Raw genomic sequence first — 53,837 nt, forward strand, 5'->3', positions numbered from 1 at the left:
GGCAGACGTGCGTATACCGGCCATCAGTTCGGCGACCGATATCGTGGAAACGAACAGCTTGCCGAAATTCTCGCCCATGCGCGCGGCAAGTGACTCGCTGCGCCCGGCGAGAAAATCGATGCATGCATTGGTATCGAGCAGGTACATCAGGCCGCTGCCGGATGGTGCGGCGTGTCGGGCCAGTCATAGTCGCCCTGGTCGGTGTCGCCGCGCCCCTGCGCCATGAAGGCTTCAGACACGCTGCCAAACAGCCGCAGAAAGGCCTCGCGCGATTGCGCTTTCCGCCAGGCGGTCATGCTGCCATCGGCATGGGGAACCACGATCAGTTCCTCGCCCGCCTCGATGCCAAGCCCTTTCGGCAGGCGCAGGGCCACCGAATTGCCGGACTTGAAACTTCGGACAGTGAATTGCTCGGTCACGGCAACCTCCGTATATCCGGGAGGTATATACTATTCCGCGTAGAGAGCGTCAATCAACAGGCGGTCCGCGTTCCATTCGGGCACCGCTTCGGCGCGCATCGGCACCATGAAGCGCTTGCCATCGGGCCGCTCGATATCGAGCACGTCACCTGCGCCATAATTGTCCACGCCCACGCAGGTGCCCAGCACGGCGCCGTCGGTGGAATGAGCCGGCAGGCCGATCAGATCGGCATGGTAATATTCGCCGTCGGCGAGCGGCGGCAGGGCCGAACGCGGGACGGTCAGTGCCGTGCTGCGCAGGCCTTCTGCCGCATTGCGCGTGGTGACTTCGGCAAAGCGGGCGATTGCCCCGCCCTTGCCGTCGTCGCGCAGCTTTTCAAGGGTCAGCGTGCCGCCGTTGAACGCCTTGTAGGCTTTCAACGCCGCCACGCCTTCACCAAACAGCTTGAGGCGCACCTCGCCGGCCACGCCATGCGCGCCGGCGATGGCCGCAAGCGTGACCGGACGATCATGCGTCATGCCGCTTGCCTAAGCTCAGGCTTCGGTGGCTTCGGCAGCCGGTTCGGCGCTGGCAGCAGCGGCCGCTTCAGCAGCAGCAGCGGCCTTTTCAGCGCGATCTTCAGCGCGTTCCTTGGCCTTCTTGCCGGGTTCGCCAGCCTGCGGGTTGTTGGTGGGGGCGCGTTCCTTGATGCCGGCCTTGTCGAGCAGACGGGCAACGCGGTCGGTCGGCTGGGCGCCAACGCCGAGCCAGTAGCGCACGCGGTCTTCGACCAGGCGCACGCGGTCTTCGGCGTCCTTGGCGAGCAGCGGGTTGTAGGTGCCCACCTGCTCCAGATACTTGCCATCGCGCGGGGCGCGGCTGTTCGAAGCAACGATCTTGTAATAGGGGCGCTTCTTGGAACCGCCACGCGACAGACGCAGAGAAACAGACATTCGACTACCTTTCAAACAAACTGAAAAATCAGGATAAAATCATTTCTTCTTGAGCAGGTCAGCCAGGTTTGACGGCAAGCCGCCACTGCCCATGCCGGGCAGGCCGGGAAGGCCGCCACCGCCGCCCATACCGCCAAGGCCGCCGCCCATGCCGCCGCCGAGCCCACCGGGGCCGGCCTGCTGATCAAGGCCCGGCATCGCGGCGCCAAGGCCACCCTTGCCGAACAGCGCGCCCAGGCCCTTGAGGCCGCCCATCTTCTTGATCTGCTTCATGGCCTTGGCCATTTCCATGTGCATCTTCAGAAGCTTGTTGACGTCCTGCACCGTGGTGCCGGACCCCTTGGCGACGCGGATCTTGCGCTTGGCGTTCAAGAGTTCGGGCTTGGTGCGCTCCTTGGCCGTCATCGAACCGATGATCGCATCCATGTGCAGCAGCACCTTGTCGTCCATGCCCGACTGCGCCATCGCCGCCTTGGCCTTCTTCATGCCCGGCATCAGGCCCGCGAGCGCGCCCAGGCCGCCCATGCGCTGCATCTGCTGCAACTGCATGCGCAGATCGTTCATGTCGAACTGGCCCTTGGCCATGCGCGCGGCGAGCTTTTCAGCTTCGTCCTGCTTGATCGTCGCCGCCGCCTTTTCGACGATCGAGACGATATCGCCCATGCCCAGGATGCGGCCGGCAACACGTTCGGGCTGGAACGGTTCGATCGCGTCGAGCTTTTCGCCGGTGGCGGCAAACTTGATCGGCTTGCCGGTAACCGCGCGCATCGACAGCGCCGCACCGCCGCGGGCATCGCCATCCATGCGGGTCAGCACCACGCCGGTCAGGTCAACTTCGCCAGCGAACGCCTGCGCCACGTTGACCGCGTCCTGGCCGGTCAGCGAGTCGACGACGAGCAGGGTTTCCTTGGGCACGGAGATGGCAGCGACTGCCTTCATCTCGTCCATCAGCGCCTGGTCGACGTGGAGACGGCCAGCGGTATCGAGCAGCAGCACGTCCACGGCCTGAAGCTTCGCGGAATGCAGTGCGCGCGTGGCGATTTCCACCGGCGACTGGCCCGGCACGATCGGCAGCGTGGCAACGCCGGCCTGCTCGCCCAGCACGCGCAGCTGTTCCTGCGCGGCGGGGCGATTGACGTCGAGCGACGCCATCATCACCTTCTTGCCGCGCTTTTCCTTGAGCAGCTTGCCGATCTTGGCCGTGCTGGTGGTCTTGCCCGAACCCTGCAGGCCGACCATCATGATCACCACCGGCGGGGCGGCTGCCAGATCGAGATCGGCGGCCTCGCTGCCCAGCATTTCAACCAGCGCGTCGTTGACGATCTTGACGACCTGCTGGCCCGGCGTGACCGACTTCAGGACCGACTGGCCAACGGCTTCTTCGGTAACGCGATCGATGAAGCGGCGCACCACCGGCAAGGCCACGTCGGCCTCCAGCAGGGCGATGCGCACTTCGCGCATGGCGGCGCGAACATCGTCCTCGGAAAGCGCGCCGCGCCCGCGCAGGCGGTCGAATACACCGCCAAGCCGGTCGGAAAGACTGTCGAACACGCGCTGCTCCATTGCCAAAACGGGCGCCGCCAGCCGATAACGCGAAAAACGCCGGTGGGCGAAACCTCGCCGACCAGCGTGCGCCATCCAACAGGGGGCGTACAAAACGACTCTGCGCAAGCGCCGGCGAATCCCGGCTCTGGCAGAGCGGTGCCCTTACCCGCGCCCTTGCCCGATTGCAACCCTGCGCCGCGCCCTCCTGCGGCAAAAATGCCGGCCAAGCGGGGGCTTTGGGCCCCTTAACCAATCTTTCAACAGCCTGCACGTAGTTTCCCGCAGGTGGGTAACAGGGCATGCATGCAAGCTGCCCCCCCGGGGGAAACGAGCAGGTAACGGTATGGCAAGTGCGGCAATGGAAAGCGGCCAACCCGCATCAGCGGCACCAACCGGCATCGCCCGTGCCGAGCGCGATGTCGTCGCCCTGGGCATCATCACCGCAGCGATCATCCTGTTCGTGGGGTCCGGTTCGGCAGTGCTCACCCGCGCCTTGCGCCATGTGCTGTTCGGCGGGGCGAGTGTCGATTCGGTGCTGGCCAATGCGCTCTTGCTCAATATTGCGCTGATCATCTTTGGCTGGCGCCGGTATGTGGAACTGACCGGCGAAGTGCGCGAGCGGCGCCGGGCCGAGGAAACAGCGCGTACCCTGGCCTTTACCGATCCGCTGACCGGCTGCCTTAATCGCCGCAGCCTGGATGGTGCGATCGAAGCCCTGGTGGCCGAGGCCCGCGCCCATGGCGACGCCGTGGCGCTGTTCATGCTCGACCTCGACAAGTTCAAGCGCGCCAACGATCTGCATGGCCACCAGACCGGCGACGCGGTGCTGGTGGCAACGGCCGATCGCCTGCGCGCCACGCTGCCGCCGGGCGCGATCATCGCCCGCATCGGAGGCGACGAATTCACCTGCGCCATGCGGTTTGACCCGGCGCGCGCGGCGATGGTCGAGCAACTGGCCGAAAAGCTCAATGCCACGCTGGGCGAGCCGGTGCGCCTGCCTGATTGCGAGGTGGATATTTCCGGGTCGATCGGCCTGGCGCGCAGCGATGGCGCCACCATGCCACCCCAGGCTGACGACGCGACGATCGCTGCCCGCCTGCAACACCACGCCGATCTCGCCATGTACCAGGCCAAGAGCGGCGGCCGCAATCGCTTCTGCTGGTTCGACCCGACGATGGAAAAGGAACTGCGGTTCCGCGCCGAGCTGGAAACCGGCATCCGCGAAGGCATCGCGCGCGGCGAATTCGTGCCCTATTACGAAAAGCAGATCGACATCGACACCGGCCGGCTTTCCGGTTTCGAGATGCTGGCCCGCTGGCAATCGCCGCGCCATGGCCTGATCGCGCCCGACGTGTTCATTCCCGTGGCCGAGGAAATCGGCGTGATTGCCGAACTTTCGGAGTCGCTGATCCGCCAGGCGCTGGTCGATGCCCGCGAATGGGATCCCTCGCTCACGCTGTCGGTCAATGTCTCGCCTTTGCAGCTGCGTGACCCCTGGTTTGCGCAGCGCCTGCTCAAGCTGTTGGTCGAGGCCAATTTCCCCCCGCACCGGCTGGACGTGGAAATCACCGAAACCTGCCTGCACGAAAACCTGCCGCTGGTCCGCTCGCTGGTCGCCAGCCTCAAGAACCAGGGCATCCGCTTGAGCCTTGATGATTTCGGCACTGGCTACAGCTCGATCGCGCAGCTGCGCTCGCTGCCGTTTGACCGCATCAAGATCGACCGCAGCTTTGTCTCCACGCTCGACAGCTGCAAGGACAGCGCCACGATCGTGGCCGCGATCACCTCGCTCGGCCAGGGGCTGGATCTGCCGCTGACCGCCGAAGGGATCGAAACCGAGGGCGTGCTCGAAGAGCTGCGCAAGCTGGGCTCGTTCAAGGGCCAGGGCTTCCTCTATGGCCATCCGCAGGATGCCCAGACGGTGCGCGCCGCACTGGCCGCCGACGATCTGCTGATCGGCAACGCCACCCCGGCCGACGCAGCCGCGCAAGAGCCGGCAACGCCAGGCCAGAACCGCGCCGCGCTCGGCTGAACCCGGTGTGACAAGCAGCGCAGCCATTGCGCCGCCACCCTTTGCCGCCTAGATCGCGCCCATGCGTATTCCGTTCATCAAGATGCATGGCCTGGGCAACGATTTCGTCGTGATCGACGCGCGCGAAACCGCGCTGCCGGTCTCGCCCGCGCGCGCCGCGGCGCTGGCCGATCGCCACACCGGCATCGGCTGCGACCAGTTCATCGTGCTGGAACCGTCGGACCAGGCCGATGTGAAGATGCGCATCTTCAATCCCGATGGCAGCGAAGTGGGCGCCTGCGGCAACGCCAGCCGCGCCGTGGGCCTGCTGCTGGGCGGCGAACGAGCGGGCCGCACCCGGATCGAAACCGGCGGCGGCCTGATCGAGGCGCAGGCAAGCGAGGCCGGCATCGCGGTGGACATGGGCGCCCCCCGGTTCGACTGGAATGCCATTCCATTGGCCTATGCCATGGATACCATGGCCATGCCGCTGGCCTGGGAAGACCTGGAAAACCCCGTGGCCGTCAACGTGGGCAACCCCCACGCCGTGTTCTTCGTGCCCGATGCCGCCGCAGTGGACCTGGCCCGGCTCGGCCCGATCATCGAGCATGACCCGGTCTTTCCCGAACGCGTCAACGTCAACGTGGCCAGCCTGGTCGGCCCCGATCACCTCTCGCTGCGGGTGTGGGAGCGTGGCGCCGGGCTGACCCGCGCCTGCGGCACCGGCGCCTGCGCCACGGCAGTGGCGGCGATGCGCCGCAAGCTGGTGGGACGGAGCGTGACGGTCGATCTGCCCGGCGGCGCGTTGCGGATCGATTGGCCCGAAGGCGGCCATATCGTCATGACCGGCCCTGCCACCACCAGCTTTGAAGGCGCATTCGACGACGCGCTCTACCCGCTCTGAGGCCGGCCTTGGCCCAAGCAGCCTCTGCGCCTGACGTGGCAACCGGTTCTGTGCTGGCCGATCCGGCTGGCGTGGTGACGCTGGGCTGCCGCATGAACCTGTCGGAAAGCGAGGCGATCCGCCATCTGCTGGCCGCCGCGCCGACGCCCACGGTGGTGGTCAATTCCTGCGCCGTCACGGCAGAGGCGGTGCGCCAGTCGCGCCGCGCGGTGCGCCGCCTGCGCCGCGATCATCCCGGGGCACGCCTGCTCGTCACTGGCTGCGCCGCCACGATCGATCCCGCCGGCTTTGCTGCCATGGCAGAGGTGGATGGCGTGGTGCCCAACGCAGCCAAGCTCGATCCCGCCCGCTGGCAGGTGCCTGCCCCGGCCGTGCCGGTCGCCGCATCCGAGCGGCATACCCGCGCGTTCGTGGCGGTGCAGAACGGCTGCGACCACGCCTGCACGTTCTGCATCATTCCGGCCGGGCGTGGGGCCAGCCGGTCGGTGCCTGTGGCGCAGGTGCTGCATACCCTGGCCGGCCATCTGGCCCACGGCGTGGCCGAAGTGGTGCTGACCGGCGTTGACCTGACAAGCTGGGGCGCAGACTTGCCAGAACCGGCGCGCCTGGGCGATCTGGTGGCGGCGATCCTGCGCGCGTTCCCTGCCCTGCCCCGGCTGCGGCTATCTTCGGTCGACGGGGTGGAAATCGATCCGTTGCTGCTCGACCTCTTGTGCCACGAGCCGCGCGTGATGCCGCACGTGCATCTCTCGCTGCAATCGGGCGCAGACCTGGTGCTCAAGCGGATGAAGCGCCGCCACAGCCGTGCCCAGGCGCTGGCCCTGATCGAAACCCTGCGGCAGCATCGCCCCGACATGGCGATAGGTGCCGACCTGATCGCCGGCTTTCCCACCGAGGACGCCGCCATGCATGCCGAGAACCTGAGCATCGTGGCGCAGGCCGGCATCGTCCACGGCCATGTCTTTCCCTATTCCCCCCGCCCCGGCACGCCCGCCGCGCGCATGCCGCAGGTGCCGCCGCCGGTGGTGCGCGAACGCGCCGCGCAACTGCGTGCCGCCGTGGCGCAAACCCGTGCGGCCTGGCTGCAAGGCCTGGTCGGCCGCCCTGCACAAGTGCTTGCCGAACGCGACGGCACCGGCCATGGCCCGGATTTCGCGCCCTATCGCCTGCCTGCCGGCACCGCGCCGGGCAGCCTGGTGACGCTGACACCTGAAAGAATCGAAGAAGGAATGCTGGCATGAGTAGCGACAGCTGGTCGGATCGCCTGGTAGGCGGGCTGCGCAAGACCTCGGAGCGGCTGGCCGGCAACCTGGCGGGCTTTGGCGGCGCCACGCGCTTGAGCGAGGCCCAGCTCGACGAGATCGAGGACGCGCTGATCATGTCGGACCTGGGCCCGCGCGCGGCGGCGCGCATCCGCGCCAAGCTAGCCAGTGCCCGGTTCGAGCAGGGGCTCGATGATGCCACCCTGCGCGGCGCCGTGGCCGATGAAATCGCCGCGATCCTGCGCGGCGTGGCCAAGCCGCTCGATATCGTCGCCTTTCCCCGCCCGCAGGTGATCCTGGTGATTGGCGTCAATGGTTCGGGCAAGACCACGACGATCGCCAAGCTGGCGCACCTGTTCCAGGAACTGGACTATTCGGTAATGCTGGCGGCAGGCGACACGTTCCGCGCCGCCGCGATCGGCCAGCTCAAGGTTTGGGCCGATCGGCTGGGCGTGCCGATCATCACCGGGCCCGAAGGCGGCGATCCCGCCTCGATCGTGTTCGACGCGGTCAAGGCAGCCACCGATGTTGGCACCGACGTGCTGATCGTCGACACCGCCGGCCGCCTGCAGAACAAGCGCGAGTTGATGGACGAACTGGCCAAGGTGCGCCGCGTGCTCGGCCGCCTCAACCCTGAGGCGCCGCACGACGTGGTGCTGGTGCTCGATGCCACCAACGGCCAGAACGCGCTGTCGCAGATCGAGATTTTCAAGGATGTGGCCGGCGTATCGGGCCTGATCATGACCAAGCTGGATGGCACGGCGCGCGGCGGCGTGCTGGTGGCGGCCGCCGAACAGTATGGCCTGCCGATCCACGCCATCGGCGTTGGCGAAACCATCGACGACCTTCGGCCGTTCGATCCCGATCTGGTGGCCAAGGTGATTGCAGGGGTGTTTCAATGAGCGCGGATCAGGCCCAGCCCAAATCGCAGCCCAAATCATCCTGGGTGAACCTGGCGGTCGATTATGGGCCGCTGCTGGTGTTCTTCCTGGCCTATCGCCATTTCAGCCCGGACAAGAGCAGCGATGCCGGCGTGGGCGCAGTGGTGGCGATCACCAAGAGCACCGTGGTGTTCATGATCGCCACAGTAGCCGCGCTGATCGCGTCGAAATGGCGCCTGGGCAACGTTTCGCCGATGCTGTGGCTGTCCACCACGCTGATCCTGGGCTTTGGCACCCTTACCGTGTTCCTGGGCGATCCGTTCTGGATCCAGATCAAGCCCACGGTGATCTACCTGCTGTTTGCCGCCGGCCTGTTCATCGGCCTGGCGCGCGGCAAGGCGGTGCTGCGCATGCTGCTGCAAAGCGCGTTCGACGGGCTGGATGAAACCGGCTGGCGCAAGCTGTCGCGCAACTGGGCGTGGTTCTTCCTGTTCCTGGCCGTGCTCAACGAAGTGCTGCGCCATACCTTGACCTTTGATGGCTGGCTGACGGCCAAGCTGTGGGGCGTGAGCGCGCTGTCGTTCCTGTTCACCTTTGCCCAGATCCCGATGCTGCTGCGCCATGGCCTGGGCAGCGAACAGGGCGTGGAAGAGGCCGAGACCAACACGCCACACGATTGATCGCACCGCGTGGGGGAACGCCAAGCCGCGTTCGGCGTTGGCCTTGGCAAACCACCACGAACGGGAGTGACCGTCACATGCGCCGTATTTTCCTTGCCCTTCCCGCCCTGATGCTGGCCGGCTCCAGCCTTGCCGCCTGCTCGGAAAAGACCCAGGACAAGACGGCCGCCGCTGCCGACTCGGCCGCCAACGATGCGCAGAACGCCGCAAAGGATGCCGGCCGCGCCGCTGACAAGGCTGCCGATAGCGTGGGTGCCGCCGCCGACAAGGCGCTCGACAATGCCAGCCGGGCCGCTGACAAGGCCGCCGACGACGCTGGCCGCAAGATCGACAAGGCGGCCGACAAGGCCGGCACCGCCGCCGACAAGTTTGGCAATCGCGTGAAGCAGGGCGCCGACGAAGCGTCCGACACGCTCAAGCACTGATCTTGAACGCAGGCTCCGTGCCCCCGGCTCAGCCGGCCAGCAAGCCTCCCAGGCAAGCGGTCAACTGAGCGGGGGCATAGGGTTTGTGCATGATCTGTACATCGGCGAACTCTGCCTCCACCGCGCCATAACCGGTGGCGATGACGAAGGGGATGCCCCGCTCGCGCAAGGCGCGTGCCACTGGTGCCCCGGGTTGCCCATTGAGGTTCCAGTCCAGCACCGCTGCATCGAGGGATTCTGCCGTAGCCGCCGTGATGCCGTCCGCCTGCGTTCCCACCGGGCCGATCACCTGCGCGCCCTCGTCCTCCAGCACATCGGCCAGCATGGCAGCGACGATGAACTCGTCCTCCACCACCAATATGCGGCGACCAGACAGCGATTGGGCGCGGTCGGTCATGCAGGGTCCTTCGTCGCGTCTGACCAGATCGGGGCAATGGCAGGCGCTTCAAAATGCTGGGCCGGCAACACCAGGCGCACCACAACGCCATCGGGCGCGTGATCGATCTGCGCCTCTCCCGAAAGCTGCCGGGTGATGGCATCGCGGATCAGGCGTGAACCAAAGCCACTGCGCGCGGGCGGCGCCACCGGCGGTCCGCCCTGCTCCCGCCATTCCAGCGCCACCGCGCCATCATCGCCCAAGTCCCAGGCAATTGTCACCGTGCCTTCGGCGTTGGACAGCGCGCCATACTTGATAGCGTTGGTGGCCAGCTCGTGCAGCACCATGACCAGCGACACCGTGGCCGCCGCGCCCACCGTCACATCAGGCCCGCCAAGGCTCAAGCGCTGGGCGCCACCATCGCCCTGCACACTGCCTGCGCAGATTGTCAGCCCCTGCCGCACCACATCGGCCAGCGGCGCGCCGGCCCACTGACCACGGCTGAGGATGGTGTGCGCTGCCGCCAGGGCATGCAGGCGGGCGGTAAAATTCTCCACGGCCGCCGCGGCGGGCTGCTCGATCCCGCGAAACGATTGCCAGGCCATGGCCTGGACCACCATCAGCGAGTTCTTGACGCGGTGGTTAAGCTCTTCGATCAGCAGGCGCAGCCGGTCTTCCAGGATCTTGCGCTCGGTAATGTCGATCCCGGTCGATTGCATCACCTGCCAGCGGCCCTGGGCATCGAATTCCAGCGCATGGTTGCGCCACAGCGTCCACCGCACGCTGCCATCGGCCGCCTCCAGGCGGTTCTCGATGGTGCGTGACGGGTTTTCCGGGGTCAGCAACGCCATCTCGCGCTGGATCGTGGCGTGCTCGCTCGTGGGGATGAACTTCCACACGTTGCGCCCGGTCAGCGCGGCGCGCGGGCTTTCCATCATGCGGGCATAGGCGGTGTTGGCAAACAGGATCGTGCCATCGGCGGTGAACCGGCACAGCATATCCAGCTGGGTATCGAGAATATCGCGGAGGATATCAGCTTCAGTCACGCGCAGGGCGCCCCAAGATTGCGCAGCTTACAGAGCATGGCATGCCACGCCGCAGCGGCAAGCCCTGCACGGCGCCGCTTTCGATCAAATCCGCAGTTGGCTGCCAAGTTCGACCACACGGTTCGTCGGCAAGCGGAAGAATTCCATGGCGCTCGCCGCATTGCGCAGCATCCAGGCAAACAGCTTTTCCCGCCACAGCGCCATGCCCGGCTTGTCCGACGGAATCAGCGTCTGGCGCGAGAGGAAGAAGCTGGTCTTCATCATGTCGAACGGTTCGCCGCAGGTGGTGATGGTCTTGAGCGCGGCGGGCACGTCGGTCTCTTCCAGGAAGCCGAAGCGCAGCGTCAGGCGATAGAAGCCGTTGCCGAAATCCTTGACCGCTGACCGCTGGGCCAGATCGACATAGGGTTCATCTTGGATCTGCACCGTCAGGATCACCACCCGGTTGTGCAGCACCTTGTTGTGCTTGATGTTGTGCAACAGCGCCGAGGGCACGCCGTTGGAGGCAGAGGCCATGAAGATCGCCGTGCCGGCCACCCGCGCCGCGCTGGAATGGGCAGACTTGGTGAACACTTCGAGCGGGATCGACCCTTCGGCCATCCCGGCGCGCATCAGGGCGCGCCCACGCGACCAGGTGGTCAGCAGCGTAAAGATGGTGATGCCCATGGCCAGCGGCACCCAGCCGCCATCGGGGATCTTGGTCAGGTTGGCGCCCAGGTAGCCAAGGTCGATCGCCATGAACAGCGCCAGCAGGCCCGTGGCCAGCACCGGCCGCCAGTGCCACAGCTTGATCAGCACCACGCCCAGCAGCACGTTGTCGATCATCATCGCGCCGGTCACGGCGATGCCATAGGCGGCCGTGAGGTTGGAGGAATGGCGGAACATCAGCACCAGCAGGATGACTGCCACCATCAGCGCGGAATTGATCACCGGGATATAGATCTGCCCGGCCGACGTGCTGGTATGGCGGATCGTCATGCGCGGGATGAACCCCAGCTGGATCGCCTGCTGGGTGACCGAGAATGCGCCGGAGATCACCGCCTGGCTGGCGATGACCGCCGCCAGGCTGGCAATGATCAGCAGCGGCCACTGGAACCAGTCGGGCGCCAGGAAATAGAACGGGCTGACCAGCGCAGCAGAGCCTTCGCGCATCAGCAACGAGGCCTGGCCCAGATAGTTGAGCACCAGCGCCGGCAGCACCAGCGCCAGCCACGACACGCGGATCGGGTTGCGTCCGAAATGGCCCATGTCGGCATAGAGCGCTTCGGCCCCGGTCACCGCCAGGACGGCAGCGCCCATGGCCAGGAAACCGCGAAACGGATCGGCGGCAAACATGGCCACGGCGTGATGCGGAGACAGCGCGCCGATCACCTCGGGCAGCAGGGCAATGCTCATGGCGCCCAGCACCGCGATCGTGGCGAAATAGACCAGCATGATCGGGCCAAAGAACGTGGCGACGCGCTCGGTCCCGCGGCTCTGGATCAGGAACAGGGCAATCAGGATGGCCACCACCATCGGCACCACCCAGCTTTGCATGCTGGGCTGATAGACCGAAAGCCCCTCGATCGCGCCCATCACCGACACCGCCGGGGTGATCATCGAATCGCCATAGAACAGCGCGGTGGCAAAGACGCCCAGCAGAACGATGCCACGGCCCCAGCGCTTGCCGGCAGTGTGCTGGTTGATCAGCGCCAACAGCGCCAGACTGCCGCCCTCGCCCTTGTTGTCGGCGCGCATGATGACCGAGACGTATTTCAGCGTCACGATGATCATCATCGACCAGAACATCAGGCTGACGATGCCATAGATATGCGTCTGGTCGAGCGGCAGGCGATGATGCCCGGCAAAAGTATCGCGCAAGGCATAAAGCGGGCTGGTCCCGATATCGCCGAAGACCACGCCGACAGCGCCGACCGCCATCTTGATCAGACTCGCCTGCCCACGGCCCTGGCCATGCGCATGCCCATGGCCCGCAACGGGCGAGGCAGCATTGGCCGTGGACGGATTCCCTGCGGTTCCGGCGTTACCCACGGCATCACCCACGGCATTGTTCATGGCGAGACTGCCCCCGGCCGCTTCGGCCCCATTGCACTGTCCGGCCCGCGATAGAGCCGAATCGGGGCGGCGCTTAGCACCGGCGCCCAACCTGAAGCAATGGTGACCAAACCGCCATCTGTGGCAAGCGGTTCCCGATATTTCACCGTGCGGCGGGCTTGGGTGCGGGAGTTGCTGCGCCAGACGGGGCCTTGGCGGCTTGCGCCTGTCCCGACGCCTCAGGCTGTGCCGGCGGGATAGGCATGCCACTGGCCGCCATCATCTGGTCCAGCCGCGTCAGCCGCATCGCCAGATCCTGGCGATAGGGCGCATCGGCGGGCGAGCGGGCGAGCAGATCGGCCCACAACGCACGGGCATCGGCAAGGCGCCCCGATTGCGCCATGGCCAGGCCCATGAAGAACGGCGGGCCGGGGTGATTGGGATCGATCATCGCCGCGCGGCGGAACGCATATTGCGCGGCCGGGGTAATCAGGCCCTCGCTATGGCCGACCAGGGCGTTGCCCAGCGCCACCTCGATATCGGCGTCATCCGGGTTTTCCTGCGCGGCCTTGGCCAAGACATCGGCCGCCGCGCGATATTGCCCTTGGCGCGTCAGGCCATCGGCCAGGATCAGCCAGCTGCGCCCCTTGCCAAAGGCACTCCCCATGGCCTGGCGCTCCTTGAGCAGAGCCGCATCGGCCACGGCGGCGTTTTCCACAGCCGGGGTGGGTGCGCCAGCCTCGGCCGGATGCCCCTGCAGGGCATAGCCCGCCAGGCCGAACAGCAGCGCAGCGCCGGTCACTTCCCATCCGGCGCGCGGCAGCCGCCCCACCAGCACGAGCACGGCAAACACGATGGCGGCAACGCCCAGAACGATCACCCAGGTCATGGCTTGTCCTTGCGCAGGGCCGCATCGGCCCGTTTTCCACGGCGGAAGCGGCCGCGCAGCAGCAGGGCGGCAAAGCCCAGAAACACCACCGGCGCGGCAAACAACGGCCAGGTCAACGGCTTCACCTGCGGCGTATAGCTGACATAATCGCCATAGCGATCGATCAGCCACTGCCGGATCGCCTCGGGATCTTCCCCGGCGGCGATGCGGCTGCGCACCTCGTTGCGCATGTCGCCAGCCATCGAGGCATCGGAATCGGCGATCGACTGGCTCTGGCACTTGAGGCAGCGCAGCGTTTCCATCAGCGCCTGCGCCTTGGCCTCCTGCGCCGGATCGGGCAGCTGGCGATAGGCATAGGGCGCGGGCGGCAGGCTGTCTTGCGCGGCCAGCGGCGCCAGCGGCAGCAGCAGCGCCAGCGTCGCCGCAGAAATGAAACGAGCCCGTTTCATTGTTCGGCTTCCTTGAGCTTGGCCAGGATCACCGGCACGTCTTCGGGCATGATCGCGCCGATATGCTGGTGGCGGATCACGCCATGGGCATCGACCACGAAGGTTTCCGGCACGCCCGACGAGCCGATGCCGATCTGCACCTTGCTGAGATCATCCTGGCCGATGCGGGCGAAGGGATTGCCATTGGCGGCCAGGAACCGCGCCAGATCATCCTTGCGATCGCGGATCGCCACGCCGTCGATCTCTGCCCCGGCCTTGGCCAGTTGCGCCAGTTGCGGCGATTCGACCGCGCATGGGCCGCACCACGAGGCAAAGATGTTGAGCAGACGCGGCTTGCCACCGACGAACTGGGCATTGCTCAGGCCCGGCCGGTCATCGCTGGCCGGCGGCAGCGCAAACGCCGGGATGGGCTTGCCGATGAACGTGCTGGCCACCTCGCGATTGTCTGGTCGCACCAGGCCATAGACCACCAGCGCCAGAAAACCGCCGAACAGCACCAGCGGCAACCATAGCGCCAAGCCCGGCCGTCGCGCGGGGGAAGCGGGCTGCGTGCTCATCGTCCCTGCCTTTCGCGGCGGAACGCGATCTTGTCGACCGCCACCAGCCGCTTCACATCGCGCGCCACGCGGCCGATCAGCGCCAGCAGGCCGCCCAGGCCCACCAGCAGGCCGCCCAGCCAGATCAGCGGCACGAACGGCTTCCACCAGAAGCGCATCTGCCAGCGGCCATCCTGGCCTTCTTCACCCAGCACGACATAGAGCTGGCCGTTCCAGCGGGTTTTCAGAGCGGATTCGGTGCGCGTGCCCGGCGGATTGGCAAAGACCCGCGCCTGGGGCAGCAGCACCGTGGCATCGCCGCCATCATAGTGGGCCGAAACCGTGGCCTGCAGCGCGGTCCAATTGGGCCCCGCCACCGGATCGATGCGATCGAGCGTGAGGGCATAGGGGCCGACCTGGCGGGTTTCACCCGGATTGAGCGCGGCGAGTGTTTCGGTGGAGAATGCGCTTTCGCTGGCCATGCCCAGGGCCGCCACGGCAATGCCGAGGTGGGCAATGACCATGCCCCAGATGGGCAGCGGCGTGCGGCGCAGGTTGCGCCCTCGCAGCGGCAGCAGGCTGGCGATGGCCAGCCCCGCGCCCAGGGCCAGGCCCAACGCCGGCAGCACCCTCACCCCGGCGACAAACGCCGCGCCACCGGCGGCGATGGCCACCAGCGCGGGCACGGCGAGGATCGGCCCGATGCGCCCGCCGCGATCATCCTTCCAGCGCAGCAGTGGCCCCACGGCCATGACCACGATCATCGGAAAGGCAAAGATCGCCGACACCGGGTTGAAATAGGGCGGACCCACCGAAACCTTGACGCCGAACGCCTCGGTCAAGAGCGGATAGAGCGTGCCGAGCAGCACGATGCCGAGGATGCCGCACAGCATCACGTTGTTGAACACCAAGGCCGCCTCGCGGCTGACGAAAGCAAAGCGCGCGCCTTCGGTTACCGTGCTGGCGCGCAAGGCGAACAGCAGCAGCGCACCGCCGATGTAGATCGCCAGCAGCGCCAGGATGAAGCTGCCCCGCGCCGGATCGACGGCAAAGGCGTGGACCGACGTGAGAATGCCCGAGCGCACCAGGAACGTGCCGACCATCGACATCGAAAAGGCGATCACGCCAAGCATCACCGTCCAGGCGCGAAGGGCATTGCGCGCCGCCAGCACCGAGACCGAATGAAGCAATGCGGTGGCCGCGAGCCAGGGCATGAGCGAGGCGTTTTCGACCGGATCCCAGAACCACCAGCCGCCCCAGCCCAGCGTGTAATAGGCCCAATAGGAGCCTGCGGTGATTCCGATAGTCAGGAATATCCACGCGCCCAGCACCCAGGGCCGCATGGCGCGGGCAAAGGCAGGGCCGACGTCGCGCGTGATCAGCGCACCCACGGCAAAGCTGAACGCGATCGAAAGCCCGACATAGCCGACGTAGAGCGTGGGCGGATGGAACGCGAGGCCGATATCCTGCAGCAGCGGGTTGAGCCCGGCGCCTTCTGGCGCGGGCTGTGGCAAGCGGGCAAAGGGGTTGGAGGCGAGCAGCAGGAACGCGTAGAAGCCGAGGCTGACGAAAGCCTGCGCCGCAAGCGTCGCCATCAGCGTCTTTTCCGGCAGGCGCCGTTCTACCAGCGCCACAAAGCCCCCCGCCAGGCTCATGATCGTGACCCACAGCAGCATCGAGCCTTCGTGGTTGCCCCAAGTGCCGGCAATCTTGAAGATCAGCGGCTTGGCCGAATGGCTGTTTTCCGCCACCAGCTTGACCGAGAGATCGGTGGTGACGAACAGGGTGATCAGCGCGGCAAAGGCCAGCGCCACCAGAATACCCTGCATCACCGCCACCGGACGCACCACGCCCAGCATTGCCGCGCCCTGCGGCCGCAGCGCCAGGGCGCCCGCCACGAGTTGCAGCACCGCCAGTGCCGCCGCCATCCACAGGATGGCAAGACCGAGTTCCGCGATCATTTCGTTTCTGCCACCACGGCCTTGGCCTGCCCTTCCGTCATGTCCTTCATCTCGCGCGGGACATATTTCTCGTCATGCTTGGCCAGCAGATTGTCGGCCACGAAGGTTTTTCCCTCCATGCGGCCCTCGGCGACCACGCCCGATCCTTCAACGAACAGATCCGGCGTGATCCCGGCATAGCGCACCGGCACGGTGGCCTTGCCATCACCGACCACGAACGTGATCGTCACGCCATCGGGCATCGTCTTGATCGAGCCGCGCTGCACCATGCCGCCCAGCCGCACGGCGCGGCCCTGTTCGGGCGGGTGGGCGACCAAGTCGCTCGGCACATAGAAATAGCTGGCCTGCGTGGACAGCGCCCAGGCGGCCAGCAGCCCCGCCCCGATCAGCGCGGCCAGCGCGATCACCAGCAGGACCAACCGTTGATGCTTGGCCTTGATCGCGCTCATGCCTGGTTCTTTCGTGCCGGGGCGCGGGTTCCGCCGCGCACCGCGTCGCGCCGGGCCTCTGCCCGCCGCATCGACCATAGCGTGATGCCAACCAGCAGCAGCGTGCCCACCACCCCGATGGTGAGGGCCGCCGCCACATAGTGCCATTGATCAAGTCGTTCATGCATGATGCGGGTTTCCGTGGAGCAGCAGCGCGCGGTGCAACATCAGGCCATGGCCTTGCGGCGCAGGCGCGCCTCGGCCTGGATATCGGCCAGAAGCGTGCGCATGCGCGCCAGCACGACACCGCCAAAAATGCAGGAAAAGCCCAGCGCGCCGATCAGCAGCGGCCACAGGAACGTGCCATCGATGGCCGATTTGCCCATCGTGATCGAGGCGGGCTGGTGCAGGCTGTTCCACCACACCACCGAACGGTTGATGATCGGGATGTTGATCGCGCCAACCATGCCGAAGATGGCGGTGACGCGGCTGGCCCCGCTGCCGGCGGCGGCATCACGCTGCGCCGCGCCAGCCAGCGCGATATAGCCGAAATAGAGGAACAGCAGAATGAGATAGCTGGTCAGGCGGCCATCCCACACCCACCAGGTGCCCCAGGTGGGCCGTGCCCAGATCGATCCGGTGATCAGGCACATGGCCGTGAATGCTGCGCCCGGCACCGCCGCCGCGCGCGCCGCGATGGCCGCCAACGGGTGGCGCCAGACCAGTTCCACCAGGCTCGACACCGCGATCGTGGTCCATCCGGCCATGCCCAGCCAGGCGCAGGGCACGTGGATGAAAAGGATGCGCACGGTCTGCCCCATCAGCCGGTCAGGCGGCACCATCAGCAGGCCCCAGGCCAGCGCGCCAAAGGCCAGGACCAGGCCAACCCCCAGCAACAGCGGCATAAGCCAGCGGGCAAGCCGCAGGAAACGGGCGGGATTGGCAAAACCGTGCATGTTTTTGAACTTGGGATCCTTCTCCACCGGGCATGGCCCGGCCCGCATGCTGTGCCATTGCGCCAGATCAAGGGCAAGCAAAACAGCGGCGCGAAGGCCTTGAACCTTGGGATGAAACGGGCGCGCCAATGCCGCGCCGGGACCCCCGCAGGGAATGTCTTGTCATGTCGGGAGAAATGGGGCGATCGAGGGGGTTCGAACCCCCGACCTCCGGTACCACAAACCGGCGCTCTAACCAACTGAGCTACGATCGCCACGGCGGCGCCCTGGGGCGTTGTTCCGCGTTCCGAGCGAAGCTGCAAATGCGTGCTCCGTTCGGGTGGCCGCCCTTGCAACAATCCTGCCGCCTTGAAAAGGGAAAACTTGCATCGGGGGATAACTTTTTCAGCGATCAGCCGCCTCGCCCCAGCTGCGCCCGGCGATCCGTGGCGGGGTGGTGCCGGCATCGATCAGCAGCTCTTCCTCCACGGCTTGCGAATCGATCGTGGCGACCAGCCGCACCCGCAACCAGCGATCGACCAGCACGATTTCCCCAGTCGCCAGCCCCTGACCCGCACCCAGCGCAGAGGCCAGATCGCGATAGCCGCCGGGTGGCGCCTGGGCGATGATCTGCTCGGCCCGCGCCACGCTCAGCGCATCGGGCGCGAACATTGCCAGAAGGCGCCCCTGCCCCGGCACCAGGCTGCCCAGCGCGATGGGTGAGCTGCCCACCTCGGGCAAGGCACAGAGCCAGGGGGCAAGCCGCGCATAGAGCGGGCCAGTCATGCCGCGCACCGCGCGCAGTTCACCCACCGCCACGAGCGGTCGCCCGGCCGTGCGATAGGGCGTGGCCAAGCGCGCATAGTCGGCATCTTCTGCACCATCGGGCAAGGACAGCGCGTCGCTATCGATCCAATCGGCCATGGCCGCAGCCAATGGCGCGGCCTGGCTGCTGCCGATACCGAGCGAGGCCATCAGCGCGCGCAGTTCGAGCAGGCCCGCCGGGCGCACGCGCAGCGTGCCATCGGGCGCCGCATCAACCAGGGCGTTGACGTTGAAGCAGTTGCCACCCGGCGCCAGTTGCCAGGCAATCTGCCCGCGCGGCACGGCCCAACCGCCACGCTCCGCCCGGTGAAGCGCGCCGCCGGGCTGGGCAAGCCTGGCGAGCAACCGCACTTCCCCTTCGGCCAGGGCGCGGCGGGCGGCTGCCTGCGCCTGCGCATTGCCCGCCAGCCGCGTGGCCAGACCCAGCCGATCGAGCATCAGGCCGGCCAGCACGGCCATGATCGCCACCAGCAGCAGCACACCGAGCAGCGCCGCGCCGCGTTCGTGCGGCGGGGGTTGTGCCACGCTCACGGCTGCCCCAACGGCGAGACGAGGCGCAGGGGGCCCGCCAAGCCCGGAGGCGCGATGACCAGTTCGGCGGCCACGGGGAAATCGGGCCTTGTCCATTGGCCCTGATGCCATTGCCCCGCCGCGTCGCGCAGCCGCAGGCGCGGCGGCGTGGTCAGCGGCAGCACGGCCAGATCGATATCTGCAGCAGCGCCCGCTAGTTGGGGATAGCTACGCCGCACCAGCGCCTGGCCGGTCCAGCGGTATTCCAGGCGTTCCAGCGGCGGCCGTGGCAATCCGTCGGGGTTGGTCCAGCCATCGCGCACCAGGGCCAGGACCACGCCATCGCCCCCGGTGGTCAGGCCAAGGCGCGGCTCGGCCTGGCTCAGATCGGCCTGCCACAGCGCAACCATGCGGCGCATTTGCCCAGCCGCAGCATCGTGATGGCGCAGCGTGCGTTCGCTGCTTGCCGTGCCGCGCAGCAAGGCCAGCGCCGCCGTGGCGATCAGGGCGAAGACCGCCAGGGCAACCAGCATCTCGACCAGACTGAAGCCCCGCTCGCCGGGCGGCAGAACGGTCATGGCGCAGCGCGCACGGCCCGCGCCACGGCCACCTCTTGCGGAGCATCGAGCGCGCGCACCGAGATTTGCGCCACCAGCACCGCGCCATCGCGGCGCACCACCCGCTGCCAGGCCAGGCGCCGACCGCCGTTGACGACGATGCCGCCAGCCATGCCGGGCACGCCACCGCCCGGGTCTGTACGCCATTGCGTCGCCTGGTTGCCCGCCTCCACCTCACGCAGGAAGCGCCGGTCGAGCGTGGCACTGCCAGCCAGGCTTGCCACCTCCAGCCGCAGCAGCGCCAGCGCAGCGATCGCGAATACCGCCAGCGCGACCATGACCTCGAGCAGGGAAAAGCCGGCCTCGCTGGGCGGCACGGCCTGGGCATGTGGCGCCGTCATCACGGCCTCGCTCCGCCAACCGCCACGACGCCATCGCGGGCAACATGCACCTTGGCCGTGCCAGTGCCGGCCGAAAGCGTCATGGAAAGCGGCGCATTGGCCATGCCCATCGTATCGAACACCAGATGCCGCGCACTGCCCTGTCCCGCCGATGGTGCCAGGGCGACCCCGGCCGGCCAGGCCTGGCGGCGCAAGCGGCGATCAGCCGGATCGACCCAGGCGCCATCGCGGCGCTGGGCAAAGGCATAGCCGGTCGCATCGAGCGTGACCGCCACCGGCCGGCCCGCGATCACCGCCATGTCGCGCGCGGCGGCCAGCCGCACGGCCAGGCGCTGTGCGGCTATCGCGGGCGTGGCCGTAGTGGACGGCAGATTGAGAATCACGGCCGTGGCGGCCAACCCGGCGATTGCCAGGGCCACCATCAGTTCCACCAGAGAAAAGCCTGCCTCCGCCGCAGGCAGCAGCGCCCGGTTCATGCGGTGGAATTGCGCCCAGGGCGCGGCCCAGGCAAGCAGGGCCGGCGCCGCTTTGGAGCCAAGCCAATCCGCTTTCGAGGCACCCCGGCCTGGATGCCGGGAGCGTCAGGCAGCCAAGGTCAGCCCTCAGCCTCTTCCCGCTGCCCGCGAATCAGTGGCAACGCGGCATGGAGCGCATCGAGTGTGGCGGCATCGAACAGCTCGGAAAAGCGCGTCTCATGCCGCTCGATCCGGGCCAGGGCATCGGCGACTACCGCCGCGCCGGTTTCCGTGACGCGCAGCGCATGGCTGCGCCCATCGGCGCGTTCGCGATCGATCAGGTCACGATCCATCAGCCGTGAGATGATCGGCACCATGTTGGCGCGCTTGATCCCCAGCACCTGCCCCACTTCGGTTTGCGAGCAGCCGGGGTTTTCGCCGATCACCAGCAGCGCGGTCACTTCGGCCGGGCGCATTTCAAGATCGGCAAGCTCGCGTGCCAGATCAGCCATCATCACGGCCGAGGCACGGCGCAACTGATAACCGAGCAGGCGATCGAGCGAGGTGGCCGGCAAACCGGAGGCAGAGGGCGTTGGTTGCATGGTGTTACCTTATGGCTCCCCCCGGCCATGGCAAGCACCCTTGGCGGTGAATTTCACCAGCCGCAGACGCGGCGGGCGCGGCAGATACGAAAAAGGGCGGCCGAAGCCGCCCCTGGTTCGCGCTCGCGCGGGCAAGGCACGTGGCCCTGCCCGATCGCGGTCGCTCACTTCTTGAGAGTGAGACCACCGAAGCGCTTGTTGAACTGGGCCACGCGGCCACCCTGGTCCAGCAGACGCTGGTTGCCACCGGTCCAGGCCGGGTGCGAGGTGGGGTCGATGTCGAGAGCCAGCGTGTCGCCTTCCTTGCCCCAGGTAGAGCGGGTTTCGAACACGGTGCCGTCGGTCATCTGCACCTTGATGAAGTGGTAGTCGGGGTGGATGTTGGCCTTCATGGGACTGCTCCGATGTGCCGCCGGTTCCGACCGGCGGCTGGGAAACGAGAGATGTAAACTCGAAAGCGGCGCCCCTAATCGAAAGGGCGCCGCTTGTCGAGTCATGTACCGTAAGCGCTGACTGACTCAGCTATCGGCGATCATTGCGGTAAAGCTGCACTCGGTGGCGATCTTGTCACCCAGCATGGCCTTGCCGGCAAACTTGCACACACGCGAACGCATCTGCGTGAATTCCACGTGCAGGTCGAGCAGGCAACCCGGCTCTACCGGCGTGCGGAACTTCGCGTTTTCGATCGCCATGAAATAGACAAGTTTGCCAGAGCCGGCCAGGCCGAGCGTTTCCACCGCGAGGACGCCGGCCGCCTGGGCCAGCGCCTCGATCTGGAGCACGCCCGGCATGATCGGCCGGCCGGGGAAATGACCCTGGAAGAACTGCTCGTTCATGGTCACGGCCTTGATCGCGTGGATGCGTTCACCCACCACGAGCGAGGCCACGCGATCGACCAGCAGCAAGGGATAGCGATGCGGCAGCGCCGCCATCACCTTGGTCACGTCGAACGAGAGCGGCGCGGCCGTTTCGGCCTGGACTTCCTGCGTCATTGGATCCCCGTATGCCTTGCCTTAGCGGCCTTCCGGCGCCTTGGCGCCCGAAGCGGCGGGCGCGGCGCCCTGCTGGGCCTGCTGCTGCGCCATCGCTTCACGCTGGGCGCGCGGCATCCAGCCAGCCGGCGGCACGAGCTGCGCGGTGGGGATCAGGGCGTTGAGTTCGGTCAGGATGTCCTGGCTGATGTTCGAGGCCGGATCGCCCTTCACCACGGCCTGCACATCAAGCACGATGGTGGCGCGGCGCTTGGCCATCGCGCGCTGGGTGGCTTCGTCCAGCTTGTCGGAGATCTGCTCGATCACATACTGTTCAGCCAGGTTCAGCGGAGCGAGGATCTGCTGGATCTCGCGCTTGCCGTCTTCCTGGATCTGCTGGATCTGGCCCACTTCGGCTTCGAGCGCAGCGCGATCGGCCTTGGGGTTCTTCTGATCAGCCTGGAACTTGTCGGCCAGCGGCTTGAGCTGGGCGTTGATCTGGTCGCTGCGGGTCTTGGCCTGGTCGATCTGGGCCTTGTAGGTGACCGGGCGCTGCTGCATCGCGGTCTGATAGGCCGACGACGAACCGACGATCGCCTGCGGGTTGGCATAGGCGATGCCGTTGGCAACCGGAGCGGTCGACGCGGCGGCGGGGGCTGCGGCCATAGCTGCGGGGGCAGCCGAGATCATCAGGCCCGCGATCAGGGCCGAGGCAATGCGGAGTTTCATCAGAACTGGGTTCCCACGTTGAAAGTGATGGGCTGGGTGTCGTCGCCGTCGACCTTCTTCAAGACCTTGGCGAAGTCGATGCGGAACGGGCCGAAGGGCGAGTTCCAGTTAACGCCGATGCCGATCGAAATGCGCGGCTGCGGCGAGTTGCCAACGAAGACTTCGTCGTACTTCTGGTATGTGCTGTTGGCCGTGCCGTCAGAGGCATTGGCGGCCGTGGTGATCTTGCCGGTAAGCGCATCGGTATAGAGCACCACGCCCGTGCTGGTGGCCGGGCGACGCACGCCCCACACCGCACCGGCGTCCATGAAGATCGACGGACGCAGGCCCATTTCGCGGGCACCGGCACCAAGCGGAATTTCAAGCTCGGCATGGCCGATGTAGTAGTAACGGCCGCCCAGGGCGTCGTCCGCCCACGAATTGCGGTCGGTGGTGATCGCGCCGAACGTACCATCGGAATTGCGCGAGTAGTACTTGCGCAGCACGCGCGGGCCCACGCCGCGAATGTCGAAGCCGCGCATCTGCGGCTGACCCAGGAAGAAGCGGTCGGTCAGGCGCACGTCGTCCACGGTGGGATCCGACGAACGGCTGGCCAGCGGCTCGATCGCGCCGCCTTCGCCGCGCAGGCTGAACACGAAGCCCTTGCCCACCGGCCAGTAATGCGCGGCATTGGCGGTGATGCGGGCATACTTGACCGAACCGCCGAGCCCGGCAACGTCGCCGCTGAGCAGCCACGAGGTGCCCTTGGTGGGACGCAGGCGGTTGTCGAGCGTATCGTAGACCACCGAGGTGCCGAAGATCGAGCTGGTGCGGTGGCCAATGGCATCGCACAGGTAACGACCGGCCAGCAGCGGGCTGCAGGTGCCGTTGAGGTAATAGGTGGCCTCGTCCAGCGTCACGTCATCGATGTTGAACGTGTAGCGGCCGATCAGCGACATGTATTCGGTCAGCGGCACGCCGGCGCGAATCTGAAAGCCGGTCGTGGTCTGCTTGTACGTCGTGTTGCGGTTGGAATTGAGGTAGTTGAAGCTGTTGTAATCGCGGCGATAGACGTCAACGCCCATCGAGATGTTGCGATCGAACAGATAGGGCTCGGTAAAGCTCAGCTGGACGCTGCGCGAATAGTAGGAATAATCGACCGAGAGGCCCAGCGTCTGCCCGCGACCACGGAAGTTGTTCTGGCGGATCGAGGCCTGGAAGATGAAGCTTTCCAGGCTGGAAAAACCGGCCGAGAGCTGCAGTTCGCCGGTGGGCTTTTCTTCCACGTTGGCTTCGAGCGCGATGCGATCGGGCGTGGTGCCCGGCTTCTGCTCAACCTCGAACTTTTCCTGGAAATAGCCGAGCGACTTGATGCGGTTGGACGAACGCTTGATCTGGTAGGAATTGAACGCGTCACCTTCCGCGAGGCGGAATTCACGACGGATCACCTTGTCCTGGGTCAGCGTGTTGCCGTTGACATCGACGCGCTCGACATAGACGCGCGGCGCATCCGCGATGCGGAACGTGATGCCCATGGTGAGGTCATCCTTGTTCCGCGCGAAATCGGGCTGCACGTTGGCAAAGGCATAGCCCAGGCTGCCGGCCGTCTCGCTCAGACTGTCGACGGTGTCTTCGACCAGCTTGGCGTTGTACCAGTCACCCGCCTTCATCGGCAGCTTCTTGACCAGGCTGTCGCCGTCGATCTCGCGCAGCTGGCTGTCCACCTTCACGTCGCCGAACTTGTAGCGCTTCCCTTCCTCCACCACGTAGGTGATGATGAAGTCCTTCTTGTCCGGCGTCAGTTCGGCCACGGCCGAAACCACGCGGAAATCGGCATAGCCCTTGGTCAGGTAGAACTGGCGCAGCTTCTGCTGGTCGAACGCGAGGCGATCGGGATCGTAGCTGGTGCCCGACGAGAACAGGCGGAACGCGCGGGCCTGCTTGGTCACCATCTCGGTGCGCAGTTCGGTATCGGAAAACTGCTGGTTGCCGATGATGTTGATCTGGCGAACCTTGGACTTGGGCCCTTCGGTGATCTCGAACACGATATCGACGCGGTTCTGGTCGAGCATGACCATCTTGGGCTCGACCGAGGCGGCGAATCGGCCCTGCCGCTTGTACAGCTCGATGATGCGCGACACGTCGGCGCGCACCTTGGACCGCGTGAAGATCTGACGCGCCGAGAGCTTGATCTCGGGCAGGATCTTGTCTTCCTTGAGGCGCTTGTTGCCTTCCAGGATGATGCGGTTGACGACCGGGTTTTCCTTGACCTGGATGGTCACCGCGCCCGCGTTGTTGCGCACCTGCACGTCGGCAAACAGTTCAGTGGCGAACAGGTCCTTGAGCACCTGGTCGGCCGCGGCCTGGGTATAGCGATCGCCTTCGCGCAGGCGGATGTAGGAGCGAATCGTATCGGGCTCGAGGCGCTGGGCGCCGTCGATGGTGATCGAACGCACCAGTTGCACCGGCTCGGCCGGCGCAGCCACGGCGGGCGCGGCCGGAGCGTTGGCCGGGGCAGTGGCAGATGCCGGAGCAGACGCGGCCTTTGCCTTGGGCGCGCTCTGCGCCAGGGCCGGATTGCCCAGCGTGGTCGAGGCAAGCAGCGCCACCGCGAGAGTCGAAACCCGCGCCGTTGCCGGGTTCGATGCCCGCGCTGCGGCGGGGGCGGTCAGGCTCGCGTACCGTTCATTCATCACCAAGCGCCATCCCGTCTGAATTCGTAATGTTCCGCCACGATGGCGGTTGCCGGATTTTCGGCACCGCAGCCCTGTGCCCGATGCCGCTGTGCCAATCAAGCAAGCATGGTGCAAGGCACCGCATTCACCCCGCATATTGTGGAAAATAATGCGCCTTCGGCCTGCCGAGCCCCCTGCCCGGCCGCTGGCCGATCATCCTGCGCCCATGCGGCGCCAACCAAACCGGTCAGCCGCCGAAAACCTTTGCTCCAAACAGGCCATGCGCACCGAACAGGTCGAGCGAGGCAACATCGTTGACCGTGACGATCAGCATCAGGGCCACCACCAGCGCCAGGCCGGTGCGAAACGCCCATTCCTGGCCGCGCGCACTGACCGGCCGGCGGCGCACCGCCTCTGCCAGGTAGAAGGCCAGATGCCCCCCGTCGAGCACGGGAATTGGCAAGAGATTGATGAATCCCAGATTAATCGAAATCAGCGCGACGAAGAACACGAACGGCTGCCAGCCCGAGACCAGCTGCTCGCCAGAGAACTTGGCGATCTTGATCGGGCCGCCCAGTTCCTTCACCTCGCGCCGGCCGGTTGCGATCTGCACGATGCCGGTGACCATGGTATCGACAATGCCGCGCATCTGTCGTGCGCCATCGGCCACTGCCGCCAGAGGGCCGACACGGACCAGTTCGACACTGGCCGGGCCCACCCCGATGAAGCCGATTTTCTGAACGTTGCCAAAGCGATCGGAATCCGCGCGGGTGCCGGCAACCACGGGCAGCGTCTGGCGCTTGCCACCGCGCTCCACCACCAGGTCAAGCGGCTCGCCAGGGTGCTGCGCCACGGTCATCTTGACGTCGAGGAAAGTATCGACCGCGCTTCCGCGCATCGCCACGACGCGATCGCCCACCCGCACGCCAGCCTTTTCCGCCACCGAGCCGGGCTGCACCACGCCGATCACGGGCGGCACGACCAGCTTGCCATAGGCCATGGTAAAGCCCGACAGGATCACCAGCGCAACCAGCAGGTTGGTAACCGGGCCCGCCAGCACGATCAGCGCGCGCTGCCACAGCGCCTTGGCCTGGAACGTGCGGTTGCGCTCTGCCGCCGGCAATGCCAGCCATTCCGACGTCGGCTTGCTCGTCGGGCTCATGTCTCCGGCGAACTGGACATAACCACCCAGCGGCAGCAGCGAGAGCTTCCAGCGCGTGCCGCGCTTGTCGGTCCAGCCGATCAGTTCACGGCCAAACCCGATCGAAAAGACATCGGCCTTTACCCCGCACCAGCGACCAACCAGATAGTGACCCAGTTCGTGAAGGAAGACGAGTGGCCCCAGCACGAGCACGAAGCCCAGAAAACTGATCAATAGGCCGGGGGTCTGCATCAACGAACGGGCTCCATATGCGCATGTGTGCGCAAGCGGGCTTCGTGGTCAACCGCAATCACATCTGCCAGGCAGGCAGGCGGCGGCGGCAGGCCACGATCCAGCACAGCCTGTACACATGCCACGATTTGCGTGAACCCGATCTTACCAGCCAGGAACGCAGCCACCGCGATTTCATTCGCGGCATTAAGCACGGCCGGCGCAGCGCCGCCGGCCATCACCGCCTCGCGCGCCAGGCGCGTGGCGGGAAAGCGCGATTCGTCGGGCTGACGAAACGTGAGTTCGCCGATCTCGGCAAGATCGAGCGGCGCACAGGGCGTGTCCATCCGCGCCGGCCAGGCCAGGCACGAGGCGATCGGCACGCGCATATCTGAAGGACCAAGCTGCGCCAGGGTAGAGCCATCGCGATATTCGACCATCGAATGCACGATCGATTGCGGATGGACCAGGATGCGCAGCCGCTCCACCCCCACGGGGAACAGGTGAAACGCCTCGATGAACTCGAGCCCCTTGTTCATCATTGTGGCCGAATCGACGCTGATCTTGGCGCCCATAGACCAATTGGGATGCTTCACCGCCTGGGCGGGTGTCGCATGGGGCAGGCGATCGGCCGCCCAATCGCGGAACGGGCCACCACTGGCAGTCAGCGTGATCATCCGCACGTGCTCGGGCGCATTGCCCGCAAGGCACTGGAAGATCGCGTTGTGTTCAGAATCGACCGGCAGCAACGTGGCGCCGCTGCGCGCCACGGCCGCGGTCATCACCTCGCCCGCGGAAACCAGCGCTTCCTTGTTGGCCAAGGCCACGGTGCGGCCACATTCGATCGCCGCCATGGTAGGCGCCAGGCCGGCACAGCCGACGATGGCGGCCACGGTGATATCGGCGCCGCGCGCGGCCGCCTCGACCAACGCGTCAGGGCCAGCGGCCACCGCGATATCGGTGCCGGCAAGCGCCGCACGCAGTTCTGCCAGGCGGGCAGGATCACCGACCACGGCCAGGCGCGCGGAAAATTCGCGGGCGAGCGCGGCCAGTTCGGCCACCTGGGCGTGGGCGGTAAGCGCCTCGACGCGGAAGGCAGCGGGATTGCGGCGCACCAGATCGAGCGTCGACGTGCCGATCGAACCGGTGGCGCCCAGGATGGTGATGGAACGTTGCGCGGTCATGCCGGTGCCCCCAGCGCCCAGGCCGTGCCAACGATGATGGCCACCGGCAACAGCCCGTCAACGCGATCGAAAACGCCGCCGTGCCCCGGGATGAGGCGCGAGGAATCCTTGACCCCCGCCCGCCGCTTGAGCCACGATTCGTAGAAATCGCCCGCCTGCGCCGCCACGGCCAACACGGCGCCGGCCAGGGCTGCCACCCCCAGGTTCGCGATATGCAACGCCTCTGCCAGGCTCGGCCCGGTGGGGCCAAGGCCGCTGATCAGCCAGGCGCCACCCAGGGTGAACAGCCCGGTCCACAACCCGGCGGCGGCCATGCCACCGGCCAGGCCCGACCAGGTTTTCGACGGGCTGATGCGCGGCGCGATCTTGGGGCCGCCCAGGGCGCGGCCGGTGAAGTAGGCGCCCGTATCGGTGCAGATTACCAGGCCGATGACCGCCACCAGCAAGGGCGTGGGCATCACGATCAGCGCCAGGGCGCCCCAGCCGATATAGACCGCGCCGGTAATGACCCCGGCGACCATGCGCGCCGGATCGGGCGCGATGCGTGCCACCAGGCGAACATATTCGCCAAATACGACCAGGCCGACAGCCGCGATGAAGGCATCGAGCGCCACCCCGCCGCGCCACACGGCCAGGCCAGCCACGCCCAGCATGACCACGGCCGACGCCAGGCGCACGGGCAGGTCGGAACGCTTGGCCGGTTGCGGTTGTGCGGCCACGGCGGGATCAACGTCCGCCAAAGCGCCGCTCCCGCTCGGCAAACTGATCAAGCGCGGCGCGCAAGTGATCGGGGGTGAAATCGGGCCACAACACCGGGGTAAACACCATTTCGGCATAGGCGGCCTGCCACAGCAGGAAATTCGACAGCCGCACCTCGCCCGAAGTGCGGATCAGCAGGTCGAGCGGCGGCAGGTCTGCCGTATCAAGCTCGGCCGCGATGGTTTCGGGCGTGATCTCGCCCTTGGCAGCGGCGCGGGCGGCGGCGCGGGCAATTTCCTGCTGCGAGCCATAGTTGAGCGCGATTGCCAGCGTGAGCCGGGTATTGCCGGCGGTGCGCGCCACGGCATCATCGATCAGTTGCACCAGATCGGGCGCCAGCGCGCGATATTCGCCGATGATCTTGAGCCGCACGCCATTGCGGTCGATCTCGTCGATATCGCTGCGGATGAACGCGCGCAGCAGGCCCATGAGATCGGAAATCTCGTCGGCCGGGCGCTTCCAGTTCTCTGAGCTGAAGGCATAGAGCGTCAGCGCCTCGAGCCCCAGGTCGCCCGCGGCGCGCACGGCCGCGCGCACGGCTTCCACGCCGCGCTTGTGGCCAAACGCACGGGGCATGAACCGCTTCTTGGCCCAGCGCCCGTTGCCATCCATGATGATGGCAACGTGGCGGGCCAAGGGGGCGCCATCGCCCCCGTCGCGAACCTGCGGCACGGGAACCGGCGCGGCGCTCACTTGCCCAGGATTTCCTTTTCCTTATGGGCGGCAGCGTCGTCCACGGCCTTGATCGTCTCGTCGGTCAGCTTCTGGACTTCGGTTTCCAGGCGCTTGCGCTCGTCTTCCGAGATTTCCTTCTTGGCCTCGTCAGCCTTCAAGGCTTCCATGCCATCGCGGCGCACGTTGCGCACGGCAATGCGGGCGCCTTCGGCATACTTGCTGGCCAGCTTGGCCAGTTCCTTGCGGCGTTCCTCGGTCAGGTCCGGGATCGGCAGGCGCAGGTTGTTGCCGTCGTTGATGGGGTTAAGGCCAAGGCCGGCAGACCGGATCGCCTTTTCCACCGGGCCGACGTTGGACTTGTCCCACACCTGCACCGAAAGCAGGCGCGGTTCGGGTGCAGACACGGTGGCCAGCTGGTTCAAGGGCATGTGGCTGCCATAGACTTCGACCGTGATCGGATCGAGCAGCGCGGTGTTGGCACGGCCAGTGCGCAGGCCGGCGAGATCGCCCTTGAGCGATTCGACAGCGCCCTTCATGCGGCGCTCAAGATCGCCTTTGTCATACTTTGCCATGGATCAGGCTTCCTTCCGAACGATGGTCTGCGTGCCCTCTCCGGCCAGCACGCGGGCAAGATTGCCCTGCTCGCGGATCGAGAACACGACGATGGGAATATTGTTGTCGCGGCACAGCGCCACGGCCGAGGCGTCCATCACCTGCAGGTTGTGCGCCAGCACGGTGTCATAGTCGATGGTGTCAAAGCGCTTGGCCGCCGCATCCTTCTTGGGATCGGCATTATAGACGCCATCGACGCTGGTGCCCTTGAACAGCGCATCACACTGCATTTCGGCCGCACGCAGCGCTGCGCCGGAATCGGTGGTGAAATAGGGCGCGCCCACGCCGGCGGCAAAGATCACCACGCGGCCCTTGGCGAGATGGCGTTCGGCGCGGCGGCGGATGACGGGTTCGCACACCTGGTCCATCTGCACGGCCGATTGCACGCGGGTATCGACGCCCAGCTTTTCGAGGGCGGATTGCATCGCCAGTGCATTCATCACCGTGGCCAGCATGCCCATGTAATCGGCCTGGGCGCGGTCCATGCCCTTGGCCGCCCCGGCCATCCCGCGAAAGATGTTGCCGCCGCCAATGACCAGGCAGATTTCGAGGCCGGTTTCCTTGGCAGCCTTCACTTCGGCGGCCAGCGCGGCGACGAAATCGGTATCGATGCCGAACTGCTGGTTGCCCATGAGCACTTCGCCAGAAAGCTTGAGCAGGATGCGCTTGAACTTTGCAGGGGTGGTCATGGGGCGTCCGGGTCTCGCAAAAAAGGATCGGGATGAAGGCGGGTTGGCACGCAACCGGCGGCCCCTCCACCCCTGGTTCGCGCCCTTATACGCAGCGCACGGGCCGTGCCAAGGGCGCCGCTGCGCTTTTCGCAAACGCAAACGTCCCCGCTGCAACAGGAACCCGGCGCATTGCCGCATGGGCAAGGCCAGGCCCCGGTTGCGCGGGGACGCGAAAAGCGATGCTTACTTGATGCCGGCAGCGGCCGCCACTTCGGCGGCGAAGTCGGTCTCTTCCTTTTCGATGCCTTCGCCCAGCTGGAAGCGGACGTAGTCAACGAGGGCGATCTTGGTGCCAGCAGCCTTGCCAGCCGCTTCGACGACCTGGGCGATCGGCGTCTTGTTGTCCATCACGAACAGCTGCGACAGGAGGGCGTTTTCCTTGGCATACTTGGCCACGGCGCCATCGACCATCTTGGCCTGCACTTCTGCGGGCTTGCCGCTTTCGGCTGCCTTTTCAGCCGCGATCTTGCGTTCGCGGGCGATCAGCTCGGCGTCGAGGTCTTCGGCATTGAGCGCCAGCGGGAAAGCAGCGGCGATGTGCATCGCAATCTGCTTGCCGAGCGGCTCGAGCACGTCGGCGCCAGCTTCGGATTCGAGCGCGACGAGCACGCCGATCTTGCCGAGGTTGCTGGCAGCGGCGTTGTGCATGTAGGGCACGACGATGCCGTTCGACACTGCGACGTGCTTGATGCGGCGCAGCTGCTGGTTTTCACCGATGGTGGCGACGTTGTTGGTCAGCTTGTCAGCCACGGTGCCGCCATCCGGATAGGCAGCCGCCTTGAGCGCTTCCACGTCGGCCGCGCCGGTTTCCAGCGCCACTTCGGTCGACTTGCGCACGAAGTCCTGGAACTGGTCGTTCTTGGCGACGAAGTCGGTTTCCGAGTTCACTTCGACGGCGACGCCCTTGGTGCCCGAAACGGCCACGCCCACGAGGCCTTCGGCGGCGGTGCGGCTCGACTTCTTGGCGGCGGCGGCAAGGCCCTTGGCGCGCAGCGCGTCAACCGCGGCTTCGAAATCGCCGGCAGCTTCGTCGAGCGCCTTCTTGCAGTCCATCATGCCGGCGCCAGTGCGCTCGCGCAGGTTCTTCACGTCAGCGGCGGTGTAAGCCATCGCGTTTGTCCTTTGTCTGAAACGGTGCGGCCGCGGCTGCACGCGCCGCGGCCCTACTTCATGAAACGGGACAATTCGGTGACGGCGCCGATCGCGGCGCCGCCCCCGTCATGTCAGCCTGCAATCAGCCTTCGACGGCTTCTTCGGCAACCGGCTCGTCCAGCGCGCCCAGGTCCACGCCCGAAGCATAGGCAGCGTCACGGCCGCCCTTGGTGGCAGCGGCGGCCACGGCTTCGCAATAGAGGCGGATGGCGCGGCTGGCGTCGTCGTTCGCCGGGATGGGGAACGCGATGCCTTCGGGCGAAACGTTGGAGTCAAGGATCGCCACGACTGGGATACCCAGCACGTTGGCTTCCTTGATCGCCAGTTCTTCCTTGTTGGCGTCGATCACGAACATCACGTCGGGGATGCCGCCCATGTCGCGGATACCGCCGAGCGACAGTTCGAACTTGTCGCGCTCGCGGGTGAGCTGGAGCACTTCCTTCTTGGTGAGACCGGTGGTGTCACCCGAGAGCTGTTCTTCCAGCGCCTTGAAGCGCTTGATCGAGCCCGAGATGGTCTTCCAGTTGGTGAGCATGCCGCCCAGCCAACGATGGTTGACATAGTGCTGACCTGAAGCGCGGGCGGCCTGGGCGATCGGTTCCTGCGCCTGGCGCTTGGTGCCGACGAACAGCACCTTGCCGCCGGCCTGCACGGTGGCCGAGATGAACTCGAGCGCGCGCGACATCAGCGGAACGGTCTGCGACAGGTCGAGGATGTGGATGCCGTTGCGGGCGCCGAAGATGTACGGCTTCATCCGCGGGTTCCAGCGGTGGGTCTGGTGGCCGAAGTGGGCACCGGCCTCGATCAGTTGCTGCATGGTGACGACGGGAGCCGCCATAATCATTTCCTTCCGGTTTCACCTCTGGAGCGCTGGAACCGCGCGGAGAACCCGCAACTGGCACCGGTATGTGCGCGCGCCATGTGGACTGGCCCTGCTGTCATGATGGCGGCGGACATGCCGCGAATCACCGCTGGGCTGCGGCGCCCATAGCGCGCGTAAACCGGCAATGCCACCGGAAATGCCCTTAGCAGTGATTCGCGGGGATAACCTGCCCGACGCAGGCAAAACACGTCCTGGCGCGGCTGTTCCACGCCCGAATCACCGCGCCGCGAACACTGTTTCATCGATTTTCGACATAAGCACAAACACTTAGCACGAGCGCAGATGTGCTTGAAATTCCAGTTGACGCACCGGAACAAAAGTGGAACATTTGGAACATCGACGGGCCAAACAGGAACCGTTCAGGAACGATCGAGTTATCCACAACACAAGCGCTTGCTGTCAAGCCTTGGGCACAGGACGCCCTGCTTGGCACCTGCCCTCTTGTCTTCGGAAAGGCATCGCCATGCTCGCCATTCTCGCTTCGCTCGTCATTGCCGGCGCCGGCGTTGCAGCCCTGGTTGCCGTTGCGGCCACCTGGCACGGCCAGCTTGGCGCCATTCGTCAGTTGCTGGCCGATGCCCGCGCGCTGGAACAAGCCGATGCGCTGGACCTCGATCGCGCTTTCCTGGCGCGGCTGATCGACAGCCCGCTGGCCACCGCCGCGCCGGCGACCCCGGCGCTGCCGCCGCTGGTGCGCAGCACGGTGCGCCGCCCCTCGCCGCGCCCGGCCGCTGGCGTGGTTACGAAAGCGACACGGCGCGCTGCCGCTTGAGCCGGGCATAGCGCACCACACCCACTGGAATCAGCGCAAGATAGAGCGCACAAATTCCCACCAGCGTCAGCCAGGGTTCCGTCAGCAGCGCCGCAAAGACCAGCCCGGTCAGTGCGATCAGTTCCAGGCGGATGGTCTTGCGCGGACGGAACGATGACCAGCCCGGCGTCGCCATGTTGGAAATCATCATGAACGCCATAAGCGCCGCCCAGATCGCCACGAAGATCGGCTGACGAAACTCGTCGCGGCCACTGGCTACCCACAGATAGAGCGGCAGGAACGACAGTCCCGCACCGGCCGGGGCAGGAACGCCTGTCAGGAAGCCGGCGGACTTGTGCGGCTGCTCTTCCATGTCGATGCGGGCGTTGAAGCGGGCGAGGCGCAGGGCGCAGCATACCGCAAGCGCCAGCGCCGCAAACCAGCCAAAGCGCGGCATCTGCTGCAACGACCACAAATAGAGAATCAGCGCCGGAGCCACCCCGAACGAAATGGCATCGGACAGGCTGTCGAGCTCTGCGCCAAAGCGCGACTGCGCCTTCATCAGCCGCGCCACACGGCCATCGATGCCATCGAGCATGCCGGCGAGAATGACCGCCAGCACCGCGCCGCGGAAATCACCACCAATGGCAAAGCGAATACCGGTCAGCCCGCAGCATAACGCAGCAGAGGTAATGGCATTGGGCACCAGCGCGCGCAGGGTAAGCCCGCGCGGCAGCCGGTGGCGGCCAAAGTCTTCACCCGAAAATGCCTCTTCGTCCTCTGCCGGCAAGGTCACTGGCTGATGCCCTCGATCAGCGGTGCATCGCCGATTTCGGCCAGGATGGTTTCGCCGGCCACCACGCGCTGGCCGATCAGCACCTTGGGCTCCGTGCCGACGGGCAGATAGACATCAACGCGGCTGCCAAAGCGAATGAGGCCAACCCGCTGGCCAACGGCGACGATGTCCCCGCTCTTGACGAACGGCACGATGCGCCGCGCAACCAAGCCAGCGATCTGCGTAAAGCCGATCTTCACGCCGTCGCTGCGTTCCACCAGAAAATGCTGGCGCTCGTTTTCCTCGCTCGCCTTGTCGAGATCGGCATTGAGGAACTTGCCCGGAATATAGACCACGCGGCGGATCGTGCCGCCGATCGGGGTGCGATTCACGTGCACGTCGAACACCGACATGAAGATCGACACGCGGGTAACCGGCGTCGGGTCCATGGCGGCAAGGCCGCTGCCATCGTCGGCCGAAAGCTCGCGCGGCGGGGCCACCTTCTGGATCAGCGTGATCAGGCCGTCGGCCGGCGCCACGACAAAGCGATCGTCACGCGGGGTCACGCGCACCGGATCGCGGAAGAACGCGAGCACGCCAAGGGTCAGGAACACGAACGGCCAGGCCACGATGCTGCCGCCGAAAATGGCCGCGATCAGCGCGATGCCACCGGCAATGGCGCCGAACTTGCGTCCTTCGGGATGGATGGAGGGCCAGGACCAACCGGCATTGCCGCGTCCGCGATTGTCAAAAATGTCACCAGGCATGCCGCCGGTCTAGGCGCTGGCGCGCCGCGCGGCAAGCGTATGGCGCACACCAGTGCCACCAACCGCTGTCAGGGATCGACCAGCGCCGTACCGACTACATGCAAAGCCTTGTTGTATAAGGAATCTGCACAACAGGGTGGCATCGTCCGGGGCGGCAAATTGGGCTTTTGTGGTGGGGCAACCGCAAAAGGAACCACGCCATGATCCCCCTTCACACCCCGTTCTGGCCCTGCTGGCTGATCAGCTTGGCAGCGACCTGCACCATCACGATTGCCCGGCTGGGGCTGCGCCTTTCGCCCGCCGGCCGGCATGGGCTGGTATGGCGCGAATGCCTCGCCCTGCCGGTATTTCCCACGGTGGCAGCCTGCTATGCCGGCCTGCACCAATGGCCACCAGCCGCAGCAGCGCTGCTGGCGATGGCGCTTGCCCTGCCCGGCTATCCCCGACTGGCACGGGCCATGGCGCGCTACATCTTGCGGAAATAGGCCACGACGCGGCCCAGCACGTGCAGTTCCCCGTCATAAGCAGTGATCGGGGAAATGGCAGGATTGTCGGCCATCAGCAGCCAGCCGCCATCCTTGCTGGGCCGCAGCCGCTTGACGCAACCCAGCCCGCAATAGCTGACCGCCCAGACCTGATCGGCCAGGCGCGGCACGGCCTGGCTGGTATCGATCAGCAGCAGATCGTTATCGAGGATGGTGGGGATCATGCTGTCCCCGGAACCGCGCGCAATGATCAGACTTTCCGCCGGGGCACGGGTATAGAGATCGAGCCATTCGCGCGGAAACATGCGCTGCACATCGGCGATAGGCTGGTCGATATAGGCGGCGCCCAGGCCGATCGCCAGATCGACCTCGCGCACGGCAACCAGGCCCATGGCTCCGGCAACTACCGAAACCGACGGCGCAAGGCGACCATCGTTGGCGGGGTCATCGGTTTCACCGGTGAGATATTCCACGCTCGTTTCGAGAGCGCGGGCTATGGCGTGGATATGGCGCGACCCTTGCGCCCCCTTGCGGATGAGGTGGTTCACGCTCGGCTGTGAAATGCCGACGCGGCGCGCCAGTTCCGCCTGCGACAGGCCCAACGCGCTGATTCGCGCGGCAATGCGATCACCCAGTGTCATGGATAGCGGTTTATAGATTAAACTATAAATCGGCAATTCATTTATCTATTGCCTAGACGATAGATTGGTGCATTATAGATTTATCGATACAGACGGAGATCCACCATGCCATCCCCCACCACGGGGCAGCCGCGCACCGGGCGCCTGCATTGCCCCCATTGCCACCAACCGGGTCAACGGCGATCGAGCCGGCCGGTTACCGACACCCACCGCGAGATCTATTACCAGTGCACCAATGTGGTTTGCGGCCATACCTGGAAAGCCAGCGAGACTTACGACTATGGCCTGGTGCCCAGCGCGACGCCAAACCCGCAGGTGACGCTGCCGCAACGACCGGGGCGGCCGTGAGGCTGGGATTTTTTGTGGGGAGCAGCCCTGGCGAGCGGGCTGGAATACTGGTGGTGGACAGGGCTAGATTCGAACTAGCGTACGCTTGCGCGGGCAGATTTACAGTCTGCTGCCTTTAACCACTCGGCCACCTGTCCACACCAGATTTGCCGGTGCGAGGAGCGCCTTTTTCAAGGCTTTCCTGCATTTGAATGGGCCGTTTCGCTGCAAGCGATCCGGTCCGTCCGGCCGAGTGAGAGGCCCTTTGGCGAACCATCGCTTGCCTGTCAATGGGGGGGCTGGCTAAGGGCGATGCAGTTTTCGATTTTTATGCACAGGTGTTCGCAATGCCCCGCCACGATGATGACCAAGACAAGCGCCACGACAGTGGCAAGAAGAGCCGCTCATTGCGCGGCCGGGCCGGACGCAACCAGGGTGGGCGCGGATCGGGCCGTGGCAGCACCGGCACGGTGCGGCTGTGGGGCCGCCATGCCGTGGAAGCAGCGCTGACCAACCCCAACCGCACCGCCAAGAAGCTGTGGGGCACGCGCGAGGCGATCCAGGAAATGCTGGACGACCATGACGCCGAACTGCCGCGCGATCTGCCGGTGGAATATGCCCAGGCGGTGGATCTGGGGCGCCTGGTGGCGCGCGACGCGCCGCACCAGGGCCTGGTGCTGGAATGCCTGCCGCTGGACGACGTGGCGCTGGACGATGTGCTGGACGAGGCCGAGGGCCGCACGCTGGTCCTGCTCGACCAGGTGACCGACCCGCACAACGTGGGCGCCATCCTGCGCAGCTGTGCCGCGTTCGACGTGGCCGCGCTGATCACCCAGGATCGCCATGCCCCGCCCGAATCGGGCACGCTGGCCAAATCGGCATCGGGCGCGCTGGAATCGGTGCCGTGGGTGCGGGTGGTCAACCTGGCGCGCGCGCTCGAATCGATTTCCGAGGCCGGCTATTGGCGAATCGGCCTGGACGGCGAAGGCGAAGCGGAATTCCCCCATGCCCTGCCCGCCGGCCCGGTGGCCCTGGTGCTGGGCGCGGAGGGCGAAGGCATGCGGCACAACGTGATGCAGCATTGCGATGCCATTGCCCGCCTGCCGATCAGCGGTGCGATCGAAAGCCTCAATGTCTCCAATGCGGCCGCCATTGCCCTCTATGCCGCCGCCACACGCCCGAGCGTGGAGGACTGAACCGCCGTTGTGCGGAACACGGGAATTTCTTTTTCCACATGAAAAAGAGGCCGCGTCGGCATGCGACGCGGCCTCTTTTTTTGCCTTGCGGCGCGATGGGGTCAGTTCACCGCGTCCTTAAGGCCCTTGCCGGCCTTGAACTTGGGCTGGGCCGAAGCCTTGATCGCCATCGGTTCGCCGGTGCGGGGGTTGCGGCCGGTCGACGCCTTGCGCTTGGCAACCGAGAACGTGCCGAAGCCGACCAGGCGCACTTCCTCGCCCTTGGCCAGCGCGCCGGAAATCGATTCGAACACGGCTTCGACAGCCTTGATGGCATCGCCCTTGGACAGGCCGCTGACATCGGCGACGGCGCTGATCAGATCGTTCTTGTTCATGTGCGGAAACCCCCTACCAATCTACTGGACAGCAAATGTTGGAAAATCGTGATTTCGGGTGCGGCGGAAAAGAGCCGAGAAAAAAAGCGCTGTCAAAGGCAAAAGCACGCAAAACCCGCAATTTATCCCCGATAGTGGCCGACCTTGCGGGCAAGCAAAAGCCGCGCGCAACGATGTTGCGCGCGGCTCCCGTCAAACTACGGTAGAAACTGCGCTCAGTGCGCGGTGCGTGCCGCTGCCGGGCTGCCGCCCAGGGGGGCCGCCGCCGGCTGCGTGGCAAGGTCGTCGGCTTCGGTCCATTCGATCGCTTCCACCGGGGCAACCAGCGCCCGCGCCAGAACCTCGTCGACATGCGACACCGGCACGATCTCCAGCCCTTCGCGGATATTGGCGGGGATTTCCGCCAGATCCTTGCGGTTTTCCTCGGGGATCAGCACGGTCTTGATGCCACCGCGCAGCGCGGCGAGCAGCTTTTCCTTCAATCCGCCGATCGCCAGCACACGGCCGCGTAGCGTCACTTCCCCAGTCATCGCCACATCGGCACGCACCGGAACACCGGTCAGCGTCGAGACCATCGCGGTGACCATGCCGATGCCCGCGCTCGGCCCGTCCTTGGGCACGGCGCCTTCGGGCAGGTGGATGTGCAGATCCTTGCGCTGGAAGATCGACGGCTTGATGCCATAGGCCGGGCTGCGCGCCTTGACGAAGCTGAACGCCATCTGGACGCTTTCGCTCATCACTTCGCCCAGCTTGCCCGTGGTGCGCACCGCGCCCTTGCCCGGCACCGTCACGCTTTCGATCGTCAGCAATTCGCCGCCCACTTCGGTCCAGGCGAGGCCCGTTACCGCGCCAACCTGGTTTTCCTCGTCCGACACGCCATGGCGGAATTTGCGCACGCCGGCGAACTCGGCCAGGTTTTCGGGCGTGATGGTCACGCTCTTTTCCTTGCCTTCCAGAATCTTGCGCAACGATTTGCGCGCGAGCCGGGCCACTTCGCGCTCCAGCGTGCGCACGCCAGCTTCACGGGTGTAATAGCGGATCAGATCGCGCAGCGCGTCCTGCGTCAGCGTGAACTCGCCCTTGCGCAGGCCGTGTGCTTCCACCTGCTTGCTCACCAGGTGGCGCTCGGCGATTTCGACCTTCTCATCCTCGGTATAACCTTCGAGGCGGATGATCTCCATGCGATCGAGCAGCGGCTGCGGCAGGTTGAGGCTGTTGGCCGTGCACACGAACATCACGTCGGACAGGTCGATGTCCAGTTCCAGGTAGTGATCCTGGAACTTGGCGTTCTGTTCGGGGTCGAGCACTTCGAGCAGGGCCGAAGCGGGATCGCCCCGGAAATCCTGGCCCAGCTTGTCGATCTCGTCGAGCAGGAACAGCGGGTTGGAGGCACCAGCCTTGCGCAGGTTGGTGACGATCTTGCCCGGTAGCGAGCCGATGTAGGTGCGGCGGTGGCCACGGATTTCGGCCTCGTCGCGCACGCCGCCCAGCGACTGGCGGATGAACTGCCGGCCGGTGGCCTTGGCGATCGACTTGCCCAGCGAGGTCTTGCCCACGCCCGGCGGGCCAACGAGGCACAGGATCGGTCCCTTGAGCTTGTTGGTGCGCGCCTGCACGGCCAGGTATTCGACGATGCGATCCTTGACCTTGTCCAGCGCGTAGTGATCGGCATCGAGCACCGCCTGGGCGCCCGGAATATCCTTCTTGAGCTTGGAGCGCTTGCCCCACGGCAAGCCCAGCAGCACATCGAGGTAGTTGCGGATCACGGTGGCTTCCGCGCTCATCGGCTGCATGGTCTTGAGCTTTTTCAGCTCGGCATTGGCCTTGGCGCGGGCTTCCTTCGACAGCTTGAGGCTGTCGATCTTGTCCTGCAGTTCCTGGATCTCGTTGGCTTCCTCGCCGTCGCCGCCACCCAGTTCCGACTGGATCGCCTTGAGCTGCTCGTTGAGGTAGTATTCCCGCTGGGTCTTTTCCATCTGGCGCTTGACGCGGCCACGGATTTTGCGCTCGACCTGGAGCACGCCCAGTTCGCCTTCCATGAAGGAAAGCACCATTTCCAGGCGCTTGAGCGCATCGCTTTCCGAAAGCACGGCCTGCTTGTCGGCCACCTTGGCCGCCAGGTTGGCAGCCACGGCATCGGCCAGCTTGCCGGCGTCTTCGATATCGCCCAGCTGCTGCCCGGCATCCTGCGGCAGCTTCTTGGAAAGCTTGGCATATTCGGCGAACTGATCGACCACCGAGCGCATCATCGCCGACACTTCGGTGCCCGAGACACTGCCCGGCTCGATCGGCTCGACCTCGGCCATCAGCATGTCGCCGTGGCTGGAGCTTTCCGCGTTGAGCGTCTTGAGCTCGGCACGCTGGTTGCCTTCGACGAGGACACGCACGGTGCCGTCGGGCAGCTTGAGCAGCTGGAGTACCGTGGCGATCACGCCGGTTTCATAGAGATCATCGCGATCGGGATCGTCGCAGCCGGGGTCGAGCTGGGCCAGCAGGAAGATGTCCTTGGACCCGGCCATGGCCGTTTCCAGGGCGGCAACCGACTTTTCGCGGCCGACAAATAGCGGCACGACCATACCGGGGAACACCACGATATCGCGCAAGGGCAGCAGGGGATACAAAGTCATAAGTGCAAATGTCCGTCCCACCTGCCGCACATGAACCCAAACCGGCAGGGCTTGAGGCAGATATGGGGTGCAAGGCGCCGCCCCGCAATGCCCAAGCGCCAAGACGGTTGGGGATTGCCGGTTTTCAGCCTTTTTGCGTGGGACTTGGCCTGTGGGGCGGCGGTGCGCCGATCAGGGGGTGGTGGTGGCTGGTGCCGCTGCCGGGGTAGCGGCTGGCGCGGGCAGCACGATCGGGGGCAGCACCTGGCCATCCGGGGCGTGCGCCGGCCCGGTGGTCGCTGGCCCGGTGGGCGATGGCGCCGGTGCCGCGGGAGTCATCGCGGCAGGCGGCGTCTGCGCATCGGGGACCGGAGCGACCTTATCCTTGTGCTTGTGCCCCTTGAGCTCGTCGATCTGCTCCTGGCGGGCCGCGAGATAACCTTCCTTGGCGGCGAGATAGGGATCGCCAGCCTTGCGCATCGCCTGGATGCGGCGGTCATCGTCGAGACGATCGTTGAGCGAACGCACCACGAAGCTGCCGGTGACATAGGCAGGGCTGCGCAGCGGGCCGCCCACAATCGCCGGCAGGAACGCACGATCGAGGCCCAGGCCGATCACGTCGCGCAGGGTGGTGGGCCCAACCAGCGGGACGAACAGGAACGGCCCTGGCCCCACGCCATAATAGGCAAGGGTATAGCCAAAGCCGTTGCGGCGATAAGGCAGCTTGAACGGCTTGGCCACGGCCACATCGAGCAGGCCGCCCACGCCGATGGTGGAATTGATGGCGAAACGGCTCAGCGTTTCAGCAGCCTTGCCGGGCTTCAACTGCAGCAGGAAATTCAGCGCGATAACCGGCTCGGTCAGGTTGGTGAAGAAATGCCGGAAACCCGTGCGAATGGGCGCTGGCACGATCGAGCCATAGGCCTTGGCAGCCGGCCCGATTACCGCGCGGTCAACCGCCTGGGTGGCGGCAAAGGTCACCTTGTTGAGCGCGATGACCGGGTCGCCAGGCGGTGGGCCGCGCCGCGCGTTGACGACAATGGCGCCTTCGTCAGCTGGCTGCGTCTCGGCAGCGGTATCGTTGGCGGCAACCGGCGTGACCGTGGGCAGCACGATGACGGGGAGAATCTGGCCATCGGGTGCGCGGGCGGGCGCTTGTTCTGGGGTAGAAGGTACGGCCGGCGCGGTGGCAGGAGCGGCAGGCGCGGTCACGGCAGGGGCAGATGCGGCAGGGGTGCCCGCAACCGGCTGCGGCGGCGCGCCATCATCTATCGGCGTGGTCCCGGCCAACGCAGCGGCAAGCAATACGATCATCATGTCCCCGTAGTCGGTCTCACCATGACTGGGCGCTGAACGAAAGACCGATCAGGCGCGCAGCCATGGGGAAACAACGGTAATCTTGAAAGGTTGCGCCGCCGCTCAGAACGGCAGCTTGAAGCCCGGCGGGATGCCCGCCGCCATCTGCACTTTCTGCATTTCTTCGGCAGCGGCGGCATCGGCCTTGGCCCGCGCATCGTTGAACGCGGCAGCGACTAGGTCTTCGAGAATGCCCTTGTCGGCCGGAACCAGCAGGCTGTCATCGATCGACACGCCGATCACGCGGCCCTTGGCCGAGGCCTTGATGGTGACCAGGCCACCGCCGGCAGCGCCCTCCACCTCGATCGCATCGAGGCGGCCTTGGGCATCCTCCATCTGCTTCTGGATGGTTTCAGCGGCCTTCTGTGCCGCCTGGATCATTTCTTCCATGGACTTCATGCTTGTCTGCTCCGCGCAGGCGACCACGGCCGGCGTTCAGCCGTGGCGGGGTTGGATTCGTCGAGAATTTCAGCGCCGGGAAAGGCTTCAAGCGCAGCGCGCACCAGCGGATCGGCACGCATCGCGGCTTCGGCCTCGGCCTCCAAGGCGGCCTTGGCTTCCACCAGGCTGGGCTGCGCGCCCTGGGCCGCTTCGCCATCGAGCCGTTCCACCAGCCAGGCCTGGCCGGTGATGTTCTGCAGCGCTTTCTTGATGTCGGGCGTGGGATCGCCCGGCAGGCCCGGCGCCAGCTGATAGCGCAGCGTGCCCATGCGCAATTCGATCAGGCGGACCGACAGGCGCATGGTGGCGCCGGTGAGCGGCGAGACCTCTTCCACCTGCTCCACCAGGGCTTGCCAATCCATGGCGATACCCGTGGCGGGCGCTGACGGCATCGCTGCAGCCGGGGCGCCATCGGACGTGGGCTGCGCGGCCATGCTCGCGGCCAGGGCAGGCCCTTGCGCCAGCATTTCTTCCAGCTTGCGCACCAGGCCGCCGGGATCGGGCATGTCGGCCGCGTGCAGCACGCGCAGCAGGGCCATCTGCGCCGCCACCAGCGGATCGGGCGCGGTCTTCACCTCGTCATGGCCCTTGAGCAGCAGTTGCCACAGGCGGTGCAACTGCCCGGGCGCCAGATCGCCGGCCCAGCCCTGCAGCGCCGCGGCCTCTTCGGCCGAGCGCGCCTCGCCCTCTGGCCCGCTGATCTGGGTGACAGTGACCTTGTGCACCAGATCGAGCTGCGCGCGCAGCATGGCGACCGGCTCGATCCCCAGGGCATATTGATGCGCCACTTCAGCGAGCAGCGCGGCACCATCACCCTTGAGCATGGCGGCAAACAGGCGGCGTTGCAGCGTCTTGTCGGCCAGGCCGAGCATGTCCTGCACTTGCGCGGCCGAAACCGTGATCACCGAGCCATCGCCGCTGCTCGCCAGATCGGCATGGCTGATCGCCTGATCGAGGATCGAAAGCCCGTCACGTGCCGAGCCTTCGGCGGCGGCGGCCACCATGGCCAGGGCCTCGGCCTCGGCCTCGACCCCTTCGGCCTTGCAGACGTGGCCGAAATGATCGGCCAGCAGCGCGGTCGGGATGCGCCGCAGATCGAACCGCTGGCAGCGCGAGAGCACCGTGACCGGCAGCTTGTCCACCTCTGTCGTGGCGAACAGGAACTTCACATGCGCCGGCGGTTCTTCCAGCGTCTTGAGCAGCGCGTTGAACGCGTTGCGCGAGAGCATGTGCACTTCGTCGATGATGTAGATCTTGTAGCGGGCCGAGACAGCGGCATAGCGCACCGCCTCGATGATCTCGCGCACGTCGTCCACGCCGGTGTGGCTGGCCGCGTCCATCTCGATCACGTCGATATGGCGGCCTTCGGCAATGGCCTGGCACGGTTCGCACTGGCCGCACGGGTCGATCGTCGGGCCGCCCTGCCCGTCCGGGCCGATGCAATTGAGGGCCTTGGCGATAAGGCGCGCGGTGCTGGTCTTGCCCACCCCGCGCACGCCGGTCATCAAGAAGGCATGGGCCAGCCGGTCACGCCGGATCGCGTTGGCCAGGGTTTGCACCATGGCTTCCTGGCCGATCAGCGCGGAAAAGGTTTGCGGGCGATACTTGCGCGCCAGCACGCGATAGGGCTGTGCCGGCGCAGCGGCCGGTGCCGGCTTAGCGGCAGGCGCTTGCACAGGCTGGGGCGCAACGGGCGCAGGCTTGGCCACGGGCGCGGGATCGCCGAACATCGCGCCCTGTCCAGCCGCTTCGAGTTCGGCCGCGCTGGGCGCAGCCTCTTGCGGCGGGGCATCGGGGGTTTCGGGTTCGTGCCCAAACATGTCGGTTGAATCGGCCATCGCGCCCCTAGGTAGGCGCAAAGGCTGCAAATGTCGAACGGGGGCAAGGCGGTTTCCCGCAAGCTTGCGCCGCGATTCTGATTTGATACCAATTTGTGATGCCCACGATCCTGCCCGGCCGCCGCACCGCCCAGACCACCACGCCGCTGGTCGTGTTCCTGATCGGCATGCGCATCAACCGCTTCCGCGCCGTGCGCGAATGGCTGCCCGTGTCGCGCGCGATGGGCCCGATGCTGGCCGAGCTTTCCGCCGCGCCCGACAGCGGCTTCCTGGGGTACGAACCCATGCTGCGCGGGCTGCGCACGATCATGCTAGTGCAATACTGGCGCGATTTCGACAGCCTGGAAGCCTATGCCCGCAGCCGCGACCACACGCATTGGCCAGCCTGGGTCGCGTTCAACAAGGCAGCGCGCCAGCAACGCGGCGGCGTGGGCATTTTTCACGAAACCTATGCCGTGCCAGCCGGCGGCAGCGAAACCATCTATGTGGATATGCCCGCGTTCGGACTGGGCAAGGCGATGGGCCTGGTGCCGGCGGCGGAAGGGCGCGAGGCGGCGCGCGAGCGGATGAAGGCATCCGGGCAGCAGGCCTGATCCGATCGACCAGGCGGCGGCGCGTTACAATGTGAGGGTGAGAAGGAGCCGGGCGACCCGCCGCAATCCGTTGTGGCTGCTTCCTTCCGGACCTGACCAGGTTGGCGAACGCAAACGTCCGCCCGACTCCCGGCCCGCCCTATGGCGCCGGCGCGCGCCGATTGCAAGCGCCGGCTTGATCAATCAGCGGAAATTGTCAGCGTAGCTTTGCAGCTTGAGCCGGCGCGGCGGCGTGGGCGTGACATGCACGGCAATGCCATACTTGTCGGCATAGGCGCGAGCGTCTGCCTCGGTCTCGAACGTAAGGATGACTTGCTGCTGGGTATCGCCGGAACCGGCCCAACCCATCAAGGGATCGGGGCGCTTGGCCTCGGCCGGGGCGAATTCCAGGAGCCAGTCGGCAGTCCGGGCCTTGCCGGACTGCATGGCATTCTTCGGGCGCTGATAGATGCGTGCAGGCATGGGCGGTGCTTTCGTGCGTTTCGCGGCGCAAATCAAGAGGGATAAGGGAACTACCAGAACCTAGCGCAACATGCGCGCCACCAGGCGGCGGGCCGCTTCGCTTACGTCATCCCAGGCTTCGAGAAAATCCTGCTCGTCGCCGTAATAGGGATCGATCACCGCCTGCCCTTCCCGGCCCGGCACCAAATCCATCAACAGGCCCATCCGCGCCAGGGTGCGGCGCGGGGCCATGCGCCGCAGATCCTGCAGGTTCTGCGAATCGAGCGCATAGATCTGGCCAAAGCGGGTGAAATCGGCCTCAGTCACCTGGCGGGCACGATAGCGGGAAATGTCGATACCGTGCTGCAAGGCCACCGCCTGCGCACGCGGATCGGGCGGATTGCCAGCGTGCCAGCCGCCAGTGCCGGCCGAATCGATGGTCACGGCCAGCCCGGCCTTGACCGCCTCGGCCCGGAACGCAGCCTCGGCCAACGGCGAGCGGCAGATATTGCCCAGGCAAACAAACAGCACGGCTGGCTGGCTCACCGCATTCCCTTCCACATGAACCCTGCGCAGGCATGTGGTGAGTCGGGCGCACGCACCGCATCCGGCGCGCGGCCTGGCGATGCCCGTCGCAGCGCAATAAAATACGCTGCAATGCAAAAAGTCCAGCGCCAAGCCGCAGGAAATTGCAGACGGGCGGATTTGCCCTGGATGATCAGGCCCCGTCGACCGCGCGACGACCCAGCGCAGGATCATCGGTGAAAAACCCGTCCAGCCCGGCGGCAAGATAGGCGCGGATTTCCGCAACACTGCCGCTTTCGCAGCGCAGCGCGGTGCCGCACTGGCGCAGGCTGGCGGGCAGGAATTGCGGTTCTGGCCGGAATGTATAGGCACCCACCAGCAGCCCGGCACGGTGCGCATCGGCGATGATCGGCTGCGGCGGCGCGAGGTGTCCGTCTGCCGTTTCGGGCATCAGGGTGCGGCTCCATGGCGCGATCCAATCGGCATAGCCGGCCACATCGTCCAGGCCACTGGCCGACAGCATCGCGCCATAGGTGAGCGTGCCGCCGCTGGCGATGGCGTCACCGGTGCGCTTGTCGGGTTCATCGGCCAGTTGCATCAGCGCGATGTTGCGCCAGGGCGCCAGCATGCCGCGCAGCCGCTTGAGATTGGCCACTTCGAACGATTGCACGATCACCGGCGCCTGTTGCAGCCAGGCATGGGCGCGAATGGCCGCCAGCAGCTTGGCCTCCATATCGTGGCCCAGGCTGTGGAAATAGCTGGAATGCTTGATTTCGGGAATGATCCCCAGCGGCCGCTGGCGCCCGCGCGCGGCCTTGGCGGCAAAGGCCACGATCTCGTCGAACGTCAGCACCGGGAACTGCCCGTCGAACGCCATGCTCTCAGGACGCAGCGTGCCCAGCCGCTCCTTGGCGCGCAGGGTCTTGAGTTCGGCCAGGGTAAAGTCCTCGACGAACCAGCCTTCCTGCCGCTCGCCATCGATGACCTTGGTGGTCTTGCGCGCGGCAAATTCGGGGTGGGCGGCCACGTCGGTGGTGTCGACGATATTGGGTTCATGGCGCGACACCAGCACGCCATCGCGGGTGGGAACCAGATCGGGCTCGATGAAATCGGCGCCATCGGCCACCGCGCGTTGATAGGATGCCTGCGTATGTTCGGGCCGGTGCGCGCAGGCGCCGCGATGCCCCAGCACCAGGGGATGCGCCGTCCGGGCGTGGCGGCCATGGCGCTGGGCCAAGGTGCTGGCCAGAGCGCGGGCGCCGGGTAGCATGGCCGCGCCGGCCCCCATGGCCAGGATCGAACGGCGCGAAACAGTCATGGGGTTCATCCTTTTGCCAATGCCATGGGCGCCCTGGACAGGCTTTGCGACAGGATCATGACGAGGCCGCGCGGACAGGTCCAGAGGCCGCTGATGGGGCCCCAGGTTTCTCTTTGCCGTCGATAACGAGACTCAGTGATTTTTTGGCTGGTGCGCACGGATATACGCCTGGCCAGCGGATTTAGCAGCAGCGTCTATTTGAGGCTCGGCAGCTTCCAAGGCATGATTCACCGCCATGCGCATGTCGTTGGTTTGCTGAGGCCTCAACGCTCCCATTTTTTGCCCTGCCGATGACTGCGAAAAAGCCGCAAACTCAGCAAGCTCAGCAGAACTCAGGATTTTTCGGACATCGTCGCCCATCGCGACCGCAGGAGTGGCCATCACCAGTTTCCGGCCAACTGGGCCAGAGTAAAATGTGATTGCGGCTTGAAGCTCCGCCGGCGACATCTTGGCAGCATAGGATGCGGCAGCGTTGCTCTCCAACGATGGAATAAGGGCTGTCAGCACTTGGTCCAGCTTCATGGACACTGCGTTGACGATTGTTTCGAGCAGGCCGGGCGTACGCTGCATGGCCGCTTGCACCTGAGGGTTTCGGAGCATGGATGCGCGGAAGTTTGTCGCATAAGCCTTTGCGGTGTCTCGCCGGATCATTTCGGCTGGAAATGTCAGGGCGACCAACCGCGAAGCGAGCGGGTTGGGACTCGAGTCCCCGGCCGTCGCAGCAACAGCCTGCCAAGATGGCACCGCCATCAAGCAAGAACCAAGCAAAGCAAGAGCCAACGAAGTCTTCACTGCCACCCCCAAACTTAACGCACAACACTGCCTAACTGGATCAGGTTAAGGGAAAACTTCTGGATGGCGGATTGCGCAAGGGGCAGCGTTGATAAACCGATATCGGCGTCATTTTGGCGTAACCAGCCATGGGAACTTCTCCACGCCACTCAGCGCAGCGAGATCACTTCCACCTGCGGCAAGGGCGCGGCCCCGGGCTGTTCGGCCCAGTGGCGCACCAGCAATACGCCACCGTCGGCGCGCAGGGCATCAACATGGGCCGTGTCGATCGTGGCGAAGACCCATTGGCCCACGCCTTCCTCGCCCAGCGCCAGCACGCCATCGGCCGGCATGCCGCCACCGGCTGGCGCTGCATCAGGCGGGCCATAGACCCCGGCCGCGCCACGGTTCACGTCGACTGCCGGAGACCAGGCGGCATCGCCCACAGTGGGAGACTGGATGGCATAGCATTGCCCCTCCAGCGCGCGGGCCTGGCTGCCCAGGCGCACCCGCCAATAGCCGTGCAGCGTATCGGTACAACTGGGCACGAGCAGAACCTGCGCGCCCGCTTCCACTGCCGCGCGCGCCAGCAGCGGAAATTCGCTGTCGTAGCAGATCACCACCACCAGCCGGCCCAGCGCGGTATCGAACAGGCGCAGGCCATCGCCGCCGGTGATGAACCATTCCTCGCGCTCGAAGCGGGTCATGATCAGCTTGTCCTGGCTGGCCATGGCGCCGCTGGGGGCAAACAGCCGCGCCGTGTTGCACACCTGGCCATCGGCGGTGCGACGCGGGGCGCTGGCAGCGAGGATGTGCACGCCATGGGCCTGCGCCAGCCGCGCGTGCAGCGCATCGACCTGCGGCAGCAGGGCCGATACCGTATCGATCGATCCGGCCAGATCGCCCATCGTTGCCGGGTCCAGGCTGGCCAGTTCCATCGCGCCGTATTCGGGAAACACCAAGAGCGCCGCGCCGCCGGCCACAGCCTGTTCCACCCAGGTGGTCAGCTTGGCTTCGTAGGCGGCCCAATCGGCCAGGCGGTCGATCGGATATTGTGCGGCGGCAACGGTGAAACGGGGCATGGCGTGCCTTTTTACGACAGGGACTTGAGCCAGTACTGCATCGGCTTGGCACTCTCTTGCGCCTCGCCATGGTCTTTCCACGGCAACTCGGTCACCAGGCCCGGCACCAGGGCATAACCGCGCGCCTGCCAGAAGGCATCGAGCGGGCGGTAGCCGGCAGGGCGGGCGGGATGGTCGGCGGGACGAATCACTGCGGCAAAGCAGGCAGCCTGTGCCCCGGCAGCGCGGGCCGCATCCTCGCGATGATCGAAGAACGCGTGGCCAATGCCCTGCCCGCGATATTCGGGCAGCAGCACGCTTTCGCCAAAATAGAACAGGTCTTGCGTGGCGATGCCGCGCTGTTCGAAGGGCATGCGAAAGGCCGCCTTCTGATGCCGCATCGGCGCGGCGGTGGCCGCCCCGACAATGCGCACGCCATCGAACGCAGCGACCAGCACGGCGCCGGGCGCGGCGGCATATTCGGCGAGATAGCGCGCCTCGTAAGCACGATCCCCGTCATAGAGATAGGGCCAGGCGGCAAACACGGCGATGCGCAAGGCCGCCAGGTCATCCAGCGCGGCGCCCACTTCCGCACCGCTCAGCGGGCGGACGCTGACGCTCATGCGCCGACGACCTGCGCGGTCCAGTCAGCCAGGTTGTAATACATCGTCAAGCGGGTGATCTTGCCGCCTTCGATCGCCAGAAAGGCGCCGGCCGGCAGCACATAGGTTTGCCCGGCCGCCTCGGGCAGGCCTTCGTCGGTGGCGAGATAGCTGCCATGGACGACGAATTCGGCGGCGGCGCGGCTGCCGTCTTCGCTGGCCATCAGCACGATGTCTTCGAGGCGTTCCTTGTAGCACCGCTCCATATGGCCAAGGAACGTGGCAAAGGTGTCCTTGCCCACCTGGCGGCTGCCCTGGTTGATATCGTGTGTCACGTCATCGGCCAGGCACGCCAGCATGCCGTTCCAATCCCCGGCGTTGAAGGCGGCGTAATAGGTTTCAAGCAGGGCCAGCGTGGCGGCGCGCGACATGGGCGGGTCTCCGTGGAAAGGCAGTGTCGCCACAGCGCTAGCCGATCAATCCGCTGGCTGCCACAACCCGTTTTGGCATGCTGTATTGCCCATATGCAATGAAGCGGCGCGGGAACAGGCCCGCGCCGCTTGCATCGATCCACCTGAGGGGGGCAGCCTGAGGGAGTGCAGGCCGAGAGGGCGATCAGTCGAACAGCTTGTTGGCCGTGTTGGCCACGCGGCGGCCGAGATAGCGCGCGCCGTCCAGTTCGATCTCGCTGGGCTGGCGGCTGCCGTCGCCACCGGCGATCGTGCTGGCGCCATAGGGGGTGCCGCCGTGCACGGCATCAAGCGTCAGCTGGCCCTGGAAGCCATAGTCGAGGCCAACGATCGTCATGCCGAAGTGCAGCAGGTTGGTCAGGATCGAGAACAGCGTGACTTCCTGGCCGCCGTGCTGGCTGGCGGTGGACGTGAAAGCCGCGCCGACCTTGCCGTTGAGCGCGCCCTTGGCCCACAGCCCACCGGCCTGGTCGAGGAACGCGGCCATCTGCGAGCTGATACGGCCAAAGCGGGTGCCGGTGCCGACGATGATGGCATCGTATTCGGCCAGTTCGGCAACGGTGGCGACAGGGGCCGCCTGATCAAGCTTGAAGTGGGCAGCCTGCGCCACTTCGAGCGGGGCGGTTTCGGGCACGCGCTTCACGTCGACCGTGGCGCCGGTTTCGCGGGCACCTTCGGCAATGGCGTTGGCCATGGTTTCGATGTGGCCATAGCTGGAGTAATAGAGAACCAGAACCTTGCTCATCACACATCATCCTTGGGCAGAGAGGGTAAACTTGGGTGACGCAGCCGGTGGATCATCGAGGGATCAAGCCACCGCGCCGTGCCGTCTTGCCCAGTCTTGTGCCGCACCAGCGACATTCAAGATAGGGCGATAAGATCGGATTAAATGTTCTGAAATGCCGAACGCCCGGCCAGCGTTTGCGTTTCCGTGCTTTTTCGCATATGGGCGAATGGGAATGCCCCGGCCCACACGATGCAGTCGCCACGCGGCTCCCTCGTTTGCCGGGGTTTCTTGTTTTTCCATGGGGGCGGGCCGAATCGCCCCCGCCGCGCAGGAAGAAGCCGCATGTCGCGTCGCCGCCAGATCTACGAAGGCAAGGCCAAGATCCTTTATGAAGGCCCCGAGCCGGGCACTCTCATCCAGTATTTCAAGGATGATGCCACCGCGTTCAACGCGCAGAAGCGCGGGACGATCAACGGCAAGGGCGTGATCAACAACCGCATCAGCGAGTATGTGTTCACGCGCCTGGCCCACATCGGCATTCCCACGCATTTCATCCGCCGCCTCAACATGCGCGAGCAGCTGGTGCGCCAGGTGGAAATCGTGCCGATCGAAGTGGTGGTGCGCAATGTGGCGGCCGGTTCCATTTCCAAGCGCCTGGGCATTCCCGAAGGCGAGCCGCTGCCCCACACCCTGATCGAATACTATTACAAGGACGATGCGCTGGGCGATCCGATGATCGCCGAAGAGCACATCGCCTGCTTCGGCTGGGCCAGCAACGAGGAAATGCAGGACATTTCCTCGATGGCGATCCGCGTGAACGACTTCCTGGTCGGCATGTTCGCGGCGATCAACATCCGCCTGGTGGACTTCAAGCTGGAATTCGGCCGCATCTGGGATGGCGACTATAGCCGCGTGATCCTGGCCGACGAAATCAGCCCCGATGGCTGCCGCCTGTGGGACATGGTCACCGGCGAAAAGCTGGACAAGGACCGTTTCCGCCGCGACCTGGGTGGCGAGGAAGAAGCCTATCAGGAAGTAGCGCGCCGCCTTGGCCTGCTGGACAACGACGGGCCGAGCGAAGTGCTCGACCTGGGCGCGCACCGCAAACTGCGCTCCAAGAAGTAAGCGCTGCGCCAGCGTCCGCCTGGGCGCGTGGGCACAGACAACAGAAAGGGCCGGCAACCTGGTTTCCCGGCCCTTTCGCGTGGGCGCTGGATATTTGCCTAACGCAAGGTGCGGTGCACTGCGCAGCGCGGCTTGAACATATCTTAGCCTCCGCATCCCTAGGTTCGGGCCATGGAAACGCCATGCCCCTGTTTCCGCCGCCGATGCGGCTTTCAGGCGCGCTAACGCGCGATGGCCCGCCTGCCCCGCTTTCGCGCTGACGCGCTGGACCTGATCGCGTGCAGCCGCAGCTTGCGCGGGCGCATCGCGCTGACCGGGGTGCTCGTGCCGCTAACCGTGGTGATGGCGGTAGTGGCGATCGATGGCATCAGCCTGTCACTCGTCCTGCTGGTCCTGGCCGCGCTGTCGCTTTCGCTGTGGTTCACCCGCGATCTGCTGATGGCGATCGCCGGCCCGCTCAACGCCCTGTCGGAAGCCAGTGCGCGCTATGCCAAGGGCGAAGCCACGCGCGTGGCCGAAGACGGCGATGCCGAACTGGCCGCCCTTGCCCGCGAGTTCAATGCCATGGTTGCCGCGGTGGACGAGCGGGAACGCCGCATTGTGCATGCCGCGCTGCACGATGGGCTTACCGGCCTGCCCAACCGCAGCTTCTTTGCCGAAAAGTTGGAGCGCGCGGTGGCGCGCCAGAACGATGGGCACCGCACGCTGGTGGCCTTCATCGACCTCGATGATTTCAAGCTGATCAACGATACGCTGGGCCACCCGACCGGCGATGCACTGCTGCGCGAAGTGGGACGACGGCTGCAGGCAGCCTTTCCCGATGCGATGATCGCGCGCTTTGGCGGGGACGAGTTCGGTATGCTGCTGCCCGCGCTGCCGCGCGATGCCGATTGCGCCGGCTTTGCCCGCAAGCTGCATGGCCAGATCAACTGCCAGGTGTGCCTGGGAGAACGTCTTGTGCCGCTGACCGCCAGCTTTGGCATCGCCATCGGGCCGGGCGACGGGGCAGACAGCCATACCTTGCTGCGCGCGGCAGACCTCGCGCTCTATCGCGCCAAGGACGATGGCAAGGGCACCTATCACTTCTTCGAAGCGAGCCTGGACGAACGCGTGCGCCAGCGCCGGGAAATGGAGGAAGACCTCGCCCAGGCGCTGCACCAGGGCGATTTCACCCTGGCGTTCCTGCCCACCTTCAGTCTGGCGCAGCGGCGCATCGTGGCGTGCGAGGCGCTACTACGCTGGAACCACCGCACGCGCGGCCCACTTTCGCCCGTCAGCTTCGTTCCGATTGCCGAGGAATGCGGCCTGATCATCCCGATCGGCGAATGGGTAATTCGCCAAGCGTGCCAGCAGGCCGCGCGCTGGCCGGGAGACGTGGCCGTCTCGGTCAACCTTTCGGGGCGGCAACTGGCCCATCCCGCGCTGTTGCCCACGCTGGTCCAGGCGCTGGCCAGTTCCAACCTGCCCGCCAGCCGGCTGGAACTGGAGATGACCGAGCGCGTGCTGGCGGCCAATGCCGATCGCAACCAGGCGACGCTTGCGGCGCTGCGCCAATTGGGCGTGCGGGTGGCGCTGGATGATTTCGGCATGGGCTATTCCTCGCTGCATCACCTGCGCACCTTTCCGGTGGATACCTTTAAGATCGACGGCAGCTTTGTGCGCAACTTGCGCGGACAGGTGGAAGCGCAAGCGATCGTGCGGTCGATCACCACGCTGGCCGGCGCGCTGGGCATCGCCACCCTGGCCGAAGGCGTGGAGCAGGCCGAAGACCTGGACCTGCTGGCGCAGCAGGGCTGCGACCTGGCACAAGGCTATGCGATCAGCCCGCCACTGCCCGCGGCCGAGGTGGCGGCCCTGCTTG

61 protein-coding genes, 2 tRNA genes and 1 other RNA gene (1 of these 64 running past the window's edge) are annotated in these 53,837 nt (G+C 66.0%); 13 read left to right on the plus strand and 51 right to left on the minus strand.

The features are described 5' to 3' along the window. The 5 genes from IP65_RS22250 to ffh form a co-directional block, all read right to left on the minus strand. Positions 1-147 (minus strand): PIN domain-containing protein (locus IP65_RS22250; RefSeq protein ID WP_156306730.1); only part of this gene is annotated, 147 nt, incomplete at its 3' end. Further along, positions 147-419 carry an AbrB/MazE/SpoVT family DNA-binding domain-containing protein gene (locus IP65_RS17995; RefSeq protein WP_022678361.1) on the minus strand — a complete coding sequence of 91 codons (273 nt, stop codon included), beginning with the start codon at positions 417-419 and terminating at the stop codon, positions 147-149. The genes IP65_RS17995 and IP65_RS22250, both read right to left, overlap by 1 nt. Positions 420-449: 30 nt before the next feature. Beyond that, on the minus strand, positions 450-938 hold the full coding sequence (rimM, locus tag IP65_RS18000) for a ribosome maturation factor RimM (RefSeq protein WP_022678362.1): 489 nt from the start codon (positions 936-938) through the stop codon (positions 450-452). Between the two features lie 15 nt (positions 939-953). After that, positions 954-1,352 (minus strand): 30S ribosomal protein S16, encoded by a 399-nt coding sequence (gene rpsP, locus IP65_RS18005; protein WP_022678363.1) that lies wholly within the window; start codon positions 1,350-1,352, stop codon positions 954-956. 39 nt (positions 1,353-1,391) lie between these two features. Beyond that, on the minus strand, positions 1,392-2,903 hold the full coding sequence (gene ffh / locus IP65_RS18010; RefSeq protein WP_028658413.1) for a signal recognition particle protein: 1,512 nt from the start codon (positions 2,901-2,903) through the stop codon (positions 1,392-1,394). A 337-nt stretch (positions 2,904-3,240) separates the two neighbouring features. Here ffh and IP65_RS18015 point away from each other — a divergent pair, with 337 nt between their 5' ends. The 6 genes from IP65_RS18015 to IP65_RS18040 all read left to right on the plus strand — a co-directional run bounded on the left by IP65_RS18015 (position 3,241) and on the right by IP65_RS18040 (position 9,060). Further along, the gene (locus tag IP65_RS18015; RefSeq protein ID WP_231627777.1) at positions 3,241-4,929 is read left to right on the plus strand and encodes a bifunctional diguanylate cyclase/phosphodiesterase; all 1,689 of its coding nucleotides are present in this window, start codon (positions 3,241-3,243) and stop codon (positions 4,927-4,929) included. A 61-nt stretch (positions 4,930-4,990) separates the two neighbouring features. Beyond that, positions 4,991-5,812 (plus strand): diaminopimelate epimerase, encoded by an 822-nt coding sequence (gene dapF / locus IP65_RS18020; protein WP_054132561.1) that lies wholly within the window; start codon positions 4,991-4,993, stop codon positions 5,810-5,812. Positions 5,813-5,847: 35 nt separating this feature from the next. Continuing rightward, positions 5,848-7,053, plus strand: coding sequence for a MiaB/RimO family radical SAM methylthiotransferase (locus IP65_RS18025; RefSeq protein WP_255352226.1), 1,206 nt, complete (start codon positions 5,848-5,850; stop codon positions 7,051-7,053). Further along, positions 7,050-7,976 carry a signal recognition particle-docking protein FtsY gene (gene ftsY / locus IP65_RS18030; RefSeq protein WP_054132562.1) on the plus strand — a complete coding sequence of 309 codons (927 nt, stop codon included), beginning with the start codon at positions 7,050-7,052 and terminating at the stop codon, positions 7,974-7,976. Before IP65_RS18025 ends, ftsY begins: the two co-directional genes overlap by 4 nt. Next, positions 7,973-8,635 carry an inner membrane-spanning protein YciB gene (locus tag IP65_RS18035; RefSeq protein ID WP_054132563.1) on the plus strand — a complete coding sequence of 221 codons (663 nt, stop codon included), beginning with the start codon at positions 7,973-7,975 and terminating at the stop codon, positions 8,633-8,635. The genes ftsY and IP65_RS18035 overlap by 4 nt, the downstream gene beginning before the upstream one ends. 77 nt (positions 8,636-8,712) lie before the next feature. Beyond that, positions 8,713-9,060, plus strand: a complete 348-nt coding sequence (locus tag IP65_RS18040; protein WP_054132564.1) for a hypothetical protein — start codon at positions 8,713-8,715, stop codon at positions 9,058-9,060. A gap of 28 nt (positions 9,061-9,088) precedes the next feature. On the opposite strand, the gene IP65_RS18045 is transcribed toward IP65_RS18040, so the two are convergent. The 28 genes from IP65_RS18045 to rpsB form a co-directional block, all read right to left on the minus strand. Then, entirely contained in the window at positions 9,089-9,457 is a 369-nt protein-coding gene (locus IP65_RS18045) for a response regulator (protein WP_054132565.1), read from the minus strand. After that, entirely contained in the window at positions 9,454-10,482 is a 1,029-nt protein-coding gene (locus tag IP65_RS18050) for a sensor histidine kinase (protein WP_054132566.1), read from the minus strand. The genes IP65_RS18045 and IP65_RS18050 overlap by 4 nt, the downstream gene beginning before the upstream one ends. 84 nt (positions 10,483-10,566) lie before the next feature. Next, positions 10,567-12,537, minus strand: coding sequence for a potassium transporter Kup (locus IP65_RS18055; RefSeq protein ID WP_054132567.1), 1,971 nt, complete (start codon positions 12,535-12,537; stop codon positions 10,567-10,569). A gap of 142 nt (positions 12,538-12,679) precedes the next feature. Continuing rightward, the gene (locus IP65_RS18060; RefSeq protein ID WP_054132568.1) at positions 12,680-13,405 is read right to left on the minus strand and encodes a tetratricopeptide repeat protein; all 726 of its coding nucleotides are present in this window, start codon (positions 13,403-13,405) and stop codon (positions 12,680-12,682) included. Further along, positions 13,402-13,854: a cytochrome c-type biogenesis protein gene (locus IP65_RS18065; RefSeq protein ID WP_054132569.1), complete on the minus strand. Its 453-nt coding sequence runs from the start codon at positions 13,852-13,854 to the stop codon at positions 13,402-13,404. Before IP65_RS18065 ends, IP65_RS18060 begins: the two co-directional genes overlap by 4 nt. Continuing rightward, entirely contained in the window at positions 13,851-14,411 is a 561-nt protein-coding gene (locus IP65_RS18070; RefSeq protein ID WP_022678375.1) for a DsbE family thiol:disulfide interchange protein, read from the minus strand. The genes IP65_RS18065 and IP65_RS18070 overlap by 4 nt, the downstream gene beginning before the upstream one ends. Further along, on the minus strand, positions 14,408-16,351 hold the full coding sequence (locus IP65_RS18075) for a heme lyase CcmF/NrfE family subunit (RefSeq protein ID WP_054132570.1): 1,944 nt from the start codon (positions 16,349-16,351) through the stop codon (positions 14,408-14,410). The genes IP65_RS18070 and IP65_RS18075 overlap by 4 nt, the downstream gene beginning before the upstream one ends. Beyond that, on the minus strand, positions 16,348-16,800 hold the full coding sequence (gene ccmE / locus IP65_RS18080; RefSeq protein WP_022678377.1) for a cytochrome c maturation protein CcmE: 453 nt from the start codon (positions 16,798-16,800) through the stop codon (positions 16,348-16,350). Before ccmE ends, IP65_RS18075 begins: the two co-directional genes overlap by 4 nt. Continuing rightward, positions 16,797-16,967, minus strand: a complete 171-nt coding sequence (locus IP65_RS21770; protein WP_022678378.1) for a hypothetical protein — start codon at positions 16,965-16,967, stop codon at positions 16,797-16,799. The genes ccmE and IP65_RS21770 overlap by 4 nt, the downstream gene beginning before the upstream one ends. 39 nt (positions 16,968-17,006) lie before the next feature. Continuing rightward, positions 17,007-17,735: a heme ABC transporter permease CcmC gene (gene ccmC, locus IP65_RS18085; RefSeq protein ID WP_028658416.1), complete on the minus strand. Its 729-nt coding sequence runs from the start codon at positions 17,733-17,735 to the stop codon at positions 17,007-17,009. A 177-nt stretch (positions 17,736-17,912) separates the two neighbouring features. Then, positions 17,913-17,989, minus strand: a tRNA-His gene (locus IP65_RS18090). A gap of 130 nt (positions 17,990-18,119) precedes the next feature. Beyond that, positions 18,120-19,064 carry a type II secretion system minor pseudopilin GspK gene (gene gspK / locus IP65_RS18095; protein ID WP_171794994.1) on the minus strand — a complete coding sequence of 315 codons (945 nt, stop codon included), beginning with the start codon at positions 19,062-19,064 and terminating at the stop codon, positions 18,120-18,122. A 2-nt stretch (positions 19,065-19,066) separates the two neighbouring features. Next, the gene (locus tag IP65_RS18100; protein WP_054132572.1) at positions 19,067-19,627 is read right to left on the minus strand and encodes a type II secretion system protein GspJ; all 561 of its coding nucleotides are present in this window, start codon (positions 19,625-19,627) and stop codon (positions 19,067-19,069) included. Next, positions 19,624-20,007, minus strand: coding sequence for a type II secretion system minor pseudopilin GspI (gene gspI, locus IP65_RS18105; protein WP_054132573.1), 384 nt, complete (start codon positions 20,005-20,007; stop codon positions 19,624-19,626). Before gspI ends, IP65_RS18100 begins: the two co-directional genes overlap by 4 nt. Next, complete coding sequence (locus IP65_RS18110) at positions 20,007-20,483, minus strand: GspH/FimT family pseudopilin (protein ID WP_054132574.1); 477 nt, start codon at positions 20,481-20,483, stop codon at positions 20,007-20,009. Before IP65_RS18110 ends, gspI begins: the two co-directional genes overlap by 1 nt. Positions 20,484-20,602: 119 nt before the next feature. Then, positions 20,603-21,064 carry a MarR family winged helix-turn-helix transcriptional regulator gene (locus IP65_RS18115; RefSeq protein ID WP_082350246.1) on the minus strand — a complete coding sequence of 154 codons (462 nt, stop codon included), beginning with the start codon at positions 21,062-21,064 and terminating at the stop codon, positions 20,603-20,605. Between the two features lie 164 nt (positions 21,065-21,228). Continuing rightward, positions 21,229-21,456 carry a 50S ribosomal protein L31 gene (gene rpmE / locus IP65_RS18120; protein ID WP_022677314.1) on the minus strand — a complete coding sequence of 76 codons (228 nt, stop codon included), beginning with the start codon at positions 21,454-21,456 and terminating at the stop codon, positions 21,229-21,231. 126 nt (positions 21,457-21,582) lie between these two features. Further along, positions 21,583-22,056 (minus strand): 3-hydroxyacyl-ACP dehydratase FabZ, encoded by a 474-nt coding sequence (gene fabZ / locus IP65_RS18125; protein WP_022677315.1) that lies wholly within the window; start codon positions 22,054-22,056, stop codon positions 21,583-21,585. Positions 22,057-22,077: 21 nt separating this feature from the next. After that, positions 22,078-22,764 (minus strand): OmpH family outer membrane protein, encoded by a 687-nt coding sequence (locus IP65_RS18130; protein ID WP_022677316.1) that lies wholly within the window; start codon positions 22,762-22,764, stop codon positions 22,078-22,080. After that, a complete protein-coding gene (bamA, locus tag IP65_RS18135) occupies positions 22,764-25,436 on the minus strand; it encodes an outer membrane protein assembly factor BamA (protein WP_054132576.1) in 2,673 nt (890 codons plus the stop codon). The genes IP65_RS18130 and bamA overlap by 1 nt, the downstream gene beginning before the upstream one ends. A gap of 229 nt (positions 25,437-25,665) precedes the next feature. Next, positions 25,666-26,814, minus strand: coding sequence for an RIP metalloprotease RseP (rseP, locus tag IP65_RS18140; RefSeq protein ID WP_171793861.1), 1,149 nt, complete (start codon positions 26,812-26,814; stop codon positions 25,666-25,668). Next, the gene (locus IP65_RS18145; RefSeq protein ID WP_022677319.1) at positions 26,811-27,974 is read right to left on the minus strand and encodes a 1-deoxy-D-xylulose-5-phosphate reductoisomerase; all 1,164 of its coding nucleotides are present in this window, start codon (positions 27,972-27,974) and stop codon (positions 26,811-26,813) included. The genes rseP and IP65_RS18145 overlap by 4 nt, the downstream gene beginning before the upstream one ends. Next, positions 27,971-28,714 (minus strand): phosphatidate cytidylyltransferase, encoded by a 744-nt coding sequence (locus IP65_RS18150; RefSeq protein WP_054132577.1) that lies wholly within the window; start codon positions 28,712-28,714, stop codon positions 27,971-27,973. The genes IP65_RS18145 and IP65_RS18150 overlap by 4 nt, the downstream gene beginning before the upstream one ends. Continuing rightward, the gene (gene uppS, locus IP65_RS18155; RefSeq protein WP_051146413.1) at positions 28,701-29,345 is read right to left on the minus strand and encodes a polyprenyl diphosphate synthase; all 645 of its coding nucleotides are present in this window, start codon (positions 29,343-29,345) and stop codon (positions 28,701-28,703) included. Before uppS ends, IP65_RS18150 begins: the two co-directional genes overlap by 14 nt. Positions 29,346-29,422: 77 nt before the next feature. Continuing rightward, positions 29,423-29,980 carry a ribosome recycling factor gene (gene frr, locus IP65_RS18160; RefSeq protein ID WP_022677322.1) on the minus strand — a complete coding sequence of 186 codons (558 nt, stop codon included), beginning with the start codon at positions 29,978-29,980 and terminating at the stop codon, positions 29,423-29,425. A gap of 3 nt (positions 29,981-29,983) precedes the next feature. After that, a complete protein-coding gene (gene pyrH, locus IP65_RS18165; RefSeq protein WP_022677323.1) occupies positions 29,984-30,709 on the minus strand; it encodes a UMP kinase in 726 nt (241 codons plus the stop codon). Between the two features lie 225 nt (positions 30,710-30,934). Then, a complete protein-coding gene (gene tsf / locus IP65_RS18170) occupies positions 30,935-31,861 on the minus strand; it encodes a translation elongation factor Ts (RefSeq protein WP_022677324.1) in 927 nt (308 codons plus the stop codon). A gap of 124 nt (positions 31,862-31,985) precedes the next feature. Next, on the minus strand, positions 31,986-32,741 hold the full coding sequence (gene rpsB, locus IP65_RS18175; protein WP_022677325.1) for a 30S ribosomal protein S2: 756 nt from the start codon (positions 32,739-32,741) through the stop codon (positions 31,986-31,988). A 508-nt stretch (positions 32,742-33,249) separates the two neighbouring features. Between rpsB and IP65_RS18180 the strand changes: the two genes are divergently transcribed. After that, on the plus strand, positions 33,250-33,558 hold the full coding sequence (locus tag IP65_RS18180) for a hypothetical protein (RefSeq protein WP_022677326.1): 309 nt from the start codon (positions 33,250-33,252) through the stop codon (positions 33,556-33,558). Here IP65_RS18180 and IP65_RS18185 read toward each other — a convergent pair. Continuing rightward, on the minus strand, positions 33,527-34,327 hold the full coding sequence (locus IP65_RS18185) for a phosphatidylcholine/phosphatidylserine synthase (RefSeq protein WP_082350248.1): 801 nt from the start codon (positions 34,325-34,327) through the stop codon (positions 33,527-33,529). The genes IP65_RS18180 and IP65_RS18185 overlap by 32 nt on opposite strands. Positions 34,328-34,329: 2 nt before the next feature. Further along, on the minus strand, positions 34,330-35,079 hold the full coding sequence (locus IP65_RS18190) for a phosphatidylserine decarboxylase (protein WP_022677327.1): 750 nt from the start codon (positions 35,077-35,079) through the stop codon (positions 34,330-34,332). Between the two features lie 200 nt (positions 35,080-35,279). Between IP65_RS18190 and IP65_RS18195 the strand changes: the two genes are divergently transcribed. Next, positions 35,280-35,564, plus strand: coding sequence for a hypothetical protein (locus IP65_RS18195; RefSeq protein ID WP_054132579.1), 285 nt, complete (start codon positions 35,280-35,282; stop codon positions 35,562-35,564). Here IP65_RS18195 and IP65_RS18200 read toward each other — a convergent pair. Then, positions 35,546-36,205, minus strand: a complete 660-nt coding sequence (locus IP65_RS18200; RefSeq protein ID WP_054132580.1) for a S24 family peptidase — start codon at positions 36,203-36,205, stop codon at positions 35,546-35,548. The two genes, IP65_RS18195 and IP65_RS18200, sit on opposite strands and share 19 nt — an antisense overlap. Positions 36,206-36,310: 105 nt before the next feature. On the opposite strand from IP65_RS18200, the gene IP65_RS21020 reads away from it, so the two are divergent. Continuing rightward, the gene (locus IP65_RS21020) at positions 36,311-36,553 is read left to right on the plus strand and encodes an ogr/Delta-like zinc finger family protein (protein ID WP_082209206.1); all 243 of its coding nucleotides are present in this window, start codon (positions 36,311-36,313) and stop codon (positions 36,551-36,553) included. A 51-nt stretch (positions 36,554-36,604) separates the two neighbouring features. Here the strand turns inward: IP65_RS21020 and IP65_RS18205 are convergent. Continuing rightward, positions 36,605-36,690 (minus strand) — tRNA-Tyr (locus IP65_RS18205). 189 nt (positions 36,691-36,879) lie between these two features. On the opposite strand from IP65_RS18205, the gene rlmB reads away from it, so the two are divergent. After that, the gene (gene rlmB / locus IP65_RS18210) at positions 36,880-37,728 is read left to right on the plus strand and encodes a 23S rRNA (guanosine(2251)-2'-O)-methyltransferase RlmB (RefSeq protein WP_054132586.1); all 849 of its coding nucleotides are present in this window, start codon (positions 36,880-36,882) and stop codon (positions 37,726-37,728) included. Between the two features lie 101 nt (positions 37,729-37,829). On the opposite strand, the gene IP65_RS18215 is transcribed toward rlmB, so the two are convergent. The 5 genes from IP65_RS18215 to IP65_RS18235 all read right to left on the minus strand — a co-directional run bounded on the left by IP65_RS18215 (position 37,830) and on the right by IP65_RS18235 (position 44,343). Then, on the minus strand, positions 37,830-38,102 hold the full coding sequence (locus tag IP65_RS18215; protein WP_022677331.1) for an HU family DNA-binding protein: 273 nt from the start codon (positions 38,100-38,102) through the stop codon (positions 37,830-37,832). 215 nt (positions 38,103-38,317) lie between these two features. Further along, positions 38,318-40,729, minus strand: a complete 2,412-nt coding sequence (gene lon, locus IP65_RS18220) for an endopeptidase La (protein WP_028658138.1) — start codon at positions 40,727-40,729, stop codon at positions 38,318-38,320. 171 nt (positions 40,730-40,900) lie between these two features. After that, positions 40,901-42,025, minus strand: coding sequence for a VacJ family lipoprotein (locus IP65_RS18225; RefSeq protein WP_054132581.1), 1,125 nt, complete (start codon positions 42,023-42,025; stop codon positions 40,901-40,903). 102 nt (positions 42,026-42,127) lie between these two features. Further along, positions 42,128-42,463: a YbaB/EbfC family nucleoid-associated protein gene (locus tag IP65_RS18230; RefSeq protein ID WP_022677334.1), complete on the minus strand. Its 336-nt coding sequence runs from the start codon at positions 42,461-42,463 to the stop codon at positions 42,128-42,130. Further along, on the minus strand, positions 42,460-44,343 hold the full coding sequence (locus tag IP65_RS18235; RefSeq protein ID WP_022677335.1) for a DNA polymerase III subunit gamma/tau: 1,884 nt from the start codon (positions 44,341-44,343) through the stop codon (positions 42,460-42,462). The genes IP65_RS18230 and IP65_RS18235 overlap by 4 nt, the downstream gene beginning before the upstream one ends. A 98-nt stretch (positions 44,344-44,441) precedes the next feature. On the opposite strand from IP65_RS18235, the gene IP65_RS18240 reads away from it, so the two are divergent. After that, a complete protein-coding gene (locus IP65_RS18240; protein WP_022677336.1) occupies positions 44,442-44,936 on the plus strand; it encodes a DUF4188 domain-containing protein in 495 nt (164 codons plus the stop codon). A 38-nt stretch (positions 44,937-44,974) separates the two neighbouring features. Here the strand turns inward: IP65_RS18240 and ffs are convergent. From ffs to wrbA, 9 genes are all read right to left on the minus strand, one after another. Continuing rightward, positions 44,975-45,069, minus strand: an RNA gene (gene ffs, locus IP65_RS21025) — signal recognition particle sRNA small type. Between the two features lie 50 nt (positions 45,070-45,119). Then, complete coding sequence (locus tag IP65_RS18245) at positions 45,120-45,398, minus strand: ETC complex I subunit (RefSeq protein WP_022677337.1); 279 nt, start codon at positions 45,396-45,398, stop codon at positions 45,120-45,122. 60 nt (positions 45,399-45,458) lie between these two features. After that, on the minus strand, positions 45,459-45,923 hold the full coding sequence (locus IP65_RS18250) for a low molecular weight protein-tyrosine-phosphatase (RefSeq protein WP_028658140.1): 465 nt from the start codon (positions 45,921-45,923) through the stop codon (positions 45,459-45,461). A 172-nt stretch (positions 45,924-46,095) separates the two neighbouring features. Next, a complete protein-coding gene (locus tag IP65_RS18255) occupies positions 46,096-47,220 on the minus strand; it encodes a glycerophosphodiester phosphodiesterase family protein (RefSeq protein ID WP_028658141.1) in 1,125 nt (374 codons plus the stop codon). A gap of 132 nt (positions 47,221-47,352) precedes the next feature. Then, on the minus strand, positions 47,353-47,790 hold the full coding sequence (locus IP65_RS18260; RefSeq protein WP_158442005.1) for a DUF2059 domain-containing protein: 438 nt from the start codon (positions 47,788-47,790) through the stop codon (positions 47,353-47,355). 371 nt (positions 47,791-48,161) lie between these two features. Next, a complete protein-coding gene (locus IP65_RS18265) occupies positions 48,162-49,073 on the minus strand; it encodes a carbon-nitrogen hydrolase family protein (RefSeq protein ID WP_022677341.1) in 912 nt (303 codons plus the stop codon). Between the two features lie 11 nt (positions 49,074-49,084). Next, positions 49,085-49,675 carry a GNAT family N-acetyltransferase gene (locus IP65_RS18270; RefSeq protein WP_022677342.1) on the minus strand — a complete coding sequence of 197 codons (591 nt, stop codon included), beginning with the start codon at positions 49,673-49,675 and terminating at the stop codon, positions 49,085-49,087. Beyond that, complete coding sequence (locus IP65_RS18275; RefSeq protein ID WP_022677343.1) at positions 49,672-50,085, minus strand: ketosteroid isomerase-related protein; 414 nt, start codon at positions 50,083-50,085, stop codon at positions 49,672-49,674. The genes IP65_RS18270 and IP65_RS18275 overlap by 4 nt, the downstream gene beginning before the upstream one ends. Before the next feature lie 184 nt (positions 50,086-50,269). Further along, entirely contained in the window at positions 50,270-50,869 is a 600-nt protein-coding gene (gene wrbA / locus IP65_RS18280; protein WP_022677344.1) for an NAD(P)H:quinone oxidoreductase, read from the minus strand. A gap of 324 nt (positions 50,870-51,193) precedes the next feature. On the opposite strand from wrbA, the gene purC reads away from it, so the two are divergent. After that, positions 51,194-51,976, plus strand: coding sequence for a phosphoribosylaminoimidazolesuccinocarboxamide synthase (gene purC, locus IP65_RS18285; protein WP_022677345.1), 783 nt, complete (start codon positions 51,194-51,196; stop codon positions 51,974-51,976). 231 nt (positions 51,977-52,207) lie between these two features. Beyond that, on the plus strand, positions 52,208-53,837 hold the 5' portion of the coding sequence (locus IP65_RS18290) for a bifunctional diguanylate cyclase/phosphodiesterase (RefSeq protein ID WP_054132582.1). Its footprint extends 41 nt past the window's final position; only the first 1,630 of its 1,671 coding nucleotides appear in the window; it begins with the start codon at positions 52,208-52,210; the stop codon falls past the right edge of the window.

Source organism: Novosphingobium sp. AAP1 (assembly GCF_001295765.1).
Lineage (GTDB): Bacteria > Pseudomonadota > Alphaproteobacteria > Sphingomonadales > Sphingomonadaceae > Novosphingobium > Novosphingobium capsulatum.

What these genes read in the sequence shown, in the direction of transcription:
- IP65_RS18055 (WP_054132567.1), bottom strand. Translation starts at nt 12,537, where the DNA reads ATGAACAATGCCGTGGGTGATGCCGTGGGTAACGCCGGAACCGCAGGG.
- IP65_RS18270 (WP_022677342.1), bottom strand. Translation starts at nt 49,675, where the DNA reads ATGAGCGTCAGCGTCCGCCCGCTGAGCGGTGCGGAAGTGGGCGCCGCG.
- IP65_RS18200 (WP_054132580.1), bottom strand. Translation starts at nt 36,205, where the DNA reads ATGACACTGGGTGATCGCATTGCCGCGCGAATCAGCGCGTTGGGCCTG.
- rpsP (WP_022678363.1), bottom strand. Translation starts at nt 1,352, where the DNA reads ATGTCTGTTTCTCTGCGTCTGTCGCGTGGCGGTTCCAAGAAGCGCCCC.
- rpmE (WP_022677314.1), bottom strand. Translation starts at nt 21,456, where the DNA reads ATGAAGGCCAACATCCACCCCGACTACCACTTCATCAAGGTGCAGATG.
- gspI (WP_054132573.1), bottom strand. Translation starts at nt 20,007, where the DNA reads ATGACGGCGCCACATGCCCAGGCCGTGCCGCCCAGCGAGGCCGGCTTT.
- IP65_RS18145 (WP_022677319.1), bottom strand. Translation starts at nt 27,974, where the DNA reads ATGACCGCGCAACGTTCCATCACCATCCTGGGCGCCACCGGTTCGATC.
- IP65_RS18115 (WP_082350246.1), bottom strand. Translation starts at nt 21,064, where the DNA reads ATGCAACCAACGCCCTCTGCCTCCGGTTTGCCGGCCACCTCGCTCGAT.
- IP65_RS18190 (WP_022677327.1), bottom strand. Translation starts at nt 35,079, where the DNA reads ATGCCTGGTGACATTTTTGACAATCGCGGACGCGGCAATGCCGGTTGG.
- IP65_RS18060 (WP_054132568.1), bottom strand. Translation starts at nt 13,405, where the DNA reads ATGACCTGGGTGATCGTTCTGGGCGTTGCCGCCATCGTGTTTGCCGTG.
- IP65_RS18015 (WP_231627777.1), top strand. Translation starts at nt 3,241, where the DNA reads ATGGCAAGTGCGGCAATGGAAAGCGGCCAACCCGCATCAGCGGCACCA.
- IP65_RS18110 (WP_054132574.1), bottom strand. Translation starts at nt 20,483, where the DNA reads ATGAACCGGGCGCTGCTGCCTGCGGCGGAGGCAGGCTTTTCTCTGGTG.
- IP65_RS18275 (WP_022677343.1), bottom strand. Translation starts at nt 50,085, where the DNA reads ATGTCGCGCGCCGCCACGCTGGCCCTGCTTGAAACCTATTACGCCGCC.
- IP65_RS18265 (WP_022677341.1), bottom strand. Translation starts at nt 49,073, where the DNA reads ATGCCCCGTTTCACCGTTGCCGCCGCACAATATCCGATCGACCGCCTG.
- IP65_RS18130 (WP_022677316.1), bottom strand. Translation starts at nt 22,764, where the DNA reads ATGAAACTCCGCATTGCCTCGGCCCTGATCGCGGGCCTGATGATCTCG.
- ccmC (WP_028658416.1), bottom strand. Translation starts at nt 17,735, where the DNA reads ATGCACGGTTTTGCCAATCCCGCCCGTTTCCTGCGGCTTGCCCGCTGG.
- pyrH (WP_022677323.1), bottom strand. Translation starts at nt 30,709, where the DNA reads ATGACCACCCCTGCAAAGTTCAAGCGCATCCTGCTCAAGCTTTCTGGC.
- bamA (WP_054132576.1), bottom strand. Translation starts at nt 25,436, where the DNA reads ATGAATGAACGGTACGCGAGCCTGACCGCCCCCGCCGCAGCGCGGGCA.
- IP65_RS18045 (WP_054132565.1), bottom strand. Translation starts at nt 9,457, where the DNA reads ATGACCGACCGCGCCCAATCGCTGTCTGGTCGCCGCATATTGGTGGTG.
- IP65_RS18240 (WP_022677336.1), top strand. Translation starts at nt 44,442, where the DNA reads ATGCCCACGATCCTGCCCGGCCGCCGCACCGCCCAGACCACCACGCCG.
- purC (WP_022677345.1), top strand. Translation starts at nt 51,194, where the DNA reads ATGTCGCGTCGCCGCCAGATCTACGAAGGCAAGGCCAAGATCCTTTAT.
- wrbA (WP_022677344.1), bottom strand. Translation starts at nt 50,869, where the DNA reads ATGAGCAAGGTTCTGGTTCTCTATTACTCCAGCTATGGCCACATCGAA.
- IP65_RS18230 (WP_022677334.1), bottom strand. Translation starts at nt 42,463, where the DNA reads ATGAAGTCCATGGAAGAAATGATCCAGGCGGCACAGAAGGCCGCTGAA.
- IP65_RS18035 (WP_054132563.1), top strand. Translation starts at nt 7,973, where the DNA reads ATGAGCGCGGATCAGGCCCAGCCCAAATCGCAGCCCAAATCATCCTGG.
- IP65_RS18235 (WP_022677335.1), bottom strand. Translation starts at nt 44,343, where the DNA reads ATGGCCGATTCAACCGACATGTTTGGGCACGAACCCGAAACCCCCGAT.
- IP65_RS18260 (WP_158442005.1), bottom strand. Translation starts at nt 47,790, where the DNA reads ATGCAGCGTACGCCCGGCCTGCTCGAAACAATCGTCAACGCAGTGTCC.
- rlmB (WP_054132586.1), top strand. Translation starts at nt 36,880, where the DNA reads ATGCCCCGCCACGATGATGACCAAGACAAGCGCCACGACAGTGGCAAG.
- IP65_RS18255 (WP_028658141.1), bottom strand. Translation starts at nt 47,220, where the DNA reads ATGACTGTTTCGCGCCGTTCGATCCTGGCCATGGGGGCCGGCGCGGCC.
- IP65_RS18040 (WP_054132564.1), top strand. Translation starts at nt 8,713, where the DNA reads ATGCGCCGTATTTTCCTTGCCCTTCCCGCCCTGATGCTGGCCGGCTCC.
- fabZ (WP_022677315.1), bottom strand. Translation starts at nt 22,056, where the DNA reads ATGACGCAGGAAGTCCAGGCCGAAACGGCCGCGCCGCTCTCGTTCGAC.
- IP65_RS18065 (WP_054132569.1), bottom strand. Translation starts at nt 13,854, where the DNA reads ATGAAACGGGCTCGTTTCATTTCTGCGGCGACGCTGGCGCTGCTGCTG.
- rpsB (WP_022677325.1), bottom strand. Translation starts at nt 32,741, where the DNA reads ATGGCGGCTCCCGTCGTCACCATGCAGCAACTGATCGAGGCCGGTGCC.
- ccmE (WP_022678377.1), bottom strand. Translation starts at nt 16,800, where the DNA reads ATGAGCGCGATCAAGGCCAAGCATCAACGGTTGGTCCTGCTGGTGATC.
- IP65_RS18225 (WP_054132581.1), bottom strand. Translation starts at nt 42,025, where the DNA reads ATGATGATCGTATTGCTTGCCGCTGCGTTGGCCGGGACCACGCCGATA.
- IP65_RS18180 (WP_022677326.1), top strand. Translation starts at nt 33,250, where the DNA reads ATGCTCGCCATTCTCGCTTCGCTCGTCATTGCCGGCGCCGGCGTTGCA.
- IP65_RS18245 (WP_022677337.1), bottom strand. Translation starts at nt 45,398, where the DNA reads ATGCCTGCACGCATCTATCAGCGCCCGAAGAATGCCATGCAGTCCGGC.
- IP65_RS18075 (WP_054132570.1), bottom strand. Translation starts at nt 16,351, where the DNA reads ATGATCGCGGAACTCGGTCTTGCCATCCTGTGGATGGCGGCGGCACTG.
- tsf (WP_022677324.1), bottom strand. Translation starts at nt 31,861, where the DNA reads ATGGCTTACACCGCCGCTGACGTGAAGAACCTGCGCGAGCGCACTGGC.
- uppS (WP_051146413.1), bottom strand. Translation starts at nt 29,345, where the DNA reads ATGGATGGCAACGGGCGCTGGGCCAAGAAGCGGTTCATGCCCCGTGCG.
- IP65_RS18195 (WP_054132579.1), top strand. Translation starts at nt 35,280, where the DNA reads ATGATCCCCCTTCACACCCCGTTCTGGCCCTGCTGGCTGATCAGCTTG.
- frr (WP_022677322.1), bottom strand. Translation starts at nt 29,980, where the DNA reads ATGGCAAAGTATGACAAAGGCGATCTTGAGCGCCGCATGAAGGGCGCT.
- IP65_RS18215 (WP_022677331.1), bottom strand. Translation starts at nt 38,102, where the DNA reads ATGAACAAGAACGATCTGATCAGCGCCGTCGCCGATGTCAGCGGCCTG.
- IP65_RS18100 (WP_054132572.1), bottom strand. Translation starts at nt 19,627, where the DNA reads ATGACCGTTCTGCCGCCCGGCGAGCGGGGCTTCAGTCTGGTCGAGATG.
- rimM (WP_022678362.1), bottom strand. Translation starts at nt 938, where the DNA reads ATGACGCATGATCGTCCGGTCACGCTTGCGGCCATCGCCGGCGCGCAT.
- IP65_RS18070 (WP_022678375.1), bottom strand. Translation starts at nt 14,411, where the DNA reads ATGAGCACGCAGCCCGCTTCCCCCGCGCGACGGCCGGGCTTGGCGCTA.
- IP65_RS21770 (WP_022678378.1), bottom strand. Translation starts at nt 16,967, where the DNA reads ATGCATGAACGACTTGATCAATGGCACTATGTGGCGGCGGCCCTCACC.
- lon (WP_028658138.1), bottom strand. Translation starts at nt 40,729, where the DNA reads ATGACTTTGTATCCCCTGCTGCCCTTGCGCGATATCGTGGTGTTCCCC.
- dapF (WP_054132561.1), top strand. Translation starts at nt 4,991, where the DNA reads ATGCGTATTCCGTTCATCAAGATGCATGGCCTGGGCAACGATTTCGTC.
- IP65_RS21020 (WP_082209206.1), top strand. Translation starts at nt 36,311, where the DNA reads ATGCCATCCCCCACCACGGGGCAGCCGCGCACCGGGCGCCTGCATTGC.
- ftsY (WP_054132562.1), top strand. Translation starts at nt 7,050, where the DNA reads ATGAGTAGCGACAGCTGGTCGGATCGCCTGGTAGGCGGGCTGCGCAAG.